The organism is Massilia sp. NBRC 108631 (assembly GCF_059704565.1).
Genome location: NZ_BAAKJE010000047.1, coordinates 56,721 through 113,921 on the forward strand (window position 1 = coordinate 56,721; position 57,201 = coordinate 113,921).

A 57,201-nucleotide genomic window follows, 5' to 3' on the forward strand; every position below is an offset into this window, starting at 1 on the left:
CAAGGCGGTCACCATCCCAGCGCTGAACGCGCGCAAAGCCGCCGGCGACAAGATCACCATGCTCACCTGCTATGACGCGAGCTTCGCCTCGCTGATGGACCGCTGCGGCGTGGAAGTGCTGCTGATCGGCGATTCGCTGGGCATGGTCTGCAATGGCCTGGACTCGACGCTGCCGGTGACGCTGGACGAAGTGGCTTACCACACCCGGGCGGTCGCGCGTGGCAACAAGTCTGCGCTGGTGCTGGCCGATATGCCGTTCGGTACCTACGCCAACCCGCAGCAGGCGTTCGACAACGCGGTCAAGCTGATGCAGGCCGGCGCGCACATGGTGAAGATCGAGGGCGGCGCCTGGCTGGCCGAGACCGTGAAGTTCCTGACCGAGCGCTCGGTGCCGGTATGCGCGCACCTGGGCCTGACGCCGCAGTCGGTGCACCAGCTAGGCGGCTACAAGGTGCAGGGCAAGACCATCGAGAGCGCCGAGCTGCTGAAGTCGGACGCGCTGAAGCTGCAGGCCGCCGGCGCCGCGATGGTGGTGCTGGAGGCGATTCCCACCCAGCTGGGCAAGGAAGTGACCGAGCTGCTGGCCATGCCGACCATCGGCATCGGCGCCGGTCCGGACTGCTCCGGCCAGGTGCTGGTGATGCACGACCTGCTGGGCGTGTTCCCTGGCCGCAAGGCACGCTTCGTGAAGAACTTCATGGAAGGGCAGACCAGCATCGACGCGGCCGTCAGCGCCTATGTGGCCGCCGTCAAGGATGGTTCCTTCCCGGCCCAGGAACACTGCTTCTAGGCGCAACGGCGGGTTGGCGCCTCGGGCGCGTCACCCGCCCATCGTCAGCCGATCTGTATCCAGGTCGTCTTCAGCTCGGTGTACTTGTCGAAGGCGTGCAGCGATTTGTCGCGCCCGTTGCCGGACTGCTTGTAGCCGCCGAAAGGCACGGTGATGTCGTCGCCGTCGTACTGGTTCACGTGCACCGTGCCGGCCCTCAAGGCCCGCGCCACCTGGATCGCCTTGCTCATGTTGGCGCTCCACACCGCCGCCTGCAAGCCGTACGGCGTGGCGTTGGCCTGCTTCACCGCGTCCTGCACATCCGTGAAGCTGAGCACCGACAGTACCGGTCCGAATATCTCTTCCTGCGCGATCCTCATGCCGCTGTCGACCTGGTCGAACAAGGTCGGCGCGACGTAATAGCCGCCGCTTTGCGCGCGCTCCTGCGCGCCGCCCGCCAGCAGCCGCGCGCCGCCTGCCTTGCCCGCCTCGATATAGCCCAGCACCGTTTTCATCTGCACTTCGTCCACGATGGCCCCCATCACGGTGGCGTCGTCCAGCGGATCGCCCGGCTGGTAGCGCGGCACCATGGCCAGCGCCTTTTCGATGAAGGCGTCCTTGATCGACTCTTCCACGAACAGGCGCGACGGCGCGTTGCAGCTTTCGCCCTGGTTGAAATAGATCGAGCCCACCGCCGCCGCCACCGCCGCGTCCAGGTCCGGGCAGTCGGCGCAGACAATGTTGGCGGACTTGCCGCCCAATTCAGTCCAGGCGCGCTTCAGGTTCGACTGCCCCGCCATTTGCATGATCTGCTTGCCCACCCGGGTGGAGCCGGTGAAGGCGATGCAGTCGACGTCCATGTGCAGCGCCAGCGCGCTGCCCGCTTCGTTACCGTAGCCCGGCAGCACGCTGAACACGCCGGCCGGAATGCCCGCCTGCAGCGCCAGCTCGGCCAGCCGCAATGACGTCAGCGGCGCCTTTTCGGACGGCTTGAGCACCACGCTGTTGCCCGCCGCGAGCGCCGGGGCGATCTTCCACGCGGCCATGATCATCGGGTAGTTCCACGGAATGATGGCGCCCACCACGCCCACCGGTTCGCGCGTAATCAGCGCCAGGCTGTTGCTGGCGGTGGGGGCGATTTCGCCGTACACCTTGTCCACCGCTTCGCCGTACCAGCGCATGCAGTTGGCGGCCGCGCCCACGTCCACGCTCTGACTGTATTTGATCGGCTTGCCCATGTCCAGGGTTTCCAGCAGCGCCAGGTCGGCGGCGTTTTGCTGGATCAGGTCCGCAAAGCGGATCAGCACGCGCTTGCGTTTGGCGGGCGGCATGCCGGCCCAGCGGCCATCCTCGAAGGCGGCGCGGGCGGCTTGCACGGCCGCGTCCACGTCGGGCGCGCCGCAGCGGGCCACGGCGGCCAGCTTGCGGCCATCGATGGGGGAATGTTTGTCGAACTGCTGTTCGGTGCGGGACCAGGCGCGCTCACCGTTGATGAAGGCGCGGCCGTCGATGTTCAGCGCAAGTGCGCGCTCGTGCCAAAGTGCGTCTGCCATGCTTGCTCCTTGATTGGCGGGCAGGCGCCCGCCAGATCATTTTACGCCTTGCCGGCGGCGGAGACTTGTTTCATTCGTGCGCGCTGGGTGCGCGCCATGTAGACGCTGGAGGCGATCACCGCCACCGTCACCACCAGGATGGTGATGGCTGCCACCGCGTTCACACGCGGGTCCAGCCCGAGGCGGGCGCGCGAGAAGATCACCAGCGGCATGGTGGTCGAGCCTGGCCCGGACAGGAAGGCCGACAGCACCACATCGTCCAGCGACAGCGTGAACGTCAGCAGCCAGGCCGAGGCCAGCGCCTGCTTGATGTTGGGCAGCGTGACCAGGAAGAACACCTGGTAGGGACGGCAGCCCAGGTCCATGGCCGCCTCTTCCAGCGACTTGCTCATCTCCTGCAGGCGCGACTGCACCACCACGGTGGCGTAGGCCATGCCGAGCAGCGTGTGGCCGATCCAGATGGTGTTCAGGCCGCGCTCCGGGAAACCGAACATCTTCTGCGCCGACACCAGCATCAGCAGCAGCGACAGGCCGATGATCACTTCCGGCATCACCAGCGGCGCGCTGGTCATGGCCGAGAACAGGGTACGGCCGGCGAAGCGGCGGTAGCGGTTCAGCACGAAGGCGGCGAAGGTGCCCAGCACCACCGATGAGCAGGCCGTCAGGAAGGCAATGCGCAAGGACAGGCCGAAACCGGAAATGATCTCGCTGTCGTGCATCAACTCGCCGTACCACTGGGTGGAGAAGCCGCTCCACACCATGTCCTGGCGCGAACTGTTAAACGAGAACACCACCAGCACGATGATCGGCAGGTAGAGGAAGATGTAGCCGAGCGAAAGCCAGCCGCGGCCGAACCAGCGCGGGATCAGGGAGCCCTTCATTTGCGCCCTCCTTCGCTTTGTTCGGCCTGGTATTTGTTAAGGATCGCCATCGGCACCAGGATCAGCAGAATGACCACCACGGTGACGGAGGACGCCATCGGCCAGTCGTTATTGGTAAAGAATTCGTCCCACAGCACGCGCCCTATCATCAGCGTTTCCGGGCCGCCCAGCAGCTCGGGGATGACGTATTCGCCCACGGCGGGAATGAACACCAGCATGGAGCCGGCGATGATGCCGGACTTCGACAGCGGCACCGTGATGCGCCAGAACGCCTGCCACGGGGTGGCGCCCAGGTCGGCCGCCGCTTCCAGGTAACGCAGGTCCATCTTGGCCAGGTTGGTGTACAGCGGCAGTATCATGAACGGCAGGTAGGCGTACACCATGCCGAGCACCAGCGAGAACGAGGTGTTCATCATGTGCAGCGGTTCCTGGATGGCGCCGATGGAGATGAGGAAGTTGTTCAGGATGCCCTGGTTGGCCAGGATGCCCTTCCAGGCGTAGATGCGCAGCAGGAAGGAAGTCCAGAACGGCAGCATCACCATCATCAGCAGCACCGGGCGCAGCGAGGGCCGCGCGCGCGCCATGAAATAGGCGAACGGGTAGCCGATCAGCAGGCAGCAGGCGGTGGTGATGGCGGCGTACTTGAGCGAGCTCAGATAGGTCAGCACATACAGCTCGTCGGCCGCGATGAACAGGTAGTTCGATACCTTGATCTTGATATCGACGATGCCCTCGGCATAGGTCACCAGGGTGCCGAAGGGATTGCCGGCATCGACCTCGGTGAAGCTGATGCGCGCCACGATCAGGAAGGGGATCAGGAAGGCGCCGATCAGCCACAGGTAGGGCACGGCGATGACGGCGCTGCGGCCGCTCAGCCAGCGCAGCGTCAGCAGGTCTTTGAAGAATGTGAACATGGAAAGCCCCTGCCGCTCAACGGGTCAGCACGACAACGTCGCTGCCGTCCCACCACGCGTGCACGCGCTGCTCGCGCTGCAGGGGTGCTTCGGCATGGCGCGCCGAGTTGGTGCGCGCCACCTTGAGCCGCATGCCGCTGTCCAGCCTGACCTGGTAGTGGGTTTCGTTGCCGAAGTAGGACACCGCCGCGATCACGCCCTGCACGCAGTTGTGGCCGTGCTCTTCCACCTTGGCGCGCTGCGACATGGTGGGCGCATTCGGCTGCAGCACGATCTTCTCCGGGCGCACCGCCACGCTCACTTCCATGTCGTCGGTGCCGGTGATGCCGTGGCTGACGTAGTGGCTGGTTTCGTCCGATTCGATCACCACGTAGCTGGGCTGGTCTTCGGTGACCCGGCCTTCGAACAGGTTGACCGAGCCGATGAAGTCGGCCACGAAGCGGCAGTTCGGGGTTTCATAGATTTCGCCCGGCGCGCCCACCTGCAGGATGCGGCCCTCGCTCATGATGGCAATGCGGGTGGCCATGCTCATCGCCTCGTCCTGGTCGTGGGTGACCATCACGCAGGTCACGCCGACCTGTTCGATGATGTTGACCAGCTCGACCTGGGTCTGCTCGCGCAGTTTCTTGTCCAGCGCGCCGAGCGGTTCGTCCAGCAGCAGCAGCTGCGGGCGCTTGGCCAGGCTGCGCGCCAGCGCCACGCGCTGCTGCTGGCCGCCGGACAGCTGGTGCGGCTTGCGCTTGCCGTAGGCCGTGAGCTGCACCAGCGACAGCATGTGGTCCACGCGCGCGGCCACTTCCTGCGCCGGCAACCCGTCGCGGCGCAGGCCGAAGGCGATGTTGTCCCACACCGACAGGTGCGGAAACAGCGCGTAGGACTGGAACATCATGTTGATGGGGCGCTCGTACGGCGGGGTGCTGATGATGTCCTTGCCGCCCAGGGTAATGGCGCCGGAGGTGGGCGTTTCGAAACCGGCCAGCATGCGCAGCAGGGTCGACTTGCCGCAGCCCGAACTGCCCAGCAGGGCGAAAATCTCGCCCTTGTTGATCGTCACCGACACATCATTGACGGCGCGCACGCCGTCAAAATCCTTGACCAGATTGCGGATTAACAGGAAAGGCTGGCCAGCGTCGGCGGGTTGGACTGTCGTCATATTGGCGAATTGATAAGCTTAATCGGGATGCACGCGCGCGGCGAGGCCGCACGGCAAGAGACGTGATTATAAATGCAGCATATCGAGGAAGACTACCAAAATGCGGTTACAACAGCCCTCTTTGGCGCACTTCTTCCAGCGTCAGGTCCAGCGCGCGGCGGATCAGCGACACCATCTCGTCGATTTGCGCGTGCGTCATCACCAGCGGCGGGGCAATGATCATGCGCTCGCCCACGGCGCGCATGATGATGCCGGTGTTGAACATGTGGGCGCGGCACAGCATGCCCACGCCCAGCGCCGGGTCGAACCGCACCTGGTAGTGCACGTTTTCCGCCTTGCGCTTGACCAGGTTGAGCCCGGCCACGAAGCCGCAGCTCTCCGCGCTGCCGACCAGCGGGTGCTCGGCCAGCGTGAGGAAAGCCCGCTTCAGATAGGGGCCGGTGTCGTTCGCCACGCGTCCGACCAGCCCCTCCTCTTCGAGGATGCGCAGGTTTTCCAGCGCCGCCGCGCAGGCCACCGGGTGGCCGGAATAGGTGAAGCCGTGGTTGAAGTCGCCGCCCTGCGCGATCAGCACGTCGGCCACGCGGTCGCTCACCAGCACGCCGCCCAGCGGCACGTAGCCGGAGGTGACGCCCTTGGCGAAGGTGATCAAATCCGGCCTGAAGGGCTCGGAGGCGAACCAGCGCCCCAGCCGCCCGAAGCCGGTGATGACCTCGTCGGCGATCAGCAGGATGCCGTACTTGTCGCAGATGCGGCGGATCTCGGGCCAGTAAGTGTCCGGCGGGATGATCACCCCGCCGGCGCCCTGCACCGGCTCGCCGATGAAGGCGGCCACCTTGTCCGGTCCCACTTCCAGGATTTTCGCTTCCAGCCAGGATGCCGAGCGCAGGCCGAATTCGTCGGGCGTGAGGCCGGCGCCGTCGTCGTAGTAATTCGGCTGGCCGATGTGGACGATGCCGGGAATCGGCAAGCCGCCCTGCTCGTGCATGCCGCTCATGCCGCCCAGCGAGGCGCCCGCCATGGTGCTGCCGTGGTAGGAGTTGTGGCGGCTGATGATGACGTGGCGCTCCTTGAAGCCCAGCAGGTCCCAGTAGCGCCGCACCATGCGCACATTGGTGTCGTTCGCTTCCGAGCCGGAGCCGGTAAAGAACACGCGGTTGAAGCCCGCCGGCGCCAGCTGCGCCAGGCGCGCCGCCAGCTGCACCGCCGGCACGTTGGTGGTGTTGAAGAAGCTGTTATAGAACGGCAGCGTCTCCATCTGCTCGTACACGGCCCTGGAGATGCTGGTGCGGCCGTAGCCCACCGCCACGCACCACAGGCCGGACATGCCGTCCAAAATCTTGTTGCCTTCCGAGTCCCACAGGTAGATGCCCTCGCCGCGCACCATCACGCGCACGCCCTTCTCGCCCAGCGCCTTGTGGTCGGTGAAGGGATGCAGGTAGTGCGCATGGTCCTGCTGCTGGATGGTTTTGGTGTCCGTCATGATGGCGCCCCTGTCAAACGTGCAGCAGCAAATGTTCGCGTTCCCAGGGGCTGATGACCTTCATGAACTCCTGGTGCTCCACGTCCTTGATGGCGGCGTAGACGTCGATGAAGCGGTCGCCCAGCACGGCGCGCAGCTTGTCCTCCTTGCGCAGCGCGGCCAGCGCTTCCGGCAGGCCTTGCGGCAGCTCGTATTTCATGTCGTAGGCGCTGCCGGTGGTGGCCGGCGTCGGTTCGAGCTGCTCGGTCATGCCGAGGTAGCCGCAGGCCAGCGTGACGGCCAGCGCCAGGTAGGGATTGGCGTCCGCGCCGATGATGCGGTTTTCCACGCGGCGGTCCTGCACGCCGGATTCGGGCACGCGGAAGCCCACGGTGCGGTTGTCCACGCCCCACTGGATGTTGATCGGCGCGGCGGTGTGGCGCACCAGGCGGCGGTAGGAGTTCACGTACGGCGCCACGATGGCCATGGCGGCGGGCATGTAGCGCTGCAGGCCGCCGATGTAGTGCTTGAACACGGCGGCCGGCGAGCCGTCCTCGTTGCTGAAGATGTTGCGGCCGCTCTTCACGTCCACCACGCTCTGGTGCACGTGCATGGCCGATCCGGGTTCGCCCGCCATGGGCTTGGCCATGAAGGTGGCGTACATGTCGTGCTTGAGCGCCGCTTCGCGCAGGGTGCGCTTGAAGAAGAACACCTTGTCGGCCAGGCCGAGCGGGTCGCCGTGCAGGAAATTGATCTCCATCTGGCCGGCGCCGATTTCGTGGATCAGCGTGTCCACGTCCAGGCCCATCAGGTCGCAGTAGTCGTAGATGTCCTCGAACAGCGGATCGAACTCGTTGACCGCGTCGATGCTGTAGATCTGGCGGCTGGTCTCGGCGCGGCCGCTGCGGCCGATGGGCGCCTTGAGCGGCAGGTCGGGATCGATATTCTTGGCGGTCAGGTAAAACTCCAGCTCGGGCGCCACCACCGGCTTCCAGCCGCGCTCCGCGTACAGCTTGAGCACGCGCCGCAGCACGGTGCGCGGCGCGAAGTCCACCAGCGCGCCGTCGGCGAAATAGCAATCGTGGATCACCTGCGCGGTGGGGTCGGTGGCCCACGGCACCATGGTGATGGTAGTGGGGTCGGCCTTGAGGATCATGTCGCGGTCGGTGGCCGAGATGGCGCGGTCGTAGGCCGCGTCGTCGGTCGGATAGTTGCCGGTGACGGTCATGCCCAGCACCGCTTCAGGGATGCGCATGCCGCGCTCCTGCGTGAATTTCCCGCGCGGCAGGATCTTTCCACGGGCGACGCCGGTCAGGTCGGGGACCAGGCATTCAATTTCGGTGACCCGTTTTTCATTGAGCCACAAATCCATATCTGTGTACGTAAAGTTTTCGCGAATTGCCATGATGAGCTCTCTAAAAGTCTTGATCTGACACGGCCGGGTATCGCTTGCGGGCCGTGTACGCGGGACTGCAGCGTGGCTGCAATGAGAGCGCAGCTAAGGAATGCGTTCCTGGTAGGTACGGCATGCCTGCCCGAAGGCTTGGAACATTTTCATTGAATCCTGGTTGGCGGTGGCCTGCCACTCAGGGTGCCACTGCACCGCCAGCGTGAAGCCGGGCGCCGTGGCGACGGTGCAGGCTTCCACCAGCCCGTCGTCGGCGGTGGCTTCCGCCACCAGCCCCGGCGCGAGACGGTCGATACCCTGCCCGTGCAGGGAATTGACCATGATCTCGCGCGCGCCATCGAGGATGTGCGCGAGTTTTCCGCCCGGCGCGATTTGGACGCGGTGCGCCGGGCCATACTGTTTTTCAAGCGTATCCAGCGGACTGTCGCGGTGGTCCAGCATGCCCGGCACTTCCTGCACCGCCTGGTGCAGGGTGCCGCCCAGCGCCACGTTCAGTTCCTGGAAGCCGCGGCAGATCGCCATCAGCGGGATGCCGCGCTTGAGGGCGGCGCGTATCAGCGGCAGCGTGGTGGCGTCGCGCGCATGGTCCTGCGGCAGTTCGAGGTTGAGTACTTCCTGGCCGTACAGGATGGCTTGCAGATTGGAGGCCGAGCCGGTGAGCATGATGCCGTCGGCGGCCGAGAGCACGGCTTCGAAATCGGTCTGCGCGCCCAGCGCAGGCAGGATCAGCGGCATGCAGCGGGCTCCCTGTACAACGGCGTCGATGTACTTGGAATGCACGGCGTGGTCGGGATGCGAGCCTATATGCCGGGTGCAGGCGGGGACGATAACTAATGGTCGGCGCATGGCTTCAGTCTCTGTGCAGAGGCCTCCGTTTAAGCGATAAGCCAATTTATCACATTTCCAGATTTGCTATCATCACGCACAACACTTTTGCTGCGAAGCCACACATTGAAACATCTTCCCTGGCGCGACTTCTTCGCCCTCATCCTCAGTATCGGCGTCGTCGGCCTCGGGCTCGGCACCACCATTCCCCTCGCCGCGCTCACGCTGGACCAGCGCGGCGCGGGCGCGCACCTGATCGGCCTGGTGACGGCGGCCAGTGCGCTCGGCATCCTCGGCTCGGCGCCTTTCGTCACCGGCTGGGTGGCGCGTTTCGGGCCGCGCGGCACCATGATCGGCGCGGTATGGGCGGCGGCGCTGTCCACCGCCCTGATGCAGATCACGGACAACGTGTGGCTGTGGGGCGTGCTGCGCTTCGTGTTCGGCGCCGCCATGGGCGTGCTGTTTACGGTGGGCGAGGCATGGGTGAACCGGCTGGCGCCGGACAACTCGCGCGGGCGCGTGGTGGCCATCTACACCACCAGCTTTACGCTGTTCCAGCTGGCCGGTCCGGCGCTGGTGGCGGCGCTGAACGGCAAGGTGGCGTGGAGCTTTGCGGCCTGCGGCGGCCTGTTCCTGCTCGCGCTGCCGGGCCTGGGACTGATCAACGGGGCGCGCCTGCCCGACAGCGATGAGCCGCATCCGCGCTGGCAGAGCGTGCTGCCGAAAATGCCGATGATCGTGATGGGCGCGGCCTTCTTCGCGCTGTTCGACACGTTGATCCTGAGCTTCCTGCCAGTGTATGCGATCCGCCAGGGCATCGTAACGGAGCTGGCGCTGCTGTCGGCCACCGTGGTGCTGGTGGGCGATACGGCGTTGCAGTTCGCCATGGGCTGGCTGGCGGACCGCTACGGCCGCCGGCGCGTGCACGTCGCCTGCGGCGTGGCGGTGTGCCTGCTGCTGCCGCTGCTGCCGTTCGCCGCCGGCACGCCGTGGCTATGGTGGACCCTGCTGGTGGCGCTGGGCGCGGCGGCCGGCGCCATCTACATGCTGTCGCTGGTGGCATGCGGAGAGAAATTCTCCGGGCCGTCGCTCACCACGGCCAGCGCGGTGGTCAATGCCTCGTGGGGCGTGGCCAGCGCGGGCGGTCCGCTGGTCACGGGGGTGCTGATGCAAAGCGCCGGCATCCAGGCGCTGCCCGCCGTGCTGTTCGCGGGCTGCGCGCTGTTCCTGGCCAGCGCGTGGTGGGAACGGCAGCGCGGCCTGGCCCGCGCGCGCAGCACTCCCTGAGCGCGCCGGCGTGGAAATCGGTGACATTTGGACACAGGCCGCCATGCTACGCTAGCGCTCCTTTTTCTCCTCCAGCTCAATCAATGAACGCAAGACTACTATTTGGCGCGCTGCTGCTGGCCAGCATGCTGGCCGGATGCGGCGGCGAACAGCCTGCCGAACCAGCGGCAGCCATGCAGCCCAAGCTGCTGAGCGGCGGCGCCGTCGCCAGCGCCGCTGCCGCCGTCAGCGCCGGCACCGAGGTGCGCCGCTTCGAAGGCCTGCGCTCGGACTACACCGTCTACAACTCCGGCAGCTATGCCACGGTCACCAACAAGAGCGGCGTGCAGGTCAGCGTACCGGTCAACAGCACGCTGCGCTTCTCCGACAGCTCCCTGGTGCTGGGCACGGACGGCACACCAGCGGTGGTCTACCGCCTGTACCAGGCGGCGTTCGGCCGCGCCCCCGCCATTGGCGGCCTGACCTTCTGGACCAATGCGCTGGACAGCGGCTATTCGCTGGAAACCATTGCCGGCAATTTCATCGACTCCGACGAATTCCGCCGCCTGTACGGTCCGGCCCCCGCACCGAACGACTTCGTCAGCAAGCTGTATCGGAACATCCTGCACCGCGATGGCGATCCGGACGGCGTCGCCTTCTGGCTCACCGCCCTGATTCGCGGCGTCGCCACGCCGCCGCAAGTGCTGATGGGGTTCAGCGAAAGCGACGAAAACCGCCTGGGCGTGAAGGCCGCCATGCAACAAGGCATTGCCATCTTCGAGCGCGGCGTCAGCTACACCCCGGTGGCGCGCACCGGCGGCTCGCAAGAGGTACTGGCCGGCTCGCAGGTGCAGCTGGACGGCACGGCCAGCACGGCCAATGGACCGCTGACCTATGAGTGGGCCATGCTGATGCGTCCCGGCGGCAGCCAGGCGGTATTGGCCAACACCCAGGGCGGCATGCCCACGTTCACCCCCGACGTTGCCGGCCAATACCTGGTGACGCTGACGGTGCGCACCGGCGCCACGCGCAGCAAGGAAGTGTCCTTGCTGGTGGTGGCCAAGGTGATACCGGAACTGTGGAAGCCGGACGCCAGCGCATTGCCGGCGGCCGGCAACTACGTGTACCTGCAAGGTTCGGGCGGCGACTACATCGTCGGCAACCGCAGTTATCTGTACCGCCAGAGCGATGCCGCGTTTACCCTGTCGGCCAGCGACAACTACCTGTCGCTGCGGGTGGCGGGCGACCAGGACTGGACGGGCGACTTCAAGCAATCGGGCAGCGGCGCCAGGCTCTCGCCCGGCTACTACGGCGACCTGACGCGCTATCCCTTCCAGAACGCGAATATGGGCGGCCTCGACTGGTCCGGTGAAGGACGCGGCTGCAACACGCTGCGCGGCTGGTTCGTGGTGGACAAGGTGGAATACGCCGGCGCCAAGCTGTCGGCAATCGACCTGCGCTTCGAGCAGCACTGCGAAGGCGGCAGCTCGGCGCTGCGCGGGCAGGTGCACTGGAACGCGGCCGACAACACCGGCGCGCCAGGCCCGGCACTGCCGGTGCCCGCAGGCCTGTGGACGCCTACGGTGAACCCGGCCGGCAATTCGGTCTATCTGGAAAGCACGGCGGGCGACTACATCGGCGGCGGCAAGAAATACCTCTATCTGGAGAGCGCTGCCACCGTCAGCGTTACCGGCAACAGCTTTACCGTCAGCGTCAACAGCAACGGCGACCGCTGGAGCGGCGAGTTCGTGGGCATGAATTCGCTCAGCGAGCTCAAACCGGGCTACTACGGCGGACTGCAGCGCTATCCCTTCCACAACGCCGTCAAAGGCGGCATGTCGTGGGGTGGCAACGGACGCGGCTGCAATACGCTGACCGGCTGGTTCGTGATCGACAAGATCAGCTACGAAAACGGCAACGTGAAAGAACTCGACGCCCGCTTCGAACAGCACTGCGAGGGCGGCAGCAGCGCCCTGCGCGGGCGGATACGCCGCGTGTTCTGAGGCGTATCCGCCTCAGGCCGGCGCATCGGCGGCGATTTCCAGCCGCGTTTCCGCCAGCAGTTTTTTCAGCTCCGGCACGCAGGAGCCGCAGTTGCCGCCGGCCTTGACGCAGGCGGTCACTTCCGGCACCGACTTCAGGTCCTGCTCGCGGATGGCCGAGCAGATCGTGTTGCGGCCCACGCCGAAGCAGGAGCACACGGTGGGCCCCACATCCACGCCCTTCTTCAGCGGACGGCCGATCAGCAGGCTGGCGCGGTCGGCGTCGGCCAGTGCCTCCTCGGCGAACAGGCCGGCCAGCCAGCTGCGCGCCGGCAGGTCCAGGCGCGGCGACAGGAAGATGCACTGCTCGATGCGGTCGTCCACCACGTGCACCGCGCGGTACATGCCCTCGGTGCGGTCGGCGTATTCCAGCCAGTCCGCGTCAGGATCCTGCACGCCCAGCAGTTCGCGCGCCCAGCCGCTGAAGTCGGCGATGCTGTTGCGGCCGGCCAGTTCGTAGCGCGCGAATTCCTTGCCCTGGATGCGGGTCCAGTGCGCCACGCTGTCCAGGCCGAGCTCGCTGCGGCTCAGGATGAAGGCATGCCAGCTCACGCGGAACTGCTCGATGCGCACCGGCGTGTGCTTGAACTCAGGCTCGCCCGACACCGGATCGACCACCGGGTTGACCACCCCGCCCACGCGCGCGTCCGACGAAGTCTGGCCGCTCCAGTGGATGGGAATGAACACGCCGCCGCGCGCGATGCCGCCGCCGTGCTGCACGCGCGCCACCATCGAACCCCACTGGCTGGTCACGCGCGCCAGCTCGCCTTCGCGCACACCGTGGATCAGCGCGTCCTGCGGATGCATGTCGATGAACGATTCCGGAACGTGGTCCGCCAGCCTGGCCGAGCGGCCGGTGCGCGTCATGGTGTGCCACTGGTCGCGCACGCGGCCGGTGTTCAGCGCCAGCGGGAAGTCCTCGTCGATCTGGTGCACCGGCAGGCGCGGCAAGGTGGCGATGAAGCGCGCCTTGCCGTCCGGGTGCGAATAGCGTCCATCCTCGAACAGGCGCGCCGTGCCGCCGTCCACGCCGACGTGCTCGCGCACCGGCCACTGGACAGGCGACATGGTGTCGAAAGCGCTATGGTTCATGTTCGCCAGGCCGCCGATGTTGAACACGCGCGGCAGGTCGTCGGCGCTGTTGCGCCAGGCGCTCAGGCGCGCGTGTTCGTCGAACACTTCGTGCACGGCGCCGAAATCGAAGCCGGCGTAGCCCATGCGCTGGGCGAACTGCGAGATGATCCACCAGTCGCCGCGCGCTTCGCCCGGCGCCGGCAGGAAGGCGCGCTGGCGCGAGATGCGGCGTTCGGAATTGGTGACCGTGCCGTCCTTCTCGCCCCAGCCCAGGGCCGGCAGCAGCACGTCTGCGTAGGCGTTGGTGTCGGTGCCGAGGACGATGTCGGAGGCCACCACCAGCTCGCACTTGGCCAGCGCGCGCTTGACCTGGTCCGCGTTCGGCAGGCTCACCACCGGATTGGTGGCCATGATCCACACCGCCTTCACGCGGCCGGCTTCAATGGCCTCGAACAGGTCCACCGCTTTCAGGCCGGGCTTGTCCGCCATGCGCGGCGAGTCCCAGAAGGTCTGCACCGCGTCGCGGTGGGCGCTGTTGTCCAGGTCCATGTGCGCGGCCAGCATATTGGCCAGGCCGCCCACTTCGCGCCCGCCCATGGCGTTCGGCTGGCCGGTGATGGAGAACGGGCCCATGCCCGGCTTGCCGATGCGGCCGCCGACCAGGTGGCAGTTGATGATGCTGTTGGCCTTGTCGGTGCCGGCCGAGGACTGGTTCACGCCCATCGAGAAGGCGGTGATGACCTTGGCGGTGGCGGCGAACGATTCGTAGAATTCCATCAGCGCGCCCAGGCTGATCTTGCAGGCCTTGGCGACGGCGGCCGGATCGGCGCAATCGACTTCGGCGGCGGCCAGCGCGGCCTCGAAGCCGTTGGTGTGCGCCGCCACGTATTCGGGATCGACCGCGCCGATGCGCGACAGATAGCTGAGCAGGCCGTTGAACAGCCACACGTCGGTGCCCGGCTTGACCGGCAGGTGCAGGTCGGCCAGTTCGCAGGTGGCGGTGCGGCGCGGGTCGACCACCACCAGCTTCAGATTGGGGCGCTTCTCGCGTTCGCGGGCGATGCGCTGGAACAGGATGGGATGGCACCAGGCCATGTTGGAGCCCACCAGCACGATCATGTCGGCCAGTTCCAGGTCTTCGTAGCAGACCGGCACCAGGTCTTCGCCGAAGGCGCGCTTGTGGCCGGCCACGGCCGACGACATGCACAGGCGCGAGTTGGTGTCGATATTGGCGCTGCCGACGTAGCCCTTCATCAGCTTGTTGGCGACGTAGTAGTCTTCCGTCAGCAGCTGGCCGGAGACGTACAGCGCCACCGCGTCCGGGCCGTGTTCGGCGATGACGGCCTGCCATTTGCCGGCCACCTTGCCGAGCGCTTCGTCCCAGGAGACCCGGCGCAAGGCGGCAGAACCGCGTTCATCCCTCACCTGCGGATACAGCAGGCGGCCGTCCAGGCTTACCGTCTCGCCCAGCGCGGAACCCTTGACGCACAGCTTGCCCAGGTTGGCGGGGTGGTCCTGGTCGCCGGCCACGGCAACCGTGCCGTCGCCCTGCGGAGTGGCCTTCACGCCGCAGCCGACGCCGCAGTATGCGCAAGTGGTTTGTACCGACAGATTATCTTGGGACAGGTTCACGATGGTTCTCACTCAATTTTTACGCGGCGCACAGGGCCTGGCCGAACAGCAGGTGCTGGCGTATCGGGGTGATGTCGGTGCGGTTCTGGATCAGGTCGTAGTACCACGGGCCGTCCTGCACGTCGCCGTACAGCACGGCGCCGGTGATGCAGCCGTTCTTCAGCACCAGGCGCTTGTACACGCCGCGCTTGGCGTCGCGCAGCACCAGGTCTTCGCTGCCTTCGCCGCCGATGAAGTCGCCCACCGAGTACAGGTCCACGCCCGTCACTTTCAGCCGGGTGGGGGATGTCTGCTGCACGTAGCGGCGGTGGCCGGCGCCGGCCAGGTGGGCGCCGCACACGCGCGCCTGCTCCCAGATCGGGGCCACCAGGCCGAACGTGGCGCTGCGGTGCTGTACGCATTCACCCACGGCATAGACGCGCGGGTCGTAGGTTTGCAGCGTGTCGTCGACCACGATGGCGCGGTCGCAGTGCAGGCCGGCTTCCTTGGCCAGCGCGATGTTGGGGCGCACGCCGGCGGTCATCACCACCAGGTCGGCCGGTATTTCGCTGCCGTCCTTGAAGCGCACCGACGTTACACGGTCCGGGCCCGCTATTTCTGCGGTCTGTGCGTTCAGCATGAAGTTCAGGCCCTTGTTTTCCAGCGCCTTCTGCAGCAGCTGGGCGGCCGGCTTGTCGAGCTGCTGATTCATCAGCGCATCGGTGACGTGCACCACGGTCACCTGCATACCCTGGCGCAGCAGGCCGTTGGCCGCTTCCAGCCCGAGCAGGCCGCCGCCGATGACCACCGCGTGCTTGTGGTTGCGCGACGCCTCCAGCATGGTCTCCACATCCTGGATGTCGCGGAAGGCGATCACGCCGGGCAGCTGGTGGCCCGGCACCGGGATAATGAAGGGCTTGGAGCCGGTGGCCAGCAGCAGGCGGTCGTAACGCACTTCCTTGCCGGACTGCGCGCGCACGATGCGCTTGCGGCGGTCGATGTGCACCACCGGGTCGCCCGCGTGCAGCGTGATGTTGTGGCTCTCGTACCACTCGCGGGTGTGCAGCATGATGTCGTCGACCGTCTTCTCGCCCGCCAGCACCGGCGACAGCAGGATGCGGTTGTAGTTACCGTATGGCTCGGCGCCGAACACGGTAATGTCGTACAGGTCCGGCGCCAGCTTGTGCAGCTCCTCGACGGTGCGCATGCCCGCCATGCCGTTGCCGATGACGACCAGTGCCGGTTTCATTACGCACCCACCCAGACTTTGCCGCCGTCGATGCGGGCCGGATAGGTCGCCACCGAGTGTTCCGGCGCTTCCAGGCATTCGCCGGTCTGCAGGTCGAAATGGTGCTTGTAGATGGGCGAGGCGACCACGATGCGTTCGCCCAGATTGCCCACCAGGCCGCGCGAGAGCACCGATGCTTGCGAGTTGGGGTCGTAGTTGTGGATGGCGAACACGCGCTGCTCGCCGTCGTTCACGTGGAACACGGCCACGTGCTCGCCCTGCAGCAGCGCGCACACGCCGGTGTTCGGGACGATGTCTTCCAGCGCGCAGATGGCGGTCCAGCGGTCGTTTTGGATATCGCGGTGCATGGTGCTTCTCCTCAAGCTACTTTGATCGGGATGACGACGGCCTTGCGCTCTTCCAGCGTGGCCGGGCGGATCTGGCCGCGTTCTTCCATGAAGATGACGTTCGGGTCGGCCTGCTCGCTGTTGACGAAGTGGCGGAAGCGCTTGCGCGTCTCAGGGTCGGTAACGGCCACCTTCCACTCGCACTCGTAGGTGTCGACGACGTTCTGCATTTCGGCTTCCAGCTCGGCGGCGATGTTCAGCTTGTCCTTGATGACCACGTCCTTCAGGTAGTCCAGGCCGCCTTCCAGGTTGTCGCGCCAGGTGCTGGTGCGCTGCAGGCGGTCGGCGGTGCGGGTGTAGAACATCAGGAAGCGGTCGATGTACTGCACCAGCGTGGCCTTGTCCAGGTCGGAGGCGATCAGTTCGGCGTGGCGCGGCTTCATGCCGCCGTTGCCGCACACGTACAGGTTCCAGCCTTTTTCGGTGGCGATGATGCCGACGTCCTTGCCCTGCGCTTCGGCGCACTCGCGGGTGCAGCCGGACACGCCGAACTTGATCTTGTGCGGCGTGCGCAGGCCCTTGTAGCGGTTTTCCAGCTCGATGGCCAGGCCCACGCTGTCGTCCACGCCGTAGCGGCACCAGGTGGAGCCGACGCAGGACTTCACGGTACGCAGCGACTTGCCGTAGGCGTGGCCGGTTTCGAAACCGGCGGCAATCAGCTCTTCCCAGATCAGCGGCAGCTGCTCGACGCGCGCGCCGAACAGGTCGACGCGCTGGCCGCCGGTGATCTTGGTGTACAGGCCGTATTTCTTGGCCACGGTGCCGACCGCGATCAGGCCGTCGGCGGTCACTTCCCCGCCCGGCATGCGCGGCACCACCGAGTAGGTGCCGTCCTTCTGGATATTGCCCAGGAAGTAGTCGTTGGTGTCCTGCAGGCTGGCGTGTTCCTTCTTCAGCACGAAGTCGTTCCAGCAGGAGGCCAGGATGCTGGCGGCCAGCGGCTTGCACACGTCGCAGCCCAGGCCCTTGCCGTGCTGCGCCAGCAGCGCGTCGAAGGTGCGGATCTGGCCGACGCGGATCAGGTGGTACAGTTCCTGGCGCGAGTAGGCGAAGTGTTCGCAGACATGGTTGTTGACGTCCATGCCCAGCTTCTTCATCTCGGCCTTCATCACCTGGGTCACCAGCGGCACGCAGCCGCCGCAGGCGGTGCCGGCCTTGGTGCAGGACTTGAGCGCGCCGATGCTGGTGGCGCCGTCGCCGACGGCGGCGCAGATGGCGCCTTTCGACACGTCGTTGCAGGAGCAGATCTGGGCGCCTTCGGGCAGCGCGTCCACGCCCAGCCCCGGCTTGGCCTTGCCGTCCGACTGCGGCAGGATCAGGAACTCGGGCGACTCCGGCAGTTCGATCTTGTTGAGCATCATTTGCAGCAGGGTGCCGTACTCGCTGGCGTCGCCCACCATCACGCCGCCCAGCAGGTAGCGGCCGCAGCTCGACACCACGATCTTCTTGTAGATCTGCTTGCGCTCGTCCATGAACTGGTATACGCGGCTGCCTTCTTCCTTGCCGTGCGGGTCGCCGATGGAGGCCACGTCCACGCCCATCAGTTTCAGCTTGGTGCTCATGTCCGCGCCGTTGAATTCAGCCGCTTCGCCCAGCAGGTGCTTGGCCGCCACGCGCGCCATTTCGTAGCCGGGCGCCACCAGGCCGTAGATCATGCCGCCCCACAGCGCGCATTCGCCGATGGCGTAGATGTCGCGGTCCGAGGTCATGCAGTTGTTGTCGATGACGATGCCGCCGCGCGGCCCCACTTCCAGGCCGCTTTCCTTGGCCAGCATGTCGCGCGGGCGGATGCCGGCCGAGAACACGATCATGTCGGCGTCCAGGTGGCTGCCGTCGGCGAACTGCATGCGGTGGGTGCCGTCCACGCCGTCGACGATGGCGGTGGTGTTCTTCGCCGTGTGCACGGTCACGCCCAGCGCTTCGATCTTGGAGCGCAGCACGCGCGCGCCGCCGTCATCGACCTGCACCGCCATCAGGCGCGGCGAGAACTCGACCACGTGGGTGTCCAGGTTCATGTCGCGCAGCGCCTTGGCGCATTCCAGGCCCAGCAGGCCGCCGCCGATCACCACGCCGGTCTTGGAGCGCTTGCCGCATTCGAGCATGGCTTCCAGGTCTTCGATGGTGCGGTAGACGAAGCAGTCCTTGCGTTCCTTGCCCGGCAGCGGCGGCACGAAGGGGAAGGAGCCGGTGGCCATCACCAGCTTGTCGTAGCTGAGCACTTCGCCGTCGCTGGTGGTGACGGTCTTGGCGGCAGCATCGATGGCCGTGGCGCGGGCGTTCAGGCGCAGCACCATGTCGTCGCGGTCGAAGAAGCCGGGCTTGACCAGCGACAGGTCCTCGGCGCTTTTCCCTGCGAAGAACTCGGACAGGTGCACGCGGTCGTAGGCCGGACGCGGTTCTTCGCACAGGATGGTCACGTTCAGCCTGGCGTTGCCGCCGTGGGTGGCCAGGCTTTCGAGGAATTTGTGGCCTACCATGCCGTGGCCGATGACGATGATGTTCATTGCTTTGCTCCTAGATTCTTAAGCTGCGGCCAGGGCCGACTCTTCAACCGCCGCGCTGCTGAAGCGCGCTGCGATGGCGCATACCGCCGATGCCGCGACCAGCACGCCGAGGATGCTCAGGGTTTGCTGCACGTCGCCGCCCATGCCCTTCATGAGGAAGCCCGCCGCCACCGCGCCGACGTTGCCGCCCGCGCCGATGATGCCGGCCACGCCGCCCAGGGCGCGCTTGTCGACGAACGGCACCAGCGCGTAGGTGGCGCCGCAAGCCATGTGGGTGAACAGGCCGAACACCAGCATGGCGATCACCGCGAAGGCGACGCTGTCGGCGTTGGCGAACCACAGCAGGCCCACGCCTTCGCCGATCATCATGATGAACAGCAGCGTGACGCGGCTGTTCAGGGTGCCGCGCATGGCGGCCTTGTCGGATACCCAGCCGCCCAGGGCGCGGGCGAACAGCGCCAGCAGGCCGAAGCTGCCGGCGGCCATGCCGGCCTGGCCCAGCGACAATTTGAAGTGGTCCACGTAGTAGACGGCGGCGATGTTGTGGATGAAGATCTCCACCCCGAAGCAGGCGCCGTAGGTGACGAACAGCAGCCACACGCGGTAGTTGGTGGCGGCCAGCTTGAAGCTGTCCCAGCCGCCTTTCTTACCGCCTTCGATGGCGATGCCGGCCGCGCGCAGCTCGCTGTAGTTACCTTGCGGGCAGTCCTGCGTGAATTGGTAGTACACCACGGCCATGACCAGCATCAGCAGGCCCGGCACCACCAGTGCCGCGCGCCAGCCGAACTTCTCGCCCACGCCCAGCATGATCATGGCGGCCATCAGCAGCGGCATCAGCGCCTGCGCCGCACCGCCGCCGGCGTTGCCCCAGCCCGCGGCTGCCGCGTTGGCCGTGCCCACCACGTTCGGCCCGAACATCACCGAGGTGTGGTACTGGGTGATGACAAAGCTGGCGCCGACCGCGCCGATCAGCAGGCGGAAAAATAAAAAGCTTTCGTAGCTCTGCGCGGCGGCCACGCCCAGCACCGGGATCGCGCCCAGCAGCAGCAGGCCGGTATAGGCCTTGCGCGGGCCGAAATGGTCGCACAGCGGGCCGATGATCAGGCGCACGACGATGGTGATGGCTACTGCGGCGATATTGATGTTGGCGATCTGCGCCATCGTCAGGCCGAACTCTCCCTTAATCACCGGCATCAGCGGCGCGCAGGCGAACCAGGCGAAGAAACAGATGAAGAACGCCATCCAGGTCAGGTGGAAGGCACGCATCGGCGGCGTGGAGATGGTGAAGAGCTTGATGCTGGTAGCTTTGCTGGCCATTTTTTTATCCCGTCTAGAAAACAAAAAAGCGTCCGCGCAGCCTTGATCTAACATCAAGCTGGGCGGACGCCGTTGTCCTGCCAGTCCGTCGTTAGACCAGCGCATTTGTTTGGGGGATCGCCATTGATCCTGTCCTTATCCTTTGCAAGAGGCGTGCCAGACAGGCGCAGTGCGGTTTACAGGGGGGAGCGGCCGATATTGTTACTTCAACGAACTTAATTCAGGGTGCCGGTGGCATATTGCGGTGCAACAGCGCACTCCGATGGTGCGTATGCGGGTGCACCATCGTGTGCACCGCCCCATGCGTCCGCGCAGCGCACCACGTCGCCCACCACGATGATGCTGGGGCTGCCCAGGCCGCTGGCGGCCAGCGCCTGGGGCAGTTCGCCCAGCGTGGTGATCAGCTGGCGCTGCGCGTCACGGGTGGCCGATTGCACCACCGCCACCGGCGTGTCCGGGCGCGCGCCGCCGGCCAGCAGGCCGGCCTGTATTGCGGCGCAGCGCGCCACGCCCATATAGATCACCAGGGTCAGCCCGCTTTGCGCCAGCGCCGGCCAGTTCGGCTCCGAGCCGGCGTCCTTGCCGTGGCCGGTGACGAACACCGCGCCCTGGCTCCAGCTGCGGTGCGTGAGCGGGATGCCGATGCTGGACGGCGCTGCCAGGCCGCTGCTGATGCCGGGCACCACCTCCACTTGTATGCCGTGCGCCAGCAGCTGCGCGCGCTCTTCGCCGCCGCGCCCGAACAGGTAGGGGTCGCCGCCCTTCAGGCGCACCACATGCTGGCCGGCGCGCGCTTCGGCGATCATCAGCCGCTCGATGAATTCCTGCGGCGTGGACTGGCAGCCGCCGCGCTTGCCGACCTGGACTACGCGCGCCCGCGGCGATGCGCAGGCCAGGATGTCCGGGTTCACCAGGTCGTCCACCAGCAGCACGTCGGCGGCGGCGATGGCCTTGGCGGCCTTGAGGGTGAGCAGGTCCGGGTCGCCGGGACCGGCGCCCACCAGGGTGACTTTGCCTTGCTGGTTCATGCTACGCTCCTATGCATTGGCCGTGTTCAGGGCCGTTTTCACCATGTCGTCGATTTCGCCGGTGATGTTCGACAGCACGCCCGCCACCACGGCGAATTCGCGCCCGGCGAAACCGGCCCGCGCCGCCACGATGCGCGCGTTGAAGGCCACCATCTTGGCCTGCTTGGCAATGGTTTCGATTTCCGTGATCACCCCGCGCAGCTGCTTTTTCATCAGCAGCGCGTGCTTTTTGGACTGCTCTTCATAGATGGCGGTGATCTGGTTCAGCAGCGCCAGCACCGGCGTTGTCATCTCGACCAGCTGGGCCAGCAGCGCCTGCGCGCCGCGCGACTCGTCCTCGCAGGCCCGCAGGGTGCGCTCGGCCAGGTCCATGAAGTCCCGGATCTGGCGGTCGCCGCCGGGGCGGCCGAAGTAGACCTCCTCCAGCTCGGGGCAGAAGATGCCCGGCACGGTATCGCTGCCCTCCACCAGCGCGTGGTGGGCGCCGCGGAACAGCGCCAGCGCCTCGCGCGCGGTGGCGGCGGCGTTTTCCTGGCCTTGGCCGGCCAGCACCGCGTACAGCACCAGGCGCTGCGACGTGAAGCGCCGCCGGCCGGAAAGATTGATCAATGCGCCAAATACTTCGCCCGACAGCGCGGGCGCTTCGTTCTTGGTGGCCAGTGCGGCCGCTCCGTAATTTGCCATCTGCACCCTCTTGGTGGGTTTCTACTACTGCCTGATGCTGAAGGACGCCGCATAGCGTTCCGGGTCGCTGCCGTTCCACTGTTTGCCATCCATCAGCGTGGAACTGCGCAGGACGCTTTGCGGCACGGGTGTCTCCGTCATTTCCGCTGCTTCGCGGTATAGGTTTATCTGGTGTACCGAACTGGCCACGGCCAGGTAGTCGGGATCGGCCTTGAGCAGGCCCCAGCGCCGTTGCTGGGTCATGAACCACATGCCGTCCGACAGGTAAGGGAAATTCACCGCGCCTTCGTGGTGGAAGCGCAGCGGGTGCGGGTCTTCCCAGCTCTTGCCCAGGCCGTCCTGGTAGTGGCCCAGGATGCGCTGGCAGATCACGTCCTTGCTGGTGTTCACGTAGGGCACGGCCGAAATGATCTCGGCCATGGCCATGCGGTTGGCGGCGCTGGCGTCTATCCAGCGGCTGGCCTCCAGCACGGCGGCAATCACCGCGCGGCAGGTGTTGGGATGCGTGCGCGCGAATTCGGCCGACGCGGCCAGCACCTTTTCCGGATGCTCGGGCCAGATCTGCTGGCTGGTGGCGGCGGTAATGCCGATGCCGTCCATCACGGCGCGATGGCCCCAGGGCTCGCCGGCGCAAAAGCCGTCCATGTGGCCGGCGCCCAGGTTGGACACCATCTGCGCCGGCGGCACCGTGATCACGCGCGCATGGCGCATCGGATCGATGCCGTGCGCCGCCATCCAGTAGTACAGCCACATGGCGTGGGTGCCGGTGGGGAAGGTCTGCGCGAAGGTGTAGGTGCGCGGCGCGCTTTTCATCAGCGCGGCCAGCGAAGCGCCGTCCACCGCGCCCTGCTCGGCCAGGCGGCGCGACAAGGTGATGGCCTGGCCGTTGCGGTTCAGATTCATCAGGATGGCCATGTCGCGCTTTTGCCAGCCGATGCCCAGTTGGGTGCCGTACACCATGCCGTACAGCGAGTGCGCCGCGTCCAGTTCCCCGGTGAGCAGCTTGTCGCGCACGCCGGCCCACGACGATTCCTTGCTCGGCACGATCTTGATGCCGTATTTCTCATCAAAGCCCAGCACCGCAGCCATGATCACGGAGGCGCAGTCGGTCAGCGGGTTGAACCCGATCCTGACCACTTGCTTTTCCGGTGCCGCATGCTTCGTCATCGCTCTTTTCCTCTACAAAAATGCACCCTAATGGTGCATGCACCAAAATCAGCCCAGTAAATCCTCGACGTCGAGGATGCGCTGGGCGATCTCGGCAAGCTTCAAATTCTTGTTCATGGCCATGCTGCGCAGCTTCTGGTAGGCCGCGTCCTCGGTCATGCCGTGGCGCGTCATCAGCAGGCCCTTGGCACGGTCAATCACCTTGCGTTCGGCCAGTTTGTGGCGGGTGTCGTCCAGTTCGGCCAGCAGCTTCTGCTCCTGCTTGAAGCGCGCCAGCGCCACGTTCAGCACCGGCTTGATGCGCTCGGCCTGCAGGCCCGCCACGATGTACGCGGACACGCCGGCCGCCATCGCCGCTTCCATGCTGGAAGGGGCGTCGTCCTCGGTAAACATGACGATGGGGCGGCGCTCGTCGCGGGTGGCGATGACGATGTGCTCCAGCACGTCGCGCGCGTCCGATTCGGCGTCGATGATGATCATGTCGGGCTGCAGCAGGGCGATCTGCTCGGGCAGATGCATGTCGGCGGGAAGGGAGGCGACGATCTCGTAGCCCGCCTCCTGCAGGCCGGCGTTCAGGGCGTGCGCGCGCGTTGCCGCGTCGGCCGCCTGGACCACCACGATACGTAGATTGCGCGCCGGGGGCGCTGATTGTCGCTTGGATGCCATCTTGGGGTGCTCTGATTCAATACTGGGTTACTAGCAAGAATCAAACCACCCCCGAACGATCACTATTTTGCCGGCAGCCCGGCGATGGAGGGCGCGCGCTCTTTCTGCAGGCGGGCGGCGACCTGTTCGGCCTTGGCCAGCGCGCGGATGATGTTGCCGCCGGCCAGCTTGGCCAGGTCGGCGTCCTTCCAGCCGCGCTGTATCAGTTCGGCGAACAGCGCCGGGTAGGTGGACACGTCATTCAAGCCCTCGGTGGTGGCGCCGCCGTCGAAATCGGCGGCGAGGCCCACATGGTCCATGCCGGCCACCTTGGCCACGTGATCGATATGGTCGGCCACCTGCTGCAAGGTGGTCTTGGGCGCGGGGCCGGCCTGCTTGATATAGGCCGCTTCCACCACCTTGTAGGCGGGGCTGTCGCGCTCCATGGTGCGGGTGCGGGCGATCAGGCCGTCCTTCCAGCGCATGTAGTCGGTGGAGACGAAGGCCGGCACGAAGGTCACCATCACCACGCCGCCGTTGGCCGCCATGCGGGCCAGCACGTCGTCCGGCACGTTGCGCGGATGGTCCACCAGCGCGCGGGCGCTGGAGTGGGAGAAGATGACCGGCGCTGCGCTGGTGTCGAGCGCCTGGCGCATCACGTCCGGGCTGGTGTGGCTCAGGTCCACCAGCATGCCGAGGCGGTTCATCTCGCGCACCACTTCCTTGCCGAAGTTGCTCAGGCCCTTGTTGCGCGGCAGGTCGAGGGCGGCGTCGGCCCAGTCCAGGGTCACGTTGTGGGTCAAGGTCATGTAGCGGGCGCCCAGGTCGTAATAGGCGCGCAGCGCGCCCAGGCTGTTTTCGATGACGTGGCCCCCCTCCATGCCGATGAAGCTGGCCAGCTTGCCGGCCTTGCGGGCCTTGGCGATGTCGGTGCTGCGGGTGGCCAGCACCAGGCGTTCCGGGTAGCGCGCGATCATGCGCTTGGCCAGGTCGATCTGCTCCAGCTGGGTGCGCGCCCAGCCCTGTTTCAGTTCGCCGGGCACGAACACGCTCCAGAACTGCACCGCCACGCGGCCTTCCTTCAGGCGCGGCAAGTCGGTCTGCTGGCCGTTCAGCTTGCGCAGGTCGTAGGCATCCACATCCATCGGATGGGCCTTGTCCTCGCGTATGGTCCACGGCAGGTCGTTATGGCCGTCCACCAGCGGCACCTTGTCCAGCAGCGCCTTGGCGTGCTTGAGCGCCGCCTCGGCAGGCGCTTCGGCGGCGTGGGCGGCGGTGAGTCCGAGGGCGAGCAAAAAAGCATATGCATGACGCATGAGTATGGCTTTCATGAATTGGCAAGACAGCCATCTTAACCATTTTTCTGCTCAAGCATGACATAGCACAAACCGTAGCGCACACGCGGCAGTACGCTGGCTGCCCCCCGTGAACGCCGGTGTAACTTGTGCCCACGATTCGCTCGTTCCATGAGACGCTTCGCGCCTTGAGCCTCGTGCTTGACTGGGCTAAGCTACATCAGAACGAACTGCTCACCAACTGGCAGTGGTGCCAGACGTTGCAGCGCCCAAATCCCATACCGCCTTGGGAGTAAAAATGCACTGGGAGGTTATCGAAGTCAGGCTGCAGGACAATTCCACGCGACCTCGCTCCCGACGCCATGCATGAGCAGATTCAACGCAACGGACGCTGGGTTCTGGAATAGGCCGCATCAGCGTTGCATACCCCAGCGGCGGATGGTGGCGCGTTCGAGGGTGCGGAACACCAGGCTGTCGACCAGCAGGCCGATCAGGATCACGGCGGCCAGGCCGGCGAAGACTTTGTCGGTGTAGAGCTCATTGCGGTTCTGGAAGATGTACCAGCCCAGACCTCCCTTGCCGGACGAGACGCCGAACACCAGCTCAGCGGCGATCAGCGTGCGCCAGGCAAAGGCCCAGCCGATCTTGAGGCCGGAGACTATCGCGGGCAGCGCGGCGGGGACGAGGATCTGCACCACCAGCGGCAGGCCGCGCAGGCCGTAGTTGCGGCCGGCCATGCGCAGCGTTTCGGGAACGCCCTGGAAGCCGGCGTAGGCGCCCAGCGCCAGCGGCCAAAGCACCGCGTGCACGATGACGAACAGCAGGCTGCCGTTGCCCAGGCCGAACCACAGCAGCGCGAGCGGCAACAGCGCGATGGCGGGCAAGGGGTTGAACATGGCGACCAGTGTTTCCAGCAGGTCGCGCCCGAGGCGGGTGGTGACGGCCAGCGCGGTGAGCGCGAAAGCAGCGACTACGCCCAGCACATAGCCTTGCAGCAGGATACTGAGCGAGACACGCACGCGCTCCAGCAGTTCGCCGCTGGCGACGCCTGCCGCGAAGGCGCTTGCGGTTTGCAGGAAGGTGGGCAGCAGCAGGTCGTTGTTCTGCCAGCGCGCGATGGCTTCCCAGCCGGCGGCCAGCGCCAGCAGGATCAACGCCTTGCGCAGCCAGTCCTGCTGCCATACGCGCTGCGCGAGCGGTAGCGGACGCGTGACGCTGGCCGACGCCGGCGGCGCGGCGGCGTATTCGAATTCCTGGCGGATCGGCGGTTCGAGCAGCAGGTTCATAACGCGAGCCTCCGGCCGATGGCATCCACGGCATCATAGCGGCCCAGCGGCAAAGCAGGCGTTGATGCCGGGACCGGCACCGGCAGGCCAGCCGCACTGGCGATTGCAATCGCGGCGGCAGAGATGGAGGCTTCGGCCGGAGCAGCGGCGGTCCTGGCATCCCTGGCGGAGGCGGATGCCGTTGCGGATGCGGGCGTGACGGTGGCCGATGCAGCGCTGGCAGCGTCGCTGTCGGGCGCGGCGGATACATCCTCGTCGAACAGCAAGCGGTGGATGCGATTGGCAGCGGCCTGGAACTCGGGGCTGCCGGTGCTGTGCAGGCCAAACTGGTGGCTGTTCAGCTCGGCCCGCACGCGACCCGGGTGCGGCGACAGCAGCAGGATGCGGTTGCCGACCACCAGCGCCTCTTCTATCGAGTGCGTGACGAACAGCAGCGTGAAGCGCGCCTCCTCCCAAAGGCGGCCCAGCTCCTCCTGCATCTTGCGGCGCGTGAGCGCGTCCAGCGCGGCAAAGGGCTCGTCCATCAGCAGCACTTCCGGCTGCATGGCGAGCGCGCGCGCAATCGCCACGCGCTGCTTCATGCCGCCCGACAGCGTGTGCGGATACGCGTCCGCAAAGCCGGCCAAGCCTACCTTGCCGATCCAGTGCATGGCGCGTTCCTCGGCCTCGCCGCGCTTCAGCTTGCGGGAAGCCAGCAGCGGGAACATGACGTTCTGCTTCACAGTCTTCCACGGCGGCAGCTGGTCGAACTCCTGGAACACGGCCACGCGGTCCGGTCCCGGTCCATGCACCGCCTGCCCGTTCAGGCTGATGCTGCCGGCACTCGGCGCGAGGAAGCCGCCCGCCGCCTTCAGCAGCGACGACTTGCCGCAGCCCGAAGGTCCAAGCAGCACAAAGCGGTCGCCGCGATAGACATCGAAGCTCACGTCATGCGTGGCGCGCACCGTGTGCGCCCGGCTGCGGTATTCGAGGCTCACGCCCTCGGCGCGCAGCAGCGGCTGCACGGCCGCCTGCGCCGCGCCGTTGGGGAGCGTGTGCCATTTCGGCACGGCGTGCAATGGCGCATGTGGCGTCGGATGCTGTCGCGACTGCTGGCTCATGATCGTCCTATCCGCCCTGGCCGATGGCCGGGTCTTCAAAGAAGTAATCGCGCCAGCTGGCGGGCTGGTTCTTCAGCACGCCCACGCGGTGCAGGAACTGCGCCAGCCCGAAGGTGTTCTGCGGCGCCACCTTGAACTGCACCTGCGGGTTCTTGATGATCTTCAGCAGCAGCGCGCGGTCCACCTTGCTCTTGCTCACGCGCAGATACGCATCGGCCGCGCCCTCGGGATTGGCGGTCGCGAACTGCGCCGCCTCCGCCAGCGCGGCCGTGAAGGCGCGGTAGGTCCTGGGGTTCTCGTTGCGGTACTTCTCGGTGGCGTACAGCACCGTCGACGAACTCGGCCCGCCCAGCACATCGTAGGAATTGAGCACGATGCGCGCGTTCGGATTCTGCGCCAGCTCCTGCTCCTGGTAAGGCGAATTGCCGAAGTGCGCATTGATCTCCGTGCCGCCCGCGATCACCGCCGCGGCGGCATCAGGATGCGGCAGCGTTTGCGTGAGCTTGTCCAGGCGGTTGAACTCCTTGTCGCCCCACTGCCTGGCCACCGCCATCTGCAGGATGCGCGACTGCACCGACACGCCCGCCGCCGGCAGGCCGATGCGGTCCTTCTCGGTGAAGTCGGCGATGGTCTTCACCTTGGGGTTGTTGCTGACCAGGTAGTAGGGGAAGTTTCCGAGCGAGGCCACGCCGCGCACATTCTGCTTGCCGTTGGTGCGGTCCCATATCGTCAGCAGCGGGCCGACTCCCGCGCTGGCGATATCGATGCTGCCGGACAGCAGCGCGTCGTTGATGGCGGCGCCGCCCGAGAGCTGCGTGCGCTCGACAGCGATATCGATGCCCTGCTGCTTGCCATGCTTTTCAATCAGCTTGTGGTCCTGCGCAATGTTCAGCAGCAGATAGGTGACGCCGTACTGCTCGGCGATGCGGATGCGGCCTTCGGCTCGCGCCTGCGCGCTCAGGCCGAGCGCGGCGGCAGCCACGGCGGCGGCGATGAACTTCAGTTTACTCATGCTTGCTCCAGATATGTTCAGAACGGGACGTCGCCCTCGATGGTGGTGCGGTACAGCTTGCGGCGCATGTGGGGCGGACAGCCGGCCGCCAGATGCATCAACGAGCGGTTATCCCAGAACACCATGTCACGCGGGCGCCACTGGTGGCGGTAGATGTGCTCGGGCTTGACGCTGTGCGCGAACAGTTCCGCCAGCAGGGCGGTGCTCTCGTCTTCCGGCAAACCCGCGATGCGCGTGGTGAAATGCTCGCTGACGAACAGCGCGCGGCGCCCCGTTTCCGGATGCACGCGCACCACCGGCTGCAGCACCGGCTTGACTTCATCGATCTGCTCCTGCGTCAGCGGCGGGCGGAAAGGATTGCGGCGCCGCAGTTGCTCGTACTGCGCAAGGTAGCTGTGCTCCGCACGCAGCCCCTGCACGGCGCGGCGCAGCGCCACCGGCAATGTTTCGTAGGCCAGGTGCATATTGGCGAACAGCGTATCGCCGCCCTGCTCCGGCAGCTCCTGCGCGTGCAGCATGGAACCCAGGCTGGGCTTGTCCTTGTACGACAGGTCCGAGTGCCAGAAGTGGCCGGCGTCCCCCAGGCCGGTGGGCTGGCCGTTCTCGATGATGTTGGAAATGATCAGCACCTCGGGCGCCTCGGCCAGCTGGAAATTGCGCAGCACGTGGATCTGCAAGGGGCCGAAGCGGCGGCTGAACGCCACTTGCTGCTGCGGCGTGATGCGCTGGTCGCGGAACACCAGCACGTGGTGGTCCAGGTGCGCGCGGTGCAGGCGCTGGAAGTCGCGGTTGCCGAGCGGCTGCGACAGGTCGAGGTCCGTCACTTCCGCGCCGAGCGGCGCGTCGAAAACCTTGATATCGAAAGATTGAACAGGACTGAGCACGGCAGACATGGGACTGGTCCTTGCGTTGAATATGCCCCCAGTCTATGCCGCTCCCCTCATGAAGAAAACGAAGCTTATCGGCTATTCATATGCGATTCTTGTCGCATACTATTTCCGCCCAGCCCAGTAGGCCGGCCGGCGCCTTTGATGAGCAAGCGCAACCACACGCAGTTCCTCTGAAGCCACTTGATAGATGACGCTATAAGGAAATCTGCGAAGAAAGTAGCGGCGACGGGCACCGCGAAAAACGGCGCCCAATTGGGGGCTGAAAAGACAAGATTCACGACCCGCTCAAACTCGGCCACAAACGCACGCCCCAACTCAGCATTCGCTTGCACAGCATAGAAAGCGGCCGCATCCTGCAATTCCACGAGGGCCGCAGGAACGATCACCAGTTTCACTTCAAGCCCGCACGCACCAGCGCCAAGGCATCCGCCATGGGGATAACCTTCGTCTTCCCGCTTTCGACTTCGTCGATACGACGCTCGACTTCGGCCGCAAGCGCGTCTTCATTGCCAGCTTCCGTATCCAAACTGGCGACTAGCAATTGCACGAATGCCTCGCGCTCTCCCTGCGATAGCTTCAATGCCTCTGCTGCCAATAGTTCAAGTTTCGTTTGCATTCGGTGCTCCTCTTCAGCCTGGATAATCATACCTCCGCTTCAGGTCTCTCACCAAACTACCGCCCGGTCCTCTGCTGTGCATCAATAATCTCGCGCGCTTTGCGCAGCGCGGCGACCATGGCGGCAAGGGCGCGGGATTTTTCGTCGGCGCCGGGCACGCGCAGCACGTAGGCGGGATGGTAGGTGGCCACCACCCAGCGGCCGGCGTGCTGCACCGGCTGCTCCATATAGTCTTTCAGCGCGGCGTGGCTGTCTTCGAGGATGGCCTTCAGCGCGGTGCTGCCGAGTGCGACCACCACTTGCGGGGCGACCTGCTCCAGTTCGCCCTCCAGCCAGTAATGGCAGGCCAGGATCTCCTTCTGCGCGGGGGTCTTGTGCAGGCGGCGCTTGCCGCGCGGTTCCCATTTGAAATGCTTCACCGCGTTGGTGACGTAGACTGTGGCGCGGTCCACGCCGGCCTGCGCGAGGGCGCGGTCGAGCAGCGCGCCGGCGGGGCCGACGAAGGGATGGCCTTGCAGGTCTTCCTGGTCGCCGGGCTGCTCGCCCACCAGCATGATGCGCGCCTTCCGCGCGCCCTCGCCCGGCACGGCTTGCGTGGCGTGCTGCCACAGTTCGCAGCGGCGGCATTCGTCCAGCGTGTGCGGCTGCTGGCGCTCGGGCTGCGCTTTCTCGGGCGCGATGGGAATCGTGGTGCCGCTGCGGCGGCCAACGGCGCTGGCCTGGCCCACGCGGCGCGCGCCGGCCGCCGCTTGCGACACCATCTCCGGCACCAGCGCCGCTTCGGGCATATGCTTCCAGAAGCGCGAGCGCACGTGGCTGTGCATCACGTCCGGGTTCAGGCGCGCGGGGTTGAAGATGCTGCGGTAGTAGGTGAGCCACAGCGCTTCGCCGGCGTCCTCGATGTCGGCGGGGCCGCGCGCGAGCGGGCCGGTGGCGTGCAGCGCGGCGCCGTCCCACAGCACGGTGGCCTCCGGCGTGGCGATAAGCCAGGTGGCGCGGCCCATGCGGGCGGCGAAGTGCTGCGCCACTTGCGGCAGCACGTCGTGCGCGGGCTCGAACCAGGCCACGAAGCGCGGCGCACCCTCGCCCGCAGGCCGTTCGCGGAAGCGCAAATAGGCGTGCATGTCGTGTTCTTCGCGGCGCACGGCGCGGACCATGCCGTGCAAGCGGTTGCCGTCTTCGTCCGCCATCGACATCACCTCCCGCTGGCCTTGCTGCCAGCGCCACAGGATCTTGTACAGGAAGGCCCAACGGTCTTCAGCACGGTAGCAGGCGGCCCCTTGCAGCAGCGCCATCAGCTCGCGCGGAATGCGCATGGCGGACGCCGCAGGCATTGCCGGCGCGACGGACGCTGCGCTGCCCAGGGACGCTGCGCTAACCGAGGCGGCGGCCACGCCAACAGCTGCACGCGGTATCGCGGGCGAAGCGGGCTGAGCGGCAGTACCGGGCACGGGAGCCGGGCCGGCCACGGCGCCGAACAAGTCGCCGCCGCCTCCAGGTGCGCTCCATTGTACGGATTCAGGCGGCACGCGGCGCACGATCAGTCCGCGCGCAGCCGCGCGCCAGTCGTCGAAGCCGGCCACGGCAATGGAGTGAACGAGCCCGGCCATTACGCCGCCCGCAACTCCGGCCACAAGTTCATCTGCTGCGGCGCATCGGCCATGGCGCGGCGCAGCGTGTCGGACGGCGTGGTGTCGCTCGCGGGCGCGTAATCGGCCACGATGATGAAGGGGGCGATCTTCTTCATGTTGCAGCGCAGGCGCGACAGGTCGGCGTAGCGCACCCGCCGCAGGCGCCGCAGCTCGACGATGCGCTGCGCGTTGCGCAGGCCGATGCCGGGCACGCGCGCGATCATGGCCGCGTCGGCGCGGTTCAGGTCCATCGGGAAATGCTCGCGGTTGGCCAGCGCCCAGGCCAGCTTGGGGTCGATATCCAGCGCCAGGTTGCCGGGTTGCGTGCCGTCGCCCGGCAGCAGTTCGCTGACCCGGAAGCCGTAGCTGCGCAGCAGGAAATCGGCCTGGTACAGGCGGTGCTCGCGCTGCATGGGCGGCGGCGCCAGCGGCACGCTTTTCGGACTGTCCGGGATCGGGCTGAAGGCCGAGTAGTACACGCGCTTGAGCTTGTAGCTGCTGTACAGCGTTTCAGCCGTGCCCAGGATGTGCTTGTCGTCGCTGGCGTCGGCGCCGACGATCATTTGCGTGCTCTGGCCGGCAGGGGCGAAGGCGGGCGCCTTCGGGTCCTCGGCTTTTTCGTCCAGCCGCAGGCGGATGGCGCCCATGGCCAGCTTGATGGTGTGCACGTTCTTCTCCGGCGCCAGGCGCGCGATGCTGTCCTGAGACGGCAGCTCGATGTTCACGCTGAGCCGGTCGGCATAGCGGCCGGCGGCGGCGATCAGCGCGGGATCGGCGTCGGGAATGGTCTTCAAGTGGATGTAGCCGCGGAACTGGTGCGTTTCGCGCAGCTCGCGGGCGATGGCGACCAGCTGTTCCATGGTGTAGTCGGCAGACTGGATGATGCCGCTGCTGAGGAACAGGCCGTCGATGTAGTTGCGCAGGTAGAAGTCGACCGTCAGCTTGACCACCTCCTGCACCGTGAAGCGGGCGCGCGGCACGTTGGAGGTGCGGCGGTTGACGCAGTACTGGCAGTCGTAGATGCAGAAATTGGTGAGCAGGATTTTCAGCAGCGACACGCAGCGGCCGTCCGGCGTGTAGCTATGGCAGATGCCCATGCCGGTGCTGGCGCCCAGGCCGTCCTTGCCGATGGAGTGACGCCGGGGCGCGCCGCTGCTGGCGCAGGAGGCGTCGTACTTCGCGGCGTCGGCCAGGATTTCCAGCTTGTCGGTGAGCTCCATTGATTGCCTCGATACTGTATATATAAACAGTATATCGCAGGCAGGCGGGGAGCTACCGAAAATTAGCGGGTCAGGGGCGGGTCAGCCTGGCGGGTGCGGCGCTTGCAGCGCCAAGCCGCCCTCCGGCCAGCGCCCAGGACCCGGGGCGCCGCGGCGCTTAGGCGGTGGCGTCGTATTTGCCGAGGCGGCTTCCCAGGCGGGCGGCCAGTTCGTGCCCTGCGCTGACCGTCATTTCCAGGTCGTGCAGATGGCCGTCCTTCAGGCCGTACACCCAGCCGTGCACGGTCAGCGGCTGGCCGCGGTCCCACGCGTCCTGCACGATGGTGGTCTGGCACACGTTGACCACTTGCTCCACCACGTTCAGCTCGCACATGCGCTCGGCACGTTCGCGCGACGGCAGCACGTCGCCCAGGTAGCGCTCGTGCTTCTGCGCCACGTCGTTGACATGGCGCAGCCAGTTGTCGACCAGGCCGACGCGGGTGCCGGTCATGGCGGCGTGCACGCCCTTGCAGCCATAGTGGCCGACCACGATCACGTGCTTGACCTTCAGCACTTCGATGGCGAACTGCAGCACCGACAGGCAATTGAGGTCCGAGTGCACCACCACGTTGGCGATGTTGCGGTGGACGAACACGTCGCCGGGAGCCAGGCCCAGCAGCTCGTTTGCGGGCACGCGGCTGTCGGAACAGCCTATCCACAGGTATTCGGGCGAGGCCTGCTGCTCCAGGCGCTTGAAGAATTCAGGATCGCGCTGAACCATGGAATCGGCCCAGGCGCGGTTGTTGACCAGCAGGTCTGCCAGCGGCGAATTGCTTACGTTTTGTTCGCTCATATGTCCTCTCAAACGTGCGAAGACCGCCCGTTTGCCGGGGTGGCAAGGGGCGGTCCGGGAATAACGCTATGTTACCTGATTTGGTGCGGCGCATCATCTGCGCCGAACAATGGCTGCTATTCGAAGAAGTCCTTCACCTTGTCGCGCCAGGTCTTGCTCTGCGGGCTGTGCTTGGAACCGCCTTCCACGGTGGCGCGGTCGAACTCGCGCAGCAGTTCCTTCTGCTTGTCGGTCAGCTTGACCGGCGTTTCCACGGCCACGTGGCAGAACAGGTCGCCCGGGTAACCCGAACGCACGCCCTTGATGCCTTTGCCCTTCAGGCGGAAAGTCTTGCCCGACTGGGTGCCTTCGGGAATGGTGAACGACACCTTGCCCGACAGCGTAGGCACTTCGATTTCGCCGCCCAGCGCCGCGCGCGCGAACGAGATCGGCATTTCGCAATGCAGGTCGTCGCCTTCACGCTGGAACACCGCGTGCTGCTTGATGTGGATTTCCACGTACAAGTCGCCCGGTGGCCCGCCGTTGGTGCCCGGTTCGCCGTTGCCCGACGAGCGGATGCGCATGCCGTTGTCGATGCCGACCGGGATCTTCACTTCCAGCGTCTTGTTGCGCTTGATGCGGCCCGCGCCGCCGCAAGGCGAGCAAGGATCGGTGATGATCTTGCCGGTGCCATGGCATTTCGGGCAGGTCTGCTGGATGCTGAAGAAGCCCTGCTGCATGCGCACCTGGCCGTGGCCGCCGCACGTGGAGCACGTGACCGGCGCGGTGCCGGGCTTGGCGCCGGAACCGTGGCAAGTGTCGCACTTGTCCCAGGACGGTACGCGGATGGTGGTGTCGAAGCCGTGCGCCGCCTGTTCCAGCGTGATTTCCAGGTTGTAGCGCAGGTCCGCGCCGCGGTAGACCTGCGGGCCGGAGCTGCGGCCGCGGCCGCCGCCGCCGAAAATGTCGCCGAAGATGTCGCCGAAGGCATCGCCGAAGCCGCCCGCGCCGAAACCGCCGCCCCCGCCGCCGCCCATGTTCGGGTCCACGCCGGCGTGACCGTAGCGGTCATACGCTTCGCGTTTTTCCGGATTGGTCAGCATCTCGTAGGCCTCTTTGACCTCCTTGAACTTCTCTTCCGATTCCTTGCTGTCCGGATTGCGGTCCGGATGGTATTTCATCGCCAGCTTGCGATAGGACTTCTTGATCTCGTCTTCGGACGCATTCTTCGCGACGCCGAGGATCTCGTAAAAATCACGCTTTGCCATGTTGTAGGCACCTTGCTTATTTACTGGTACTGATTATGCGAAAAAGCCGAGCCGGCCCCTTTGCAGGGATGCACGGCTCGGCGTCAGTCTTGCGGCCGCAGCCGAAAAACCAATTACTTGCTGTCTTTGACTTCCTTGAAGTCGGCGTCGACCACGTCGTCCTGCTGCGCCTTGGACTCTTGCTGGCCGCCAGCCTGCTGGCCGCCTTCGGCGCCGCCGCCGGCCGCAGCCTGCTGCGCCTGCATGTCGGCGTACATCTTCTCGCCCAGCTTCTGCGAAGCGGTCGACAGCGCTGCCACCTTGGCGTCGATGTCGGCCTTGTCGCCGGCCTTGATCGAGGCTTCCAGATCGGTGATGGCCGCTTCGATCTTCTCTTTCTCGCCAGCTTCCAGCTTGTCGCCGTATTCGGTCAGGGACTTGCGGGTCGAGTGCACCAGCGCGTCGGCCTGGTTGCGCGACTCGGCCAGTTCCTTGACCTTCTTGTCTTCTTCCGCGTTCAGCTCGGCGTCCTTCACCATCTTCTGGATCTCGTCTTCGGTCAGGCCCGAGTTCGCCTTGATGGTGATCTTGTTTTCCTTGCCGGTGGCCTTGTCCTTGGCGCCCACGTGCAGGATGCCGTTGGCGTCGATGTCGAAGGTCACTTCAATCTGCGGCGTGCCGCGCGATGCCGGCGGGATGCCTTCCAGGTTGAATTCGCCCAGGCCCTTGTTGCCGGCCGCGATTTCACGCTCGCCCTGGTAGACCTTGATGGTCACCGCAGGCTGGTTGTCGTCGGCGGTCGAGAACACTTGCGAGAACTTGGTCGGAATCGTGGTGTTCTTGTGAATCATCTTGGTCATCACGCCGCCCAGGGTTTCAATACCCAGCGACAGCGGGGTCACGTCCAGCAGCAGCAAGTCCTTGCGGTCGCCCGACAGCACCGAACCCTGGATCGCGGCGCCGACGGCCACGGCTTCGTCCGGGTTCACGTCCTTGCGTGGATCCTTGCCGAAGAACTCTTTGACCTTTTCCTGCACCTTGGGCATGCGGGTCATGCCGCCGACCAGGATGATGTCGTCGATGTCGGTCACTTTCACGCCGGCATCCTTGATGGCGGTGCGGCATGGCTCGATGGTGGCGTTGATCAGCTCTTCGACCAGCGATTCCAGCTTGGCGCGGGTCATCTTCAGGTTCAGGTGGACCGGCGCGCCGTTCGCCATGGCGATGTAGGGCTCGTTGATCTCGGTCTGCTGCGACGACGACAGTTCGATCTTGGCGCGCTCGGCCGAAGCCTTGATGCGCTGCAGGGCGATCGGATCCTTTTTCAGGTCCAGGCCGTTGATCTTCTTGAATTCGTCGATGATATAGTCGATCACGCGCTGGTCGAAGTCTTCGCCGCCCAGGAAGGTGTCGCCGTTGGTCGACAGCACTTCGAACTGCTTCTCGCCGTCCACGTCCGCGATTTCAATGATCGATACGTCGAAGGTACCGCCGCCCAGGTCGTACACGGCAATCTTGCGGTCGCCCTTGTCGGTCTTGTCCAGGCCGAAGGCCAGCGCGGCCGCGGTCGGCTCGTTGATGATGCGCTTGACGTCCAGGCCGGCGATGCGGCCGGCGTCCTTGGTGGCCTGGCGCTGCGAGTCGTTGAAGTAAGCAGGCACGGTGATCACGGCTTCGGTGACTTCTTCACCGAGGTAGTCTTCCGCCGTTTTCTTCATCTTGCGCAGCACTTCCGCCGAGATCTGCGGTGGCGCCAGTTTCTTGTCGCGCACGCCGATCCACGCATCGCCGTTGTCGGCTTTGGTGATCTGGTAAGGCATCAGCGCGATGTCCTTCTGCACTTCTTTTTCTTCGAATTTGCGGCCGATCAGGCGCTTCACCGCGAACAGGGTGTTCTTCGGGTTGGTGACTGCCTGGCGCTTGGCCGGCGCGCCGACCAGAATTTCGCCGTCATCTTGGTAAGCAATGATCGATGGCGTGGTACGCGCGCCTTCCGCGTTCTCGATTACCTTAGGCTGACCGTTTTCCATGATGGAAACGCAGGAGTTGGTGGTTCCCAGGTCAATACCGATAATTTTGCCCATGATTTATTTTCCTTGTTTGCTAAGTTTCAGATGCTTCTTATATGTGGGAAATGCTGTGTGATTTCAAGTGCTTGCGCTGAGCAACTCTTACTATTTATTTTGCCTGCGCAGCGGTCACGATGGCCGGGCGCAGCAGGCGGTCGGCGATCATATACCCCTTCTGCAGCACCGATACCACGGTGTTCGCTTCCTGCTCGGCAGGCACCACGGCCACGGCCTGGTGCTTGTTCGGGTCCAGCTTGTCGCCCTGGGCCGGCATGATTTCCAGCAGGCGGTTCTTCTCGAAGGCCGAATTGAGCTGTTTCAGCGTCATTTCCACGCCTTCCTTCAGCGATTCCAGCGTCGGCGCTTCCACCTTCAGCGCCATTTCCAGGCTGTCCTTCACCGGCACCATGGCCTCGGCGAAGCTCTCAACGGCGAATTTGTGCGCTTTCGCAACGTCTTCCTGGGCGCGGCGGCGGATGTTTTCACCGTCGGCCTTGGCGCGCATGAAGGCGTCGTGCATTTCAGCCAGGCGCGCTTCGGTGCTGGCCAGCTGCTCTTCCAGCGTAGGAGCGGCGCCGTCGGCGGGAGTCGATGGCTGCGCTGGCGCTGCTTCCGCCTCGGGATTCGGGACTGCTTGATTTTCCTGATCTTGCATCTGAAAGACTCCTACAAATCGTGTGTTAGACATTACTTGGTACGGCACGGGCAGCAAGTGGGGCTATAACCTACCTTTTCAAGGGGTATTCGCGCGGCGTTGCACTTTGCGTAACAGCGCCGTTACAAACTGACTCACAAGAGAGATATTTTTTTGCACCGCAGCAGCTACTATGTAATGGAAGGCGAGCACGGCGCCGCCGTCCAGCCAACCGTACAGCGTGGGGAGCGCATCATGAAGTTGCCACTCATTGCAGCGTCCATCGTGGCCTACATCGTTCTGGCCGTCGCCTGGATCTGCTACTCCGAATTGCTACAGTAGTTGCCGCCCGAAGACCGGGTATTGTAACAGGCTGGCACTCACCACCGGCAAGTGCTGATTATCACTTGGACAGCATTGCCGGGCGAGCGTCAGTTTTCCGCACCAAGCTTGAGGGCGGCCGCGCGCGCGGCTTCGCCCTCTTTCTTGAGAGCATCGCGCTGGGGCTGGGCCACCATGGTCGGCCAGCCTATCATGTGCTGTTCGGCGATCTCGGCCAGCGCGGCGATCCAGCCGGCGGTGGCGTTCAGGCAGGGGATGTAGTGGAATTCCTTGCCGCCGGCGGCCATGAAGTCGTGCCGCACTTCCATGGCGATTTCTTCCAGGGTTTCCAGGCAGTCGCTGGTGAAGCCGGGGCAGATCACGTCCACCCGGCGCACGCCGTCGCGCGCCAGCTGCTGCACGGTGGGCGCCGTGTAGGGCTGCAGCCACTCGGCCTTGCCGAAGCGGGACTGGAAAGTGACCACGTATTGCTCCGGCGTCAACTTCAGCCTGGCGGCCAGCAGGCGCGCCGTTTTCAGGCATTCGCAGTGGTAGGGGTCGCCCAGCAGCAGGGTGCGCTTGGGCACGCCGTGGAAGCTCAGCACCAGTTTTTCCGGACGGCCGTGCGCCTCCCAGTGCGCCAGGATGGACTCCTGCAGCGCGTGGATATAGCCCTCATGGTCGTGGTAATTGCGGATGAAGCGCAGTTCCGGCACGTTGCGGATCTGTTTGTAATGGGCGAACACGGCGTCGTAGATGGAGCCGGTGGTGGTGCCCGAATACTGCGGATAGGCCGGCAGCAGCAGCACGCGCTCGCAGCCGTCCGCCTTCAGGCGCGCCAGCACGTCCGGCAGCGACGGCGAACCGTAGCGCATGGCCATGGCGACGGTGACGTCGTCATGGCCGCGCTCGCCCAGCGCGGCGCGCAGCAGCAGCGCCTGCTCCTGGGTGTTGACCTTGAGCGGCGAGCCCTCGCGGGTCCAGATCGACGCGTATTTTTTGGCGGACTGGCCGGAACGGAAAGGCAGGATGATGAGGTTGAGAATGAACCACCACAGCGCGCGCGGAATCTCCACCACGCGCGGGTCGGACAGGAACTGTTTCAGGTAGCGCCGTACCGCCGAGCGCGTGGGCGCGTCCGGCGTGCCGAGGTTGACCAGCACCACGGCGCTGCCGCCGGGACTGCCGTGGGTGTGGGGTGGTTCTTTGAGGAAGGCCATGGATCGCAATGACGGGAGGAAGACCCGACATTATAAAGCCAACAACTCCCGGGCGTGCTTGCGGGTGGTGGCGGTGATTTCCAGCCCGCCCAGCATGCGCGCCACTTCTTCCACGCGGGCCTTGCTGTCGAGCACGTCGATGCGGGAAGCGGTCTTGCCGTTGTCCAGCGTGCCCTTGGCCACCTGGAAGTGCTGGTTGGCCTGGCTGGCCACCTGCGGCAAGTGCGTCACGCACAGCACCTGGCGCGCCTGGCCCAGGCGCTTCAGCAGGCGCCCCACCACCTCGGCCACGCCGCCGCCGATACCGCTGTCGACTTCGTCGAAAATCAGGGTCGGCGTGGCGGTGGCGTTGGAGGTGATGACGGAAATGGCCAGTGCGATGCGCGCCAGCTCGCCGCCGGAGGCGACCTTGGCCAGCGGACGCGGCGCTACGCCGGCGTGGCCGGCCACCAGGAATTCCACCTGCTCCAGCCCGCGCGCGCCCGGCTCGCAGGGGTTGAGCGCAATGTCGAAGGCGCCGCCGGTCATGTTCAGTTCCTGCATGGCCTGCGTGACGGCGGTAGCCAGGCCCCTGGCAGCGGCGGCGCGGGTGGCGGACAGCCGGCGCGCCAGCGCCATATAGGCCGCCTTCAGCTGTTCTTCCTGCTGGCGCAGGCTGTCCAGGTCGCTGGCGTCGGCCAGCTGGCGCAGCTTGGCCGACAGCTGCGCGTGCTCGTCCGGCAGGTCGTCCGGCGCCACACGGAACTTGCGCGCGGCCGAATGCAGCGCTTCCATGCGCGCGTCCACCTGGCGCAGGCGGTCCGGGTCCAGCTCCACCCGGTCCAGGTAGGTGTTCAGCGCGTACACCGATTCCTGCAGCTGGATGCGGGCCGATTCGATCAGGTCCACCGTGGGCTGCAGCTCGGTGTCGATGGCGGCCAGCTTGCCCAGCTTCTGGCTCAGCGAACCGAGCTGCGAGACGATGGGATGGTCTTCCGCTTCGGAGATGGCGGCCAGCGCTTCCTGCGCGCCTTCCAGCAGGCTGGCCGCGTGCGACAGGCGGCTGTGCTCGTTGGAGATGTCCTGCCACTCGCCGGGCTTGGCGGCCAGCTTGTCCAGTTCGCCCACCTGCCACTCCAGGCGTTCGCGCTCGTAGGCCAGGTTGGCGGCGTTGGTTTCGTATTCCTCCAGCTGGCGCGCCAGCGCGCGCCAGGCCTTGTGCGCGGCGGCCACCGCCTTCAGGGACTCGGCGGCGGCGCCGTCCTTGATGATGGCCTGGTTGTCCAGCAGCTCGCGCTGCGCGTCCGTTTTCAGCAGCGACTGGTGGGCGTGCTGGCCGTGGATGTCGACCAGCAGGTCGCCCAGCTCGCGCAGCTGGGCGGCGGTGGCGGCCACGCCGTTGATGTAGGCCTTGGAACGGCCGGCGTTGTCGATCACGCGGCGCAGCAGCGCCCCGCCCTCGTCGGTGGCGAACTCGTTGGCGGCCAGCCAGGCGGCGGCCTGCTCGGTCACGGCGAAGTCGGCCGTGATGTCGGCCTTGGCCGCGCCTTCGCGCACCACGCTGGCGTCGCCGCGCCCGCCCAGCGCCAGGGTCAGCGCGTCGATCAGGATGGATTTGCCGGCGCCGGTTTCGCCGGTGAAGACGGTGAAGCCGGCGGAAAATTCAAGCTCGATGGTGTCGACAATGACGAAGTCGCGGATGGACAGGGTACGCAGCATGGGCAATAGCAAAGTGAAGTTGGACCAGTGTCAGACTAATTTGCCGTCGGTGGACGGGTATTCGTTCCAGTGCAGCTTTTCGCGCAGCGTGTTGTAGTAGCTCCAGCCTTCCGGGTGCAGGAAGGTGATGGCGTGCGGCGAACGCTTGATGATGATGCGGTCCTGCGCCTGCAGGCTGGCGAAGGTCTGCATGTCGAAATTGACGGTGATGTCGCGCCCGCGCACGATCTCGATCTGGATCTCGCTCGAATCCGGCAGCACGATGGGCCGGTTCGACAGCGCGTGCGGCGCGATCGGCACCAGCACGATGCCGCCCAGCGTGGGATGCAGCAGCGGCCCGCCGGCCGACAGCGCGTAGGCGGTCGAGCCGGTGGGGGTCGAGATGATCAGGCCGTCCGAGCGCTGGTTGTACATGAAGTGGGTATCGACATCGACCCGCAGCTCAGCCATGCCGGCGCCGGCGCCGCGCGACACCACCACGTCGTTGACCGCCAGGCCGACATGGATTTCCTTGCCGTCGCGCAGCACGCTGCCTTCCAGCAGGGTGCGCCGCTCGGCCTGGTAGCTGCCGGCCAGCATCTGCGCCAGGATGGGCAGCATGCCTTCCAGCGGAATGTCGGTCATGAAGCCGAGCCGGCCCTGGTTGATGCCGATCAGCGGCACGTCGTAGGGCGCGAGCTGGCGCGCCAGGCCCAGCATGGTGCCGTCGCCGCCCATGACGATGGCCGCGCTGGCGTGCCGGCCGATCTCGTCCGGCGTCATGGCCGGGTAATCCTGCATGCCCAGGTGGGCCGCCGTTTCCGCCTCCAGCACGATGTGGTGGCCGCCTTCCCGCAGGAACGCCAGCAGGCTGCGGACCGGCGTTTCGATACCGGCCGTGTTTTGGCGGACAACCAGGGCGATGGTGTTGAATAGGGCTTGCGTGGCGGGCATAGATCTCTCGGTCTTGATTGGGGGGAGCAACTTGGGGTGGCAACACCAGTCAGAGTAACCGATAATGCAGCCTTCTGCCATGCATCAAACGCACACAAATACTGTATATGCAAACAGTATAAAACGGCCGGCGGCGGAGTGCAAGCAAGATTGCATCAAGGATAACGACCGGCGACAACAGCGGTCATCACCACAGGGAGAACAGCATGGCAAAAGCATTGGGCGTGGGCGGCGTCTTTTTCAAATCGCGCAATCCGCAAGCGCTGATGAGCTGGTACCAGGCCCACCTGGGCTTCCCCGGCGAATCCACCGACTACGCGTCCTTCTTCCCCGGCGCCATGCCGGCCGGCGGCTGCACCGTGTTCAGCCCGTTCAAGGACACCACCGGTTACTTCGCGCCGTCCAAGCGCGAGTTCATGTTCAACCTGGTGGTGGACAACCTGGACGAGGCACTGGCCCAGGTGGTGGCCGGCGGCGCCGAACTGGTGGGCGATCCGCAGACCTTCGACTACGGCCGCTTCGGCTGGTTCATGGACCCGGACGGCAACAAGGTCGAGCTGTGGCAGCCGGCGGTGGCGCCCGAGTAGCCCGTCCTGCCGGCCTAGTGCGCCGTGGCCACCCCGGCGCCCATGGCCACGGTGATGGCGATGGCCAGCGAAATGCCGTGCGCCATCATCAGCACCGTCCAGCGCAGCGCCGTCGCGCTCCGGCTGCCGCCGTACACCCGGCGCATGGCCCACGGCAGATAGCCGACCAGCCAGCACAGCAGCACGAAGGTGAAGAAATTGTCTTCCGGGATCAGCTTGATCGCCGCGAACATGACGAAGGCAAACGAACTGGTGTGCAGCGCGAACAGCAGGTGCTCGCCGTAGCGCCGGCCCGATCCCAGGTACAACACCTTCAGGTACAGCGCGAACAGCGGCATCAGCGCGAACATGGCGTACGGCCCGTAGCGGAAGAAGCCGTCCGACAGCGCCTGGCCCTTGCGTTCGGCGGGCAGCTTGTCGAAGTTCTCGATGGCGTCGGCCATGCGCGGCGATTTGGAGCGCACGGTCTCCTGCAGCATCACGTCGCGCCCTTCCTTGTCCTTGACCGTGCCGTTGGCGATGATCTCGCGGCGTATGCCCTGCGCCTCCTGCTTGACCGCCTGCGCCACCTCGGCCGCCGGCTGCGGCGTCTTGGCGTCCAGGTTGATCACTTCGGTATTGGTGAATTTCAGCAGCGCGAAAAACAGGATGCTCAGCGTCAGGTACAGGCGCAGCGGCTCCACGTAGCGCTTGCGGCGCCCGGCCAGGTATTCATTGGTGAGCGCGCCCGGGCGGAACAGCAGGCGCGTAAAGGTGCCCCACAGCCGCCCTTCCAGCGCCACGTAATGGCCGACGAACTCGTGCGCAAATTCCATGAAGCTGGGCGCATGGGTGCGTGTTTCCTGGCCGCAGTTGTGACAGTAATTGCCGCTGATGCCGGCGTTGCAGTTCAGGCAGTTGGCGGGCGCGGCGTGCTGATCGTGCGGTTCGGGTGGACGGTCCTGCTGCTGGGCGAGTTCGGGCTTCACGGCTGAGTTCTCTTCTGGGCTGACGGCACAAGCAGGAATGTTACCTGAGTTCATGCAAAAGATGCACTGTTTCAATAAAGTTCAATTGCGCGACTGCGCACCGTTCGCGGCGCTAAGATGATTCCTCAATGCAGACAAGGGAGGCCGATCATGGTTACCGAAGCCAAGGACCGCCAGGTCAACACCGAGACGCCGGTGCGCAGCGACGATGAAAAACGCCTGCCGCACGAGCGCGACGAGTCGCCCGACGGCCATCCGCCCAAAGCGCGCAGCGTGATCCGGCAAGCCGCCAGCGACCTTGAACAAGGCCTGGTGGACACCGACCTGCACGGCGTGCGCGGTGTGGAAAAAGTGCAACCGCGCGCGCCCGGCAAGGCCCAGCCGCAAGCCGGAGTGAAACAGGACTGACGCGCCGCAACCGCCCCAGCCGAACGACCACCCACCGAGAGACGCCGCCCATGAGCTCGAACGCCGCACCGATCCGCCCCGCACTCGCCCTGGCCGCCTTTGCCGTTGCCGCGCTGGTTGTCATGACCGGCGCAGCCGAAGCCCAGCAGTATCCGCCCGGTTTCGGACCGCAACCCGTGCTGCCCGCGCCCGAGCGCTCGCTGATCCCCACGGTCAACGTGGCGCCGGTGGCGCGCTGGGCCGCCAATGGCGCGCCGGTGGCGGCGGCCGGCTTCGCGGTGCGCGCCTACGCGCGGGACCTGGACCATCCGCGCTGGGTGTATGTATTGCCGAACGGCGACGTGCTTGTGGTGGAAAGCAACGCCCCGCCCAAGCCGGAGGATGACAAAGGCATCAAGGGCAAGATCATGAAGTCGCAGATGAAGAAGGCCGGCGCCGTCACGCAATCGGCCAACCGCATCACGCTGCTGCGCGGCATCGACGCCAACGGCGCGGCGAAAACCCGCAGCGTGTTCCTGAAGAACCTGCATTCGCCGTTCGGCGTGGCGCTGGTGGGCCAGGACCTGTACGTGGCCAACACCGACGCGGTGGTCAAGTTCCCCTACCAGGAAGGCCAGACCGAGATCACGGCCGCACCGGTGAAGGTGATGGACTTGCCGGGCGGCCCGCTGAACCACCACTGGACCAAGAACATCATCGCCAGCCCGGACGGCAAATACCTGTACGCCACGGTGGGCTCGAACAGCAACGTGGGCGAGAACGGCATGGACAAGGAGGAAGGCCGCGCCGCCATCTGGCAGCTGGACCTGGCCACCAATAAAGCCAGGCTGTTCGCCACCGGCCTGCGCAATCCGAACGGCATGGCCTGGCAGCCGCAGTCAAAGGCGCTATGGACCGTGGTCAACGAACGCGACGAGCTGGGCAACGACCTGGTGCCGGACTACCTGACCTCGGTGAAGGAAGGCGGCTTCTACGGCTGGCCCTACAGCTACTTCGGCCAGAACGTGGACGCGCGCGTCAAGCCGCCCAGGCCGGAACTGGTGGCCACGGCGATCGCGCCCGACTACGCGCTGGGCGGCCATACCGCTTCGCTGGGCCTGGCGTTCTACGAAGGGCAGCTGTTCCCCGAACGCTACCGGAACGGCGCCTTCATCGGCCAGCACGGCTCGTGGAACCGCAAGCCGCACAGCGGCTACAAAGTGGTGTTCGTGCCGTTTGCCAACGGCCAGCCGTCCGGCCCGCCGCAAGATTTCCTGGCCGGCTTCCTGAACCGGGACGGCAAGGCGCAGGGCCGCCCGGTGGGGGTGGCGGTAGATAAGGGCGGCGCGCTGCTGGTGGCCGACGATGTCGGCAACATCATCTGGCGCGTCACGCCCAAGGGAAACTAAAAGGGAACTGAAAGAGCACGCACGACGGGCAACCTTTTGCCGGTTTTTGCCCGGCCGGCCTTACTCGAATTGGAGACGACAATGAGCTATCTGGACCGAGACACTTTTGGCATTTACCGCGACACCGACAGCGGCCCCGGCCCGCGCCTGATGGGGGCCGACACGCTGATGGGTGAAGACGTGTACAACCGCATGGATGAGGACCTGGGCGACATCAAGGAGTTCATGCTCGACATGCAGACCGGGCAAGTGGCGTACGCGGTGCTGTCCTTCGGCGGCATCCTGGGCATGGGCAACAAGCTGTTCGCCGTACCCTTCCAGGCGCTGGAACTGGACACCGTGAACAAGCGCTTCATCCTGGATGTGAGCAAGGAGCGCCTGGAAAACGCCCCCGGCTTCGACAAGGACCACTGGCCCGACATGGCCAGCGCCGAGTTCAGCAACCAGATCCACAGCTACTACGGCACCACGCCCGGCGCCGGCTACCGCACCGCCAGCGGCAGCGTGATGGGCTCGGGCAGCAGCACGCTGCAGAGCGACCTGGGCGGCAGCGGCTACAACCCGACCAACCCCGGCAACCGCTAAACGCCGGCGCTGGCCGCAGCGCCAGCGTGATCGCGGCAAAGCGCATAGAATCCTGCTTTTACATGAGGATTTCTATGCGCATACTGCACACCATGCTGCGGGTCGGCGACCTGCAACGCTCCATCGATTTCTACACCAAGGTGCTCGGCATGAACTTGCTGCGCACCAGCGACAATCCCGAATACCAGTACACGCTGGCCTTCGTCGGCTACGGTTCCAATCCCGACCACGCGGAACTGGAACTGACCTATAACTACGGCGTCACCGAGTACGAGCAGGGTACGGCCTACGGCCACCTGGCCATCTCGGCCGACGACATCGTCAGCGCCTGCGCCGCCGTCAAGGCCAACGGCGGCAACGTGACGCGCGAACCGGGCCCGGTCAAGGGCGGCAGCACCGTGATTGCCTTTGTCACCGACCCGGACGGCTACAAGATCGAGCTGATCGAGCGCAAGTTCGACGCCGCCGGCGCCGGCCTGCACGCCTAAGCGCGCGGCCGCCCCGGCGCGGCCCGCTCAGAAGTCGGTGGTGGCCGAGAGCAGCAGGCTGCGCGGCGCCCCCGCCGTGAGCGTGCCCCAGGTGGACGCGCCGGACCAGTAGTCTTTGCCGCCGGCATTGCGCAGCGTGGCGCGCAGCACCACCTGCTTGCCGCCCACCACCGTGCGGTAGCGGGCTCCGGCATCGACAGTGGTCCAGGCCGGCAAGCGCTGGCTGTTGGCCTGGTTGGCGTACTGCGCGCTGTTGTGCAGCACGCCGCCGGTCAGGGTCAGCCCCGCCAGCTGCGGCACATCCCACTCGGCTTGCGCGCTGAGCTGGAGATCCGGCACGCCGACGGCGGTCTTTCCCGCCGTGGCGGGATTGCCGGTCTTGACGAGCTTGGCGTCTGTCCAGGCCAGCCCGCCGTGCAGGCGCAGGCCGCCCGCGACCGCGCCGTAGGCGTTCAACTCGACGCCGCGGTTGCGCTGTTCGCCTTCCACGCCGAACACGTTGCCGCTCATGAAGCCGCTCGGGCGCGTGATCTGGAACACACTCAGGCTGGTCATCAGCCGGCCATGGTCGACCTTGACGCCCACTTCGCGCTGCCTGGCCTTGTAGGGCGCGAACACCTCGCCAGCGTTGCTGGCCGTGCCGGGCGCGATGTCGCCCTTGCTCAAGCCTTCCACATAGTTACCGTACAGCGCCAGCCCGTGTGCCGGCTGGATCACCACGGCCACCATCGGCGTGACGGCGCTATCGTCGTAGCGCGCCGTCACGGCGCCGGCGGGGGAGAAGTTGTCGGAGCGCACGTCCTGCTTGCGCAAGCCCAGCATCAGTTGCAGGCGCTCGCCGAACAGGGACAGGGTGTCCGACACGGCGGCGCCGTCCAGCCGGCTGGCGGAACGCAGCGGCAGCGAGGCCGGCGCGGACACGGCCTGCGCCGGCCGTTCGGCAGGCCGGTGGATATTCGACGCGTAGGCCTGCCCGGCCACCGAGCCGGTGCCGTAGCGGTCGTTGTAGCGGCTCCATTGCAGCGTAAGCCGGTGCCGCACGGCGCCAGTGGCGAAAGCGGCGCGCAGCCCCGCTTCGCCGGCGTCGCGCTCGATATCGAAGCCGGCCCGGGCCGGCGCCACGCTGGTGTCGCCGGCGGCGTTGACGATGGACGGCGTGTTGAACAGGCGCTGCACGTCCGAGCTGGCCGCGCCGTGGCTGGCGAACAGCGTCAGCGCGCGCGCCGCCTGGTACTCGGCGCGCAGCAGCGCCGAGCGTTCGGTGCTGTCGTACCATTCCCAGCGCTGGGTCAGGTTGCGCCGGGCGCCGGGCGCCTGCGGCACGGCCAGGCCGGCGCTCAGGAACGGCCGCCGCGTCGGCGCGTCGACCTGCTCGCGCTGGTCGATGGCGTCCAGCGTGACGCGCAGGCGTGCGTCCTCGTAGTCCAGCGCCAGCGCGCCCATGCGCGCGCGGCGCGACTGCTGGTCAAGCGCGGTGTCGCCGTCCTGCAGCGTGGCGTTGAAGCGCGCGCCGAACTGGCGCTGCGCGCCGAAACGGCGGCTCAGGTCGAGGTGCCCGCCCAGCTGCGAACGCGACGACAAGTCGGCCCGCACGCGGCTCAGGTCGGCACCGGCGCGCTTGGGCACCAGGTTGATACTGCCGCCCACCCCGCTGTTCGGCGACATGCCGTACAGCATGGCCGCCGGGCCTTTCAGCACCTCGATACGCTCGGCGTAGTCGGCCATGAGGCGGTAGTTGGGCGCCACGCCGTACAGGCCGTCGAAGGCGATTTCGCCGATGTTGTTGTCGCCCAGCGCAAAGCCGCGCACGAAGAAGGCGTCCGCCACGTCGCCGCCCGGCGCCGTGCTGCGCACCGACGGGTCCAGCCGCACCATGTCGGCCACGGTGGCGGCCTGCTGGTCGGCAATGGCCTGGGCGGTGAAACTGCTGAGCTGGAACGGCGTGTCCATGGTGTCGACGTTGCCCAGCAGGCCGAGGCGGCCGCCGCGCGCCAGCTGGCCGCCCGCGTACGCCTGCGGCAGCAGGCCTTCGGCCTCGGCGGTAACGGTCACCTGCGGCAGGATACGGCTGTCCGGTGCGGGGTCGGCGGCCATTGCCGCCGTTGCCGGGGCCATCGCGGCGGCCAGGCCGCACAGTAGATTGATGCGCAAATCACACTCCAAAAAGAACAGGGTTTACCAGCGATAAGCCAGGCTGGCGCTGGCACGGCGGCCTTCGCCGTAGTTGCAGCTGCCGGAACCGCAGGCCAGCGCCTGCTTGTTGCCGAGGTTGGAGAAGTTCAGCGCCAGCAGCCAGGGGCCGGTCCGGTAACCCAGCATGGCGTCGACCACGTTCACCGCCGGCACGCCCGCGCCGGTGCCGTTGACATCCGCATAGCTGCCCACGTGGCGCGCGCCCAGGCCGGCCTGGAAACCGCCGCCCAGCTCGCCGTCCGCCCACACCGACGCCTGGTGGTAGGGCACGTACTCGGTGCGCTTGCCGACCTCGGCCGTGTTCAAGCTCCGGGTGGTGCGCGCATCCGTGTAGGCATAGGACGCGATCAGGTTCAGGTGCCCGCCGATGCGGCCCTTGGCTTCCAGCTCCACGCCGCGCGCGCGCACTTCGCCCAGCTGGCGCCGCAGCTGCGGCTGCGCCGGGTCGCGCGTCACCACGTTCTGCTGGGCCAGCTGGTAGGCGCTGACCGACAGCAGCAGGCCGTCCGGCGCCAGCTGCCAGCGCAGGCCGAACTCGGCCTGTTCGCCTTCGGTGGGCTTGAAGCGCTTGCCGCTCTGGTCGCTGCCCGCCTGCGGCTGGAAGGACTGGCTGAAGCTGACGAACGGCGCCAGGCCGCCGTCGGCCAGGTAGACGCCGCCGGCGCGGCCGGTGAAGGCGCTGTCGCGTTCCGTGCTCCAGGCCGGCGTGCCGAACAGCGGCGAGGCGGCGTCGCGCGTCCAGTCCTGGCGCCCGCCCAGCAGCAGCACCCAGCGCTGGCCGAACTTGATCTGGTCCTGCGCGTACAGGCCCTTGCGGGTCTGCACCGTCCGCTGCGAATAGCTGGGCACCAGTGTCATCGGGCCGGGCTGCGCGCCGTACACCGGCGCGTACAGGTCCAGCGGCGCCAAGCTGGCCAGGGACCACTGGCTGTGCGGGCGCAGCCGGCTGGCGTCCAGGCCCACCAGCAGCGTGTGCGCCACGCCGCCGGACTGCACCCGGTATTCCACGCTGGTGTCGGTGCTCACGCCGGAAGTGCTCTCCAGTTCGTCATACGCGGTGCGGTACTGCGCGCGCGGCGCGGCCGGATCGACCCAGCCGTCCAGGCCGGTGAAGCGCACGCGGTTGGAGGACTTGATCCAGCGCAGGCCGTGGCGCAGCTTCACGGTATCGGAGAAGGCGTGCTCGAACAGCCAGCCGAAGGCGCTCTGGCGCGTGTCCTCGCGGTCGAAGTCCGGCTCGCCGACGAAGCGCTCACGCGGCAGCCGGCCGTAGCGGCCGGGCACCAGCGTGCCCTCGGCGGGCAAGGGGTAGTAATAGGCGGTGCGCCGTTCCTGGTGGTAGCCGAGCAGGGTCAGCGAGGTGGCGGCGTCGGGGCGCCAGGTCGCGGCGGGCGCGATGTAGCGGCCGTTGCTGGGGGTGTGGTCGACATGGGTGTCGCCGTTGCGCGCCAGGCCGGTCAGGCGCCAGCTCCACGCGCTGTCCGGCGCCACGGCGCCGCCCAGGTCGAAGGCGGCCTCGCGGTGGCCCAGGTTGCCGATCCCGGCGCGCACTTCGCGCAGCATGTCCGGCCCCGGCCGCTTGCTGACGGTGTTGAGCACGCCGCCCGGCGCGCTGGCGCCGTACAGCACCGAGGCGGCGCCCTTCAGCAGTTCCACCCGTTCCAGGCCGTACGGCTCCTGCTGGCCGGACGCCCAGCCGCTGCCGCCCAGCTTCAGGCCGTCGCGCACCAGGCTGCCGCTGTCGTCGCGCAGCGCGAAGCCGCGGCTGACGAAATTGTCGTAGGACTTGCTGTAGCCGGCCACGGCAATCACGCCGGGCGTGTAGGCCAGCGCGTCGCCCAGGCTCTGCACCTTGAGCACCGCCATCTGGTCGGCCGTCACCACCGACACCGCCTGCGGCGTTTCCAGCAGCGGCGTGTCGGTCTTGGTGCCGGCCGCGCTGCGCCTGGCCGCGTAGCCGATGACCGGGCCCCAGGCGCTTTCCTGCCCGGCCTGCGCCAGCACCGTCACCTCGCCCAGCGTGGCTTCCTGCGGAGCCGCTTGCTGCGCCGCTGCGGGCGCGACGGCCAGGGTGTAGCCGGCGGCGGTCTTTTCCAGCTGCCGGCCGCTGCCGCGCAGCAGCGCGCGCAAGCCGTCTTCAGGGCTAAAGCTGCCGTTCAGCCCGGGGCTGGTCTTGCCGGCCACGGCCGCTGGCGCAAAGCTCAGCACCACGCCGGCTTCGGCGGCAAAGCGGGTCAGCGCTGGACCCAGCGGACCGGCGGGAATGGCGTACTGCCTGGCCGCCTGCGCGTAGGCGCTGCCGGCCAGGCCGGCGCCGCCCAGCAGCACGCCGCTGGCGGCAAGGTGGAGGGCGAACAGATGGCTGGCGCGGCGGCCGGATGGTATGCGTGTCATGAAAAGGGTTCCTTGCAAGGTTGGAGTAATGGTGCTATCCCCTGCTTGCCAATCGAAACCGGAAAAAGTACAGTCCGCATCGCCATTTATTTTCGGCGCACCAGCAAGTCGCTTTCCCCGCCGGGCTGGGCGCGGCGCTCCACCCGCACCGGCAGCGTGGCGCCGACAGCAGCCAGGGCGCGCTCGGTGTCGCGCAGCGGAAAGGCGCCGGAGATGCGCAAGCGGGCGGCGGACGGGTCGCAGAGCAGCGGCGCGGCGCGGTAGCGCGCCAGTTCGGCCACCAGCTCGCCCAGCGGCATATCGTCGGCCACCAGCATGCCAGAGACCCAGGCCTCGCCGGCGGGCGGCGCGGCGTGCCGTTCGAGCAGGCCGTTGCGGTTGAAGCGGGCGGCTTGTCCCGCGTCCAGGATGGGCGCCCGGCCGTCGGCGGGCAGCGCGGCGGCGACGCCGGCAATGCCGCCGGCATGCAGCGCCACGCGCGCCGCCAGCACGGTGGCCAGCGTGCTGTCCGGGTCCTTGCGCACGGTGAAGCGGGTGCCCAGCGCCTGCACCCGGCCGTCCGCCGTCTCCACCATGAAGGGACGCTTGCGCGGCGCCGGATCGGCCGCCGTGGCGACCAGGATGCGGCCGCGCCGCAGCCGCAGCACCCGGCTGCCGGACGAAAACGCCACGTCCACGGCGCTGCCGGTGTCGAGCAGCAGGCGGCTGCCGTCGGCCAGCGTGGTGTCGCGCTGCTCGCCGGCGGCGGTGACGAAGTCGGCCGACCAGTCGCTCAGGCGGTAGGCCTGCATGCCGCCGGCCGCGACGGCCAGCAGCACCGCCAGCTGCGCCAGGCCCTTGCGGCGGCTGCGCGACGGGGGCGCGGCGGCGGCAGGCAAAGTGGGAAGGGGATTGGACAAACGGGGATCGGCCAGCGCGCGCAGCGACGCGGCCGCATGCCCCTGCGGAATGGCGGCAAAGCGGGCGGTGCTGCCCTCCACCCGCTGCCAGGCCTGTTCATGGTCAGGATGCGCGTCGCGCCAGGCCTGCCAGCACACGCGGTCCGCCTCGCCGGCCTCGCCGGACGCCAGCACCACGAACCACTGCGCGGCCTGCTCCACGGCGCCCGCCTTCGTACGCTTGCCGTCCACGGTTCAGGCCCGCTCGATGCGCATGCAGTGGGTCACCGCCTGCAGCATGTATTTCTTCACCATGCTCAGCGACACATGGAGCCGCTCCGCGATCTGCGCGTACGGCAGCCCTTCCAGCTGCGACAGCAGGAAGGCCAGGCGCGCCTTGGGCGGCAGGCCGTCGAGCAGCGCGTCGATTTCCATCAGCGCCTCGACCACCAGCGCCCGGCTCTCGGGACAAGGGCTGGACTGGCCGGGCTGGGCGGCCAGCGCGTCCAGGTAGGCGCGTTCCATGGCCTGGCGCCGCAGCTGGTTGACCATCAGGCCGTGCGCCACCGTGCTCAGGAAGGCGCGCGGTTCGCGCACTTGGCTCCAGTCGAGCGGACGGCAGAGGATGCGCACAAAAGTGTCCTGCGCAAGGTCGGCGGCGTTGTCGGCGCAACCCATTTTTTTGCGCAGCCAGCCGCTCAGCCAGCCGTGGTGGCGGGCATATAAATCGGCAACAGGATCGTGTGCGGCGGCTAAGCCCAAGCCAGACTCCGGAACAGAGGGGAATGTTGGCTTGCCCAGGCAGGCTGGCTACATAAGAATGATTCTCATTATTATCTTAATCAAACTGTATGTCAATACAACAAAAAACCCCGCAGATGCGGGGTTTGTGTCGGGACAGGCAAGCCGCAGCTTACTTCACCAGCAGTTCGTTGATCGGCGCCAGGTCCGCTTCCTTCAGCGTGCCGGCCGCCGACTTCAGGCGCAGGCCGTTCATGATGGTGTCGTAGCGTGCGCGCGACAGGTCGCGCTGGGTGGAGTACAGCTGGCGCTGCGCGTTCAGCACGTCGATGTTGATGCGCACGCCCACCTGGTAGCCCAGCTTGTTCGAGTCCAGCGCCGACTTGCTCGACACTTCGGCCGCTTCCAGCGCGCGCACCTGCGCCAGGCCGCTGTTCATGCCCAGGAAAGCGGTGCGCGCGTTCTGCGCGGCGGCGCGGCGCGTGGCCTCCAGGTCGTTGCGCGCCTTGTCTTCCAGCGCGATCGATTCGCGCACCCGGCTGGTCACGGCGAAGCCGTTAAACAGCGGCACGTTCCACTGCACGCCGACCGCGTTGGTCTTGGTGATGCCGGAGGCGGTCACGCTGTCGCGGCCCTTGCTGGCCACCAGGTCCAGCGTCGGCAGGTGGCCGGCGCGGTTGCGCGAGATGTCGCGCTTGGCGATTTCCAGGTTCAGCTGTGCGCCCACCACGGAATAGTTTTGCTGCTCGGCCGACGCTATCCACGGTTCGATCGCGGCCGGCTGCGGCGCGGCGATGGTCACGCCGGTGCGCAGCGTGGACAGCGAGCCCGGCGCGGCGCCGATGATCTGCTGCAGCGCGTTGCGTTTGACTTCCAGGTCGTTTATGGCGGCGAACTCCTGCGCCACCACCAGGTCGTACGCCGCCTGCGCTTCGTGCGTGTCGGTGATGGTCTGGGTGCCGACCTCGAAATTGCGCTTGGCCGAGGCCAGCTGTTCGGTGGTGGCCGATTTCTGCGCCTGGATCGACGACAGGTTGTCCTGCGCGGTCAGCACGTCGAAATAGGCTTGCGCCACGCGGGTGATCAGGTCTTGCTGGGCCTGGGCGAACACGGCTTCCGTGGACGCCTGGCTCAGTTTGCTCTGCTGGTAGGTTTCCCAGCGGTCCCAGCGGAACAGCGGCTGCGACAGGCTCAGCGACCACTGGTTGCGCGAGTTGTCGCGCGGGCCGCTGCCGGCGCCGAACGGGTCGTCGGCCTTCGATTCGAAGTCGCCGGTGATCTTGGTGCTGGAACCACCCAGGCCAATCACCGGCAGCAAACCGGAGCGCCCTTGCGTCGTCCTTTCCTGACCTGCAGCAAGTGCAGCGCGCGCGCTGGCATACGTGGCGTCGTTGGCGAGCGCCTGCTGGTACACTTGGATGAGGTCGGCCGCCTGTGCGTTTATGGTCAACAGTGCGCTGCTGATCAGCAAGGCGATTAAGGGTTTCTGCATTGCGTTCTCCGTGGAATCAATAACAATTAGTATTTTGGCATGGTGCTGTCGACCTGAACAGCCCACGCATGTATGCCGCCCGTCAAATTCGTGATCTTGCCGAAACCGTTGCGCTCCAGGAAAGCGGCCACCTGCATGCTGCGCGCGCCGTGGTGGCAAATGCAGACGATGGCCGCGTCCTCATCGAGGTCGTCGATGCGGGCCGGGATGGAGTTCATCGGCATCAGCGTGGAACCGGCGATATGGCAGGTCTCGTACTCCCAGTTCTCGCGCACGTCCAGCAAAAACGGGCTGGGGCGCGCGTCGTCGGCCAGCCAGTCGGCCAGTTCCAGCGCAGTAATGTGTTGCATGCGACGCTCCCGTTCCGCTTAGAACGTGAACTGCGACGGCTTGGTGGCCGATTGCAGCGGCTTGACGTCGGTTTCAAACAGTTTCTTCTGCTCGTAGCCGTCCGAGGTGCGGGTGATCAGCACGCCCGACATGACCGGCGCCTCGCCGATCAGGGCGAAGATGCGGCCGCCCACTTTGACCTGCTGCAGGAACGCTTCCGGCAGCTTGGGCAGCGCGCCCGACAGCACGATGACGTCGAACGGGGCGCCGTTGGTCCAGCCCTGGGAGCCGTCGCCCAGTTCCACGGTGACGTTGGTGACGCCGGCGGCAGCCAGGCTCTGCTCGGCCTGCGCCTTCTGTTCCGGCGCAATCTCGACGGTGGTGACGTGGCGGCCGCGATGCGCCAGCAGGGCGGCCATGTAGCCGCTGCCGGTGCCGATTTCCAGCACGTTCTCATGTTTTTTCAGCTGCACGTCCTGCAGGATGCGCGCTTCCAGCTTGGGGGTCAGCATGGTGTAGCCATTGCCCAGCGGGATTTCGGTATCGGCGAAGGCCAGGTTCTTGTGGCTGGCAGGGACGAAGTTCTCGCGCTTGACCACGTTCAGCACCTCCAGCACGTCCACATCCAGGACGTCCCATGGACGGATTTGCTGTTCGATCATGTTGAAGCGGGCTTGTTCGATATTCATCTTTAAACTCGGTGAAGGATTAAATAATCCGTCATTTTATCGTTGAACTGGTCAGGACGGCATATTAACGATATCGGCGACGGACTGAGGGAAATTGCGACAGCCTGCAGATTCGGGGGGCTGAACGCGCAAAAAACGCCCGCGCTGCCCATTTTTACGGCACCGCGGCGTCCGGGGCCAGCCCCCGCACGGCCAGGTCGAGGAAGGCGGCCATGTACTGCTCCGGATCGATGCTGCTGCCGCCGCCACAGGGCAGGAAGGCGTTGTTCCACATCATCAGCATCAGCACCGGGGCGCTCAGCACCGGCATCATCACCTGCGGGTCGTGCGGGCGGAACTCGCCGCGCGCCAGGCCGCGCTCGAGCACGCGCACCAGCAACGCATTGCCGCGCGCCACCACCTCGTCTTCATAGAAGCGCACCAGTTCCGGGAAATTGCCCGACTCGGCCATCATCAGCTTGGTGATGCCGGCCAGCTTGGTGGCGCCCACCTGGCCCCACCAGCGCATCAGCATTTCCTTCAGCAGCGTGGCGCTGGGGGCGTCGGAAGCGGCCAGGTCCAGCTCGGCCTGGCCGATGGCCTGGCCGATGGTGGCGCGCACCACGGCCTTGAACAGTTCTTCCTTGTTTTCAAAATAGAGATACAGCGTGCCCTTGGAGACGCCGGCGCGGCGCGCCACGTCTTCCAGCCGGGTGGCGGCGAAGCCGCGCTCGACGAACAGCTCCAGCGCGGCCTCCAGCAGTTCCTGCGGCCGCGCGTCCTTGCGCCGTTCCCAGCGCGGTTTGATATCAGTTGGAGCTTGCATGGGGATAGTGATGACTTGCCATCTTACTTACTTTTGAGTCATTTATATTAGACCCCGGGCAAGGGGGCGTCAAGTTTGCCCGCTCTGGTGTCCGAATAGATGACTGCACCGATGGCAGGCAAGCTCAACGATGCACGTCCAATAGAGAGAAGACCTTCCGCAATACGCCGGCTCGCTGAACAGGCGGCGCCTTACACGCGCCGACGGCGCGGCCTATACTGAAGAAGGGACTGCTGCAAGGAGCAGCATGGTGCCCGACGGCGCGCTGGTGCCGGCGCTGCCAATACGGCCATGGGCAGCAGCGTGGCGTAGCGTGCGTGCAGCTGGACATGCCGCCAAAGCTATGGAGGTTAACATGTTCAAGCATATTCTCTTACCCACCGACGGGTCGGCCATGTCCGAAATGGCAAGCCGCAAGTGCATCGCGCTGGCCAAGGAGATGGGCGCGCAGGTCACCGGCCTCTGCGTGACCCCGGAGTTTCACGTGCTGTCTATCCTGCCTGGCGTCTTGTCGGACACGTCCGGGCAATATCGGCTGGACAGCCAGGCCTTCGCCGCCAAGGTGCTGGCCGGGATTCAGGGCGCGGCAGACGAGACCGGCGTGGCGTGCAAGACCGTGTCCATGGTCAATGACCATCCCTATGAAGCCATCGTCAAGGCGGCCCGGGACAAGGGTTGCGACCTGATCTGCATGGCGTCGCACGGACGCAAGGGCGTGAAGGGCGTGCTGCTGGGCAGCGAAACCCAGAAAGTGCTGACCCATACCGACATCCCGGTGCTGGTTTACCGCTGAGCGCTGTTACGGGCCTTGGGCGGCGCTGGCGAGCCGCTCATGGCCCCGCCGCTGCCCGCGCCTGCGCGCAGTTCGCGGCGCGCCTGCACGATGACGGTGCGCGCCGCCGTCAGTCCCAGCACCGCCATCACGGCCGCCACGGCCAGGTCCGGCCAGCTGGCGCCGCTGCCGAATACGCCCAGCGCGGCCAGCATGACCGCGACGTTGCCGATCGCATCGTTGCGCGAACACAGCCACACCGAACGCATGTTGGCGTCGCCGTCGCGGAAGGCGTACAGCAATAGCGCGACAGTGCCGTTCGCCAGCAGGGCGATGACGCCGATCAGGCCCATGGTGACCGGCTCGGGCGCCGTGCCGGCGGCCAGGCTCCAGCCAGCCTTGCCCAGCACAAACACGCCGTAGCCGCCCATCATGACGCCCTTGGCCAGCGCGGCGCGCGCGCGCCACGCCGCCGCCATGCCGAGCACGAACAGCGACAGCGCGTAGTTGGCGGCATCGCCGAAAAAGTCGACGGCGTCGGCCAGCAGCGACACCGACTCGG

Annotated in this window: 49 protein-coding genes and 1 pseudogene (2 of these 50 running past the window's edge); 9 read left to right on the forward strand and 41 right to left on the reverse strand. The window is 66.4% G+C overall.

Annotated elements, in window-relative coordinates:
* A protein-coding gene (gene panB / locus AC6H42_RS04945; RefSeq protein ID WP_082551473.1) for a 3-methyl-2-oxobutanoate hydroxymethyltransferase crosses the window boundary here: on the forward strand, window positions 1–790 show its 3' portion. It extends 110 nt beyond the left edge of the window; only the last 790 of its 900 coding nucleotides appear in the window; its start codon lies off the left edge, out of view; the stop codon is at window positions 788–790.
* A 44-nt stretch (window positions 791–834) separates the two neighbouring features.
* On the opposite strand, the gene AC6H42_RS04950 is transcribed toward panB, so the two are convergent.
* The 7 genes from AC6H42_RS04950 to AC6H42_RS04980 form a co-directional block, all read right to left on the reverse strand.
* Entirely contained in the window at window positions 835–2,322 is a 1,488-nt protein-coding gene (locus tag AC6H42_RS04950) for an aldehyde dehydrogenase (protein ID WP_497547522.1), read from the reverse strand.
* Window positions 2,323–2,363: 41 nt separating this feature from the next.
* On the reverse strand, window positions 2,364–3,203 hold the full coding sequence (locus AC6H42_RS04955) for an ABC transporter permease (protein ID WP_057152912.1): 840 nt from the start codon (window positions 3,201–3,203) through the stop codon (window positions 2,364–2,366).
* Window positions 3,200–4,117 carry an ABC transporter permease subunit gene (locus AC6H42_RS04960; protein ID WP_057152910.1) on the reverse strand — a complete coding sequence of 306 codons (918 nt, stop codon included), beginning with the start codon at window positions 4,115–4,117 and terminating at the stop codon, window positions 3,200–3,202. Before AC6H42_RS04960 ends, AC6H42_RS04955 begins: the two co-directional genes overlap by 4 nt.
* 16 nt (window positions 4,118–4,133) lie before the next feature.
* Window positions 4,134–5,270 carry an ABC transporter ATP-binding protein gene (locus AC6H42_RS04965; RefSeq protein ID WP_057152908.1) on the reverse strand — a complete coding sequence of 379 codons (1,137 nt, stop codon included), beginning with the start codon at window positions 5,268–5,270 and terminating at the stop codon, window positions 4,134–4,136.
* A 106-nt stretch (window positions 5,271–5,376) separates the two neighbouring features.
* The gene (locus AC6H42_RS04970; protein WP_082551472.1) at window positions 5,377–6,753 is read right to left on the reverse strand and encodes an aspartate aminotransferase family protein; all 1,377 of its coding nucleotides are present in this window, start codon (window positions 6,751–6,753) and stop codon (window positions 5,377–5,379) included.
* A 13-nt stretch (window positions 6,754–6,766) separates the two neighbouring features.
* Entirely contained in the window at window positions 6,767–8,137 is a 1,371-nt protein-coding gene (locus AC6H42_RS04975) for a glutamine synthetase family protein (RefSeq protein ID WP_057152904.1), read from the reverse strand.
* 93 nt (window positions 8,138–8,230) lie between these two features.
* The gene (locus AC6H42_RS04980; RefSeq protein WP_057152902.1) at window positions 8,231–8,986 is read right to left on the reverse strand and encodes a gamma-glutamyl-gamma-aminobutyrate hydrolase family protein; all 756 of its coding nucleotides are present in this window, start codon (window positions 8,984–8,986) and stop codon (window positions 8,231–8,233) included.
* A 105-nt stretch (window positions 8,987–9,091) separates the two neighbouring features.
* Between AC6H42_RS04980 and AC6H42_RS04985 the strand changes: the two genes are divergently transcribed.
* Together AC6H42_RS04985 and AC6H42_RS04990 are read left to right on the forward strand one after the other, a co-directional pair.
* Window positions 9,092–10,252 (forward strand): MFS transporter, encoded by a 1,161-nt coding sequence (locus AC6H42_RS04985; RefSeq protein WP_497547523.1) that lies wholly within the window; start codon window positions 9,092–9,094, stop codon window positions 10,250–10,252.
* 83 nt (window positions 10,253–10,335) lie between these two features.
* Entirely contained in the window at window positions 10,336–12,234 is a 1,899-nt protein-coding gene (locus AC6H42_RS04990; RefSeq protein ID WP_497547524.1) for a DUF4214 domain-containing protein, read from the forward strand.
* Between the two features lie 12 nt (window positions 12,235–12,246).
* On the opposite strand, the gene AC6H42_RS04995 is transcribed toward AC6H42_RS04990, so the two are convergent.
* The 24 genes and pseudogenes from AC6H42_RS04995 to AC6H42_RS05110 form a co-directional block, all read right to left on the reverse strand.
* Entirely contained in the window at window positions 12,247–14,979 is a 2,733-nt protein-coding gene (locus AC6H42_RS04995; protein ID WP_497547525.1) for a molybdopterin-dependent oxidoreductase, read from the reverse strand.
* Window positions 14,980–14,998: 19 nt separating this feature from the next.
* Complete coding sequence (locus AC6H42_RS05000) at window positions 14,999–16,207, reverse strand: NAD(P)/FAD-dependent oxidoreductase (protein WP_057152896.1); 1,209 nt, start codon at window positions 16,205–16,207, stop codon at window positions 14,999–15,001.
* Entirely contained in the window at window positions 16,207–16,554 is a 348-nt protein-coding gene (nirD, locus tag AC6H42_RS05005; protein WP_497547526.1) for a nitrite reductase small subunit NirD, read from the reverse strand. The genes AC6H42_RS05000 and nirD overlap by 1 nt, the downstream gene beginning before the upstream one ends.
* A gap of 11 nt (window positions 16,555–16,565) precedes the next feature.
* Window positions 16,566–19,097, reverse strand: coding sequence for a nitrite reductase large subunit NirB (nirB, locus tag AC6H42_RS05010; RefSeq protein ID WP_057152891.1), 2,532 nt, complete (start codon window positions 19,095–19,097; stop codon window positions 16,566–16,568).
* A gap of 18 nt (window positions 19,098–19,115) precedes the next feature.
* Complete coding sequence (locus AC6H42_RS05015; RefSeq protein ID WP_497547527.1) at window positions 19,116–20,414, reverse strand: MFS transporter; 1,299 nt, start codon at window positions 20,412–20,414, stop codon at window positions 19,116–19,118.
* 215 nt (window positions 20,415–20,629) lie between these two features.
* Window positions 20,630–21,442: a uroporphyrinogen-III C-methyltransferase gene (gene cobA, locus AC6H42_RS05020; protein WP_082551470.1), complete on the reverse strand. Its 813-nt coding sequence runs from the start codon at window positions 21,440–21,442 to the stop codon at window positions 20,630–20,632.
* Between the two features lie 9 nt (window positions 21,443–21,451).
* A complete protein-coding gene (locus AC6H42_RS05025; RefSeq protein WP_057152887.1) occupies window positions 21,452–22,126 on the reverse strand; it encodes a methyl-accepting chemotaxis protein in 675 nt (224 codons plus the stop codon).
* 24 nt (window positions 22,127–22,150) lie between these two features.
* Window positions 22,151–23,293, reverse strand: a complete 1,143-nt coding sequence (locus AC6H42_RS05030) for a CmpA/NrtA family ABC transporter substrate-binding protein (RefSeq protein ID WP_057152885.1) — start codon at window positions 23,291–23,293, stop codon at window positions 22,151–22,153.
* A 48-nt stretch (window positions 23,294–23,341) separates the two neighbouring features.
* Window positions 23,342–23,959: an ANTAR domain-containing response regulator gene (locus tag AC6H42_RS05035; protein WP_082551469.1), complete on the reverse strand. Its 618-nt coding sequence runs from the start codon at window positions 23,957–23,959 to the stop codon at window positions 23,342–23,344.
* 62 nt (window positions 23,960–24,021) lie between these two features.
* Entirely contained in the window at window positions 24,022–25,233 is a 1,212-nt protein-coding gene (locus tag AC6H42_RS05040) for a dipeptidase (RefSeq protein ID WP_497547528.1), read from the reverse strand.
* A 413-nt stretch (window positions 25,234–25,646) separates the two neighbouring features.
* Window positions 25,647–26,519, reverse strand: a complete 873-nt coding sequence (locus AC6H42_RS05045; RefSeq protein ID WP_497547529.1) for an ABC transporter permease — start codon at window positions 26,517–26,519, stop codon at window positions 25,647–25,649.
* Between the two features lie 218 nt (window positions 26,520–26,737).
* Window positions 26,738–27,619 (reverse strand): annotated as a pseudogene (locus AC6H42_RS05050) (ABC transporter ATP-binding protein); the annotation flags it as partial.
* 7 nt (window positions 27,620–27,626) lie between these two features.
* The gene (locus AC6H42_RS05055) at window positions 27,627–28,631 is read right to left on the reverse strand and encodes an ABC transporter substrate-binding protein (RefSeq protein ID WP_057152881.1); all 1,005 of its coding nucleotides are present in this window, start codon (window positions 28,629–28,631) and stop codon (window positions 27,627–27,629) included.
* Between the two features lie 17 nt (window positions 28,632–28,648).
* Complete coding sequence (locus AC6H42_RS05060; RefSeq protein ID WP_057152879.1) at window positions 28,649–29,524, reverse strand: TauD/TfdA dioxygenase family protein; 876 nt, start codon at window positions 29,522–29,524, stop codon at window positions 28,649–28,651.
* A 388-nt stretch (window positions 29,525–29,912) separates the two neighbouring features.
* Window positions 29,913–30,137 carry an addiction module protein gene (locus AC6H42_RS05065; RefSeq protein ID WP_162249872.1) on the reverse strand — a complete coding sequence of 75 codons (225 nt, stop codon included), beginning with the start codon at window positions 30,135–30,137 and terminating at the stop codon, window positions 29,913–29,915.
* A 56-nt stretch (window positions 30,138–30,193) separates the two neighbouring features.
* Entirely contained in the window at window positions 30,194–31,747 is a 1,554-nt protein-coding gene (locus AC6H42_RS05070; RefSeq protein ID WP_057152874.1) for a UdgX family uracil-DNA binding protein, read from the reverse strand.
* Window positions 31,747–32,988, reverse strand: coding sequence for a putative DNA modification/repair radical SAM protein (locus AC6H42_RS05075; RefSeq protein WP_497547530.1), 1,242 nt, complete (start codon window positions 32,986–32,988; stop codon window positions 31,747–31,749). Before AC6H42_RS05075 ends, AC6H42_RS05070 begins: the two co-directional genes overlap by 1 nt.
* 157 nt (window positions 32,989–33,145) lie before the next feature.
* On the reverse strand, window positions 33,146–33,820 hold the full coding sequence (gene can, locus AC6H42_RS05080; protein WP_057152870.1) for a carbonate dehydratase: 675 nt from the start codon (window positions 33,818–33,820) through the stop codon (window positions 33,146–33,148).
* A gap of 116 nt (window positions 33,821–33,936) precedes the next feature.
* A complete protein-coding gene (dnaJ, locus tag AC6H42_RS05085; protein ID WP_057152868.1) occupies window positions 33,937–35,067 on the reverse strand; it encodes a molecular chaperone DnaJ in 1,131 nt (376 codons plus the stop codon).
* 113 nt (window positions 35,068–35,180) lie between these two features.
* Complete coding sequence (gene dnaK, locus AC6H42_RS05090; RefSeq protein ID WP_057152866.1) at window positions 35,181–37,130, reverse strand: molecular chaperone DnaK; 1,950 nt, start codon at window positions 37,128–37,130, stop codon at window positions 35,181–35,183.
* Window positions 37,131–37,224: 94 nt separating this feature from the next.
* Window positions 37,225–37,770 (reverse strand): nucleotide exchange factor GrpE, encoded by a 546-nt coding sequence (grpE, locus tag AC6H42_RS05095; RefSeq protein WP_057152864.1) that lies wholly within the window; start codon window positions 37,768–37,770, stop codon window positions 37,225–37,227.
* Between the two features lie 410 nt (window positions 37,771–38,180).
* A complete protein-coding gene (hemH, locus tag AC6H42_RS05100) occupies window positions 38,181–39,290 on the reverse strand; it encodes a ferrochelatase (RefSeq protein WP_497547531.1) in 1,110 nt (369 codons plus the stop codon).
* 30 nt (window positions 39,291–39,320) lie between these two features.
* On the reverse strand, window positions 39,321–40,988 hold the full coding sequence (gene recN, locus AC6H42_RS05105; protein ID WP_057152861.1) for a DNA repair protein RecN: 1,668 nt from the start codon (window positions 40,986–40,988) through the stop codon (window positions 39,321–39,323).
* Between the two features lie 30 nt (window positions 40,989–41,018).
* Window positions 41,019–41,921, reverse strand: coding sequence for an NAD kinase (locus AC6H42_RS05110; RefSeq protein ID WP_497547532.1), 903 nt, complete (start codon window positions 41,919–41,921; stop codon window positions 41,019–41,021).
* A gap of 206 nt (window positions 41,922–42,127) precedes the next feature.
* Between AC6H42_RS05110 and AC6H42_RS05115 the strand changes: the two genes are divergently transcribed.
* A complete protein-coding gene (locus AC6H42_RS05115) occupies window positions 42,128–42,508 on the forward strand; it encodes a VOC family protein (RefSeq protein ID WP_057152857.1) in 381 nt (126 codons plus the stop codon).
* 14 nt (window positions 42,509–42,522) lie between these two features.
* Here AC6H42_RS05115 and AC6H42_RS05120 read toward each other — a convergent pair whose 3' ends face one another.
* Window positions 42,523–43,476, reverse strand: coding sequence for a DUF3667 domain-containing protein (locus tag AC6H42_RS05120; protein ID WP_057152855.1), 954 nt, complete (start codon window positions 43,474–43,476; stop codon window positions 42,523–42,525).
* A gap of 150 nt (window positions 43,477–43,626) precedes the next feature.
* Between AC6H42_RS05120 and AC6H42_RS05125 the strand changes: the two genes are divergently transcribed.
* From AC6H42_RS05125 to gloA, 4 genes are all read left to right on the forward strand, one after another.
* Window positions 43,627–43,884, forward strand: a complete 258-nt coding sequence (locus tag AC6H42_RS05125; RefSeq protein ID WP_057152853.1) for a hypothetical protein — start codon at window positions 43,627–43,629, stop codon at window positions 43,882–43,884.
* Between the two features lie 50 nt (window positions 43,885–43,934).
* Window positions 43,935–45,272, forward strand: a complete 1,338-nt coding sequence (locus tag AC6H42_RS05130) for a PQQ-dependent sugar dehydrogenase (protein WP_497547533.1) — start codon at window positions 43,935–43,937, stop codon at window positions 45,270–45,272.
* A gap of 81 nt (window positions 45,273–45,353) precedes the next feature.
* Entirely contained in the window at window positions 45,354–45,857 is a 504-nt protein-coding gene (locus tag AC6H42_RS05135; RefSeq protein WP_057152850.1) for a PRC-barrel domain-containing protein, read from the forward strand.
* A gap of 74 nt (window positions 45,858–45,931) precedes the next feature.
* Window positions 45,932–46,345, forward strand: a complete 414-nt coding sequence (gene gloA / locus AC6H42_RS05140) for a lactoylglutathione lyase (RefSeq protein ID WP_082551466.1) — start codon at window positions 45,932–45,934, stop codon at window positions 46,343–46,345.
* Window positions 46,346–46,372: 27 nt separating this feature from the next.
* Here gloA and AC6H42_RS05145 read toward each other — a convergent pair whose 3' ends face one another.
* The 8 genes from AC6H42_RS05145 to AC6H42_RS05180 all read right to left on the reverse strand — a co-directional run bounded on the left by AC6H42_RS05145 (window position 46,373) and on the right by AC6H42_RS05180 (window position 55,867).
* Window positions 46,373–48,496, reverse strand: a complete 2,124-nt coding sequence (locus tag AC6H42_RS05145) for a TonB-dependent receptor (protein WP_497547534.1) — start codon at window positions 48,494–48,496, stop codon at window positions 46,373–46,375.
* A gap of 24 nt (window positions 48,497–48,520) precedes the next feature.
* Window positions 48,521–50,932 carry a TonB-dependent siderophore receptor gene (locus AC6H42_RS05150; protein ID WP_497547535.1) on the reverse strand — a complete coding sequence of 804 codons (2,412 nt, stop codon included), beginning with the start codon at window positions 50,930–50,932 and terminating at the stop codon, window positions 48,521–48,523.
* 86 nt (window positions 50,933–51,018) lie between these two features.
* Complete coding sequence (locus AC6H42_RS05155; RefSeq protein ID WP_497547536.1) at window positions 51,019–52,062, reverse strand: FecR domain-containing protein; 1,044 nt, start codon at window positions 52,060–52,062, stop codon at window positions 51,019–51,021.
* Between the two features lie 3 nt (window positions 52,063–52,065).
* The gene (locus tag AC6H42_RS05160) at window positions 52,066–52,572 is read right to left on the reverse strand and encodes a sigma-70 family RNA polymerase sigma factor (protein WP_057152845.1); all 507 of its coding nucleotides are present in this window, start codon (window positions 52,570–52,572) and stop codon (window positions 52,066–52,068) included.
* 151 nt (window positions 52,573–52,723) lie between these two features.
* Entirely contained in the window at window positions 52,724–54,043 is a 1,320-nt protein-coding gene (locus AC6H42_RS05165) for a TolC family outer membrane protein (protein WP_057152843.1), read from the reverse strand.
* Window positions 54,044–54,069: 26 nt separating this feature from the next.
* Window positions 54,070–54,393, reverse strand: a complete 324-nt coding sequence (locus AC6H42_RS05170) for a rhodanese-like domain-containing protein (RefSeq protein ID WP_057152841.1) — start codon at window positions 54,391–54,393, stop codon at window positions 54,070–54,072.
* A gap of 18 nt (window positions 54,394–54,411) precedes the next feature.
* Window positions 54,412–55,062: a protein-L-isoaspartate O-methyltransferase family protein gene (locus AC6H42_RS05175; RefSeq protein ID WP_057152839.1), complete on the reverse strand. Its 651-nt coding sequence runs from the start codon at window positions 55,060–55,062 to the stop codon at window positions 54,412–54,414.
* A 154-nt stretch (window positions 55,063–55,216) separates the two neighbouring features.
* Entirely contained in the window at window positions 55,217–55,867 is a 651-nt protein-coding gene (locus AC6H42_RS05180) for a TetR/AcrR family transcriptional regulator (RefSeq protein ID WP_057152837.1), read from the reverse strand.
* Window positions 55,868–56,222: 355 nt separating this feature from the next.
* Here AC6H42_RS05180 and AC6H42_RS05185 point away from each other — a divergent pair, with 355 nt between their 5' ends.
* A complete protein-coding gene (locus tag AC6H42_RS05185; protein WP_057152829.1) occupies window positions 56,223–56,660 on the forward strand; it encodes a universal stress protein in 438 nt (145 codons plus the stop codon).
* Here the strand turns inward: AC6H42_RS05185 and AC6H42_RS05190 are convergent.
* A protein-coding gene (locus AC6H42_RS05190; protein WP_497547537.1) for a cation efflux transmembrane domain-containing protein crosses the window boundary here: on the reverse strand, window positions 56,651–57,201 show its 3' portion. It continues 133 nt past the right edge of the window; only the last 551 of its 684 coding nucleotides appear in the window; its start codon lies beyond the right edge, outside the window — the gene reads right to left on this strand; it ends in the stop codon at window positions 56,651–56,653. The two genes, AC6H42_RS05185 and AC6H42_RS05190, sit on opposite strands and share 10 nt — an antisense overlap.

Bases quoted from the DNA above. Each gene is read 5' to 3' on its own strand.
- AC6H42_RS04950 (WP_497547522.1), bottom strand. From the start codon at position 2,322: ATGGCAGACGCACTTTGGCACGAGCGCGCACTTGCGCTGAACATCGAC.
- AC6H42_RS04955 (WP_057152912.1), bottom strand. From the start codon at position 3,203: ATGAAGGGCTCCCTGATCCCGCGCTGGTTCGGCCGCGGCTGGCTTTCG.
- AC6H42_RS04960 (WP_057152910.1), bottom strand. From the start codon at position 4,117: ATGTTCACATTCTTCAAAGACCTGCTGACGCTGCGCTGGCTGAGCGGC.
- AC6H42_RS04965 (WP_057152908.1), bottom strand. From the start codon at position 5,270: ATGACGACAGTCCAACCCGCCGACGCTGGCCAGCCTTTCCTGTTAATC.
- AC6H42_RS04970 (WP_082551472.1), bottom strand. From the start codon at position 6,753: ATGACGGACACCAAAACCATCCAGCAGCAGGACCATGCGCACTACCTG.
- AC6H42_RS04975 (WP_057152904.1), bottom strand. From the start codon at position 8,137: ATGGCAATTCGCGAAAACTTTACGTACACAGATATGGATTTGTGGCTC.
- AC6H42_RS04980 (WP_057152902.1), bottom strand. From the start codon at position 8,986: ATGCGCCGACCATTAGTTATCGTCCCCGCCTGCACCCGGCATATAGGC.
- AC6H42_RS04990 (WP_497547524.1), top strand. From the start codon at position 10,336: ATGAACGCAAGACTACTATTTGGCGCGCTGCTGCTGGCCAGCATGCTG.
- AC6H42_RS05000 (WP_057152896.1), bottom strand. From the start codon at position 16,207: ATGAAACCGGCACTGGTCGTCATCGGCAACGGCATGGCGGGCATGCGC.
- nirD (WP_497547526.1), bottom strand. From the start codon at position 16,554: ATGCACCGCGATATCCAAAACGACCGCTGGACCGCCATCTGCGCGCTG.
- nirB (WP_057152891.1), bottom strand. From the start codon at position 19,097: ATGAACATCATCGTCATCGGCCACGGCATGGTAGGCCACAAATTCCTC.
- AC6H42_RS05015 (WP_497547527.1), bottom strand. From the start codon at position 20,414: ATGGCCAGCAAAGCTACCAGCATCAAGCTCTTCACCATCTCCACGCCG.
- cobA (WP_082551470.1), bottom strand. From the start codon at position 21,442: ATGAACCAGCAAGGCAAAGTCACCCTGGTGGGCGCCGGTCCCGGCGAC.
- AC6H42_RS05025 (WP_057152887.1), bottom strand. From the start codon at position 22,126: ATGGCAAATTACGGAGCGGCCGCACTGGCCACCAAGAACGAAGCGCCC.
- AC6H42_RS05030 (WP_057152885.1), bottom strand. From the start codon at position 23,293: ATGACGAAGCATGCGGCACCGGAAAAGCAAGTGGTCAGGATCGGGTTC.
- AC6H42_RS05035 (WP_082551469.1), bottom strand. From the start codon at position 23,959: ATGGCATCCAAGCGACAATCAGCGCCCCCGGCGCGCAATCTACGTATC.
- AC6H42_RS05045 (WP_497547529.1), bottom strand. From the start codon at position 26,519: ATGAACCTGCTGCTCGAACCGCCGATCCGCCAGGAATTCGAATACGCC.
- AC6H42_RS05055 (WP_057152881.1), bottom strand. From the start codon at position 28,631: ATGAGTAAACTGAAGTTCATCGCCGCCGCCGTGGCTGCCGCCGCGCTC.
- AC6H42_RS05060 (WP_057152879.1), bottom strand. From the start codon at position 29,524: ATGTCTGCCGTGCTCAGTCCTGTTCAATCTTTCGATATCAAGGTTTTC.
- AC6H42_RS05065 (WP_162249872.1), bottom strand. From the start codon at position 30,137: ATGCAAACGAAACTTGAACTATTGGCAGCAGAGGCATTGAAGCTATCG.
- AC6H42_RS05070 (WP_057152874.1), bottom strand. From the start codon at position 31,747: ATGGCCGGGCTCGTTCACTCCATTGCCGTGGCCGGCTTCGACGACTGG.
- AC6H42_RS05075 (WP_497547530.1), bottom strand. From the start codon at position 32,988: ATGGAGCTCACCGACAAGCTGGAAATCCTGGCCGACGCCGCGAAGTAC.
- can (WP_057152870.1), bottom strand. From the start codon at position 33,820: ATGAGCGAACAAAACGTAAGCAATTCGCCGCTGGCAGACCTGCTGGTC.
- dnaJ (WP_057152868.1), bottom strand. From the start codon at position 35,067: ATGGCAAAGCGTGATTTTTACGAGATCCTCGGCGTCGCGAAGAATGCG.
- dnaK (WP_057152866.1), bottom strand. From the start codon at position 37,130: ATGGGCAAAATTATCGGTATTGACCTGGGAACCACCAACTCCTGCGTT.
- grpE (WP_057152864.1), bottom strand. From the start codon at position 37,770: ATGCAAGATCAGGAAAATCAAGCAGTCCCGAATCCCGAGGCGGAAGCA.
- hemH (WP_497547531.1), bottom strand. From the start codon at position 39,290: ATGGCCTTCCTCAAAGAACCACCCCACACCCACGGCAGTCCCGGCGGC.
- recN (WP_057152861.1), bottom strand. From the start codon at position 40,988: ATGCTGCGTACCCTGTCCATCCGCGACTTCGTCATTGTCGACACCATC.
- AC6H42_RS05110 (WP_497547532.1), bottom strand. From the start codon at position 41,921: ATGCCCGCCACGCAAGCCCTATTCAACACCATCGCCCTGGTTGTCCGC.
- AC6H42_RS05115 (WP_057152857.1), top strand. From the start codon at position 42,128: ATGGCAAAAGCATTGGGCGTGGGCGGCGTCTTTTTCAAATCGCGCAAT.
- AC6H42_RS05125 (WP_057152853.1), top strand. From the start codon at position 43,627: ATGGTTACCGAAGCCAAGGACCGCCAGGTCAACACCGAGACGCCGGTG.
- AC6H42_RS05130 (WP_497547533.1), top strand. From the start codon at position 43,935: ATGAGCTCGAACGCCGCACCGATCCGCCCCGCACTCGCCCTGGCCGCC.
- AC6H42_RS05135 (WP_057152850.1), top strand. From the start codon at position 45,354: ATGAGCTATCTGGACCGAGACACTTTTGGCATTTACCGCGACACCGAC.
- gloA (WP_082551466.1), top strand. From the start codon at position 45,932: ATGCGCATACTGCACACCATGCTGCGGGTCGGCGACCTGCAACGCTCC.
- AC6H42_RS05150 (WP_497547535.1), bottom strand. From the start codon at position 50,932: ATGACACGCATACCATCCGGCCGCCGCGCCAGCCATCTGTTCGCCCTC.
- AC6H42_RS05165 (WP_057152843.1), bottom strand. From the start codon at position 54,043: ATGCAGAAACCCTTAATCGCCTTGCTGATCAGCAGCGCACTGTTGACC.
- AC6H42_RS05170 (WP_057152841.1), bottom strand. From the start codon at position 54,393: ATGCAACACATTACTGCGCTGGAACTGGCCGACTGGCTGGCCGACGAC.
- AC6H42_RS05175 (WP_057152839.1), bottom strand. From the start codon at position 55,062: ATGAATATCGAACAAGCCCGCTTCAACATGATCGAACAGCAAATCCGT.
- AC6H42_RS05180 (WP_057152837.1), bottom strand. From the start codon at position 55,867: ATGCAAGCTCCAACTGATATCAAACCGCGCTGGGAACGGCGCAAGGAC.
- AC6H42_RS05185 (WP_057152829.1), top strand. From the start codon at position 56,223: ATGTTCAAGCATATTCTCTTACCCACCGACGGGTCGGCCATGTCCGAA.